Origin of the sequence: Pseudomonas sp. Yb2C2 (assembly GCF_052112325.1) — a bacterium.
Taxonomy (GTDB): domain Bacteria; phylum Pseudomonadota; class Gammaproteobacteria; order Pseudomonadales; family Pseudomonadaceae; genus Aquipseudomonas; species Aquipseudomonas marginalis.
In genome coordinates this window covers 114,371-162,677 of record NZ_JAVAJK010000017.1, presented here as the reverse complement: position 1 = coordinate 162,677, position 48,307 = coordinate 114,371, and the positions used below count along the sequence as shown (strand labels likewise).

48 protein-coding genes (1 of these 48 only partly in view) are annotated in these 48,307 nt (G+C 62.3%); 28 read left to right on the top strand and 20 right to left on the bottom strand.

The annotated features are described in order from the left end of the window. Nucleotides 1-361: 361 nt before the first annotated feature. Both Q8X51_RS22835 and Q8X51_RS22830 read right to left on the bottom strand, forming a co-directional pair. Nucleotides 362-1,855: a CoA-acylating methylmalonate-semialdehyde dehydrogenase gene (locus Q8X51_RS22835; RefSeq protein ID WP_065925519.1), complete on the bottom strand. Its 1,494-nt coding sequence runs from the start codon at nucleotides 1,853-1,855 to the stop codon at nucleotides 362-364. A 39-nt stretch (nucleotides 1,856-1,894) separates the two neighbouring features. Beyond that, nucleotides 1,895-3,244 carry an aspartate aminotransferase family protein gene (locus tag Q8X51_RS22830; protein ID WP_065925520.1) on the bottom strand — a complete coding sequence of 450 codons (1,350 nt, stop codon included), beginning with the start codon at nucleotides 3,242-3,244 and terminating at the stop codon, nucleotides 1,895-1,897. A gap of 126 nt (nucleotides 3,245-3,370) precedes the next feature. On the opposite strand from Q8X51_RS22830, the gene Q8X51_RS22825 reads away from it, so the two are divergent. From Q8X51_RS22825 to Q8X51_RS22800, 6 genes are all read left to right on the top strand, one after another. Next, nucleotides 3,371-4,291 (top strand): LysR family transcriptional regulator, encoded by a 921-nt coding sequence (locus tag Q8X51_RS22825; protein WP_027607943.1) that lies wholly within the window; start codon nucleotides 3,371-3,373, stop codon nucleotides 4,289-4,291. 88 nt (nucleotides 4,292-4,379) lie between these two features. Next, nucleotides 4,380-5,774, top strand: a complete 1,395-nt coding sequence (locus Q8X51_RS22820; protein WP_407693623.1) for a uracil-xanthine permease family protein — start codon at nucleotides 4,380-4,382, stop codon at nucleotides 5,772-5,774. Nucleotides 5,775-5,861: 87 nt separating this feature from the next. Continuing rightward, nucleotides 5,862-6,521, top strand: a complete 660-nt coding sequence (locus Q8X51_RS22815) for a TetR/AcrR family transcriptional regulator (protein ID WP_027607945.1) — start codon at nucleotides 5,862-5,864, stop codon at nucleotides 6,519-6,521. Nucleotides 6,522-6,533: 12 nt separating this feature from the next. Then, entirely contained in the window at nucleotides 6,534-7,115 is a 582-nt protein-coding gene (locus Q8X51_RS22810; RefSeq protein WP_065940975.1) for an IMPACT family protein, read from the top strand. Between the two features lie 55 nt (nucleotides 7,116-7,170). Next, entirely contained in the window at nucleotides 7,171-7,857 is a 687-nt protein-coding gene (locus Q8X51_RS22805) for an SDR family oxidoreductase (RefSeq protein ID WP_131696666.1), read from the top strand. A gap of 146 nt (nucleotides 7,858-8,003) precedes the next feature. Beyond that, nucleotides 8,004-9,362 carry an 8-oxoguanine deaminase gene (locus tag Q8X51_RS22800; protein WP_407693622.1) on the top strand — a complete coding sequence of 453 codons (1,359 nt, stop codon included), beginning with the start codon at nucleotides 8,004-8,006 and terminating at the stop codon, nucleotides 9,360-9,362. 104 nt (nucleotides 9,363-9,466) lie between these two features. Here Q8X51_RS22800 and Q8X51_RS22795 read toward each other — a convergent pair whose 3' ends face one another. Then, entirely contained in the window at nucleotides 9,467-10,558 is a 1,092-nt protein-coding gene (locus tag Q8X51_RS22795) for a calcium:proton antiporter (RefSeq protein WP_065925525.1), read from the bottom strand. A gap of 194 nt (nucleotides 10,559-10,752) precedes the next feature. Here Q8X51_RS22795 and Q8X51_RS22790 point away from each other — a divergent pair, with 194 nt between their 5' ends. Continuing rightward, on the top strand, nucleotides 10,753-11,706 hold the full coding sequence (locus Q8X51_RS22790; RefSeq protein ID WP_043051475.1) for an adenosine deaminase: 954 nt from the start codon (nucleotides 10,753-10,755) through the stop codon (nucleotides 11,704-11,706). 72 nt (nucleotides 11,707-11,778) lie between these two features. Here the strand turns inward: Q8X51_RS22790 and Q8X51_RS22785 are convergent, their stop codons facing one another. Continuing rightward, nucleotides 11,779-12,474, bottom strand: coding sequence for an ArsR/SmtB family transcription factor (locus Q8X51_RS22785; protein WP_074848682.1), 696 nt, complete (start codon nucleotides 12,472-12,474; stop codon nucleotides 11,779-11,781). 134 nt (nucleotides 12,475-12,608) lie between these two features. Beyond that, nucleotides 12,609-13,538, bottom strand: coding sequence for a LysR family transcriptional regulator (locus Q8X51_RS22780; RefSeq protein WP_065925528.1), 930 nt, complete (start codon nucleotides 13,536-13,538; stop codon nucleotides 12,609-12,611). A 115-nt stretch (nucleotides 13,539-13,653) separates the two neighbouring features. On the opposite strand from Q8X51_RS22780, the gene Q8X51_RS22775 reads away from it, so the two are divergent. From Q8X51_RS22775 to Q8X51_RS22765, 3 genes are all read left to right on the top strand, one after another. After that, on the top strand, nucleotides 13,654-13,947 hold the full coding sequence (locus Q8X51_RS22775) for a putative quinol monooxygenase (protein ID WP_065925529.1): 294 nt from the start codon (nucleotides 13,654-13,656) through the stop codon (nucleotides 13,945-13,947). 24 nt (nucleotides 13,948-13,971) lie between these two features. Continuing rightward, nucleotides 13,972-14,985 (top strand): zinc-binding alcohol dehydrogenase family protein, encoded by a 1,014-nt coding sequence (locus Q8X51_RS22770; RefSeq protein ID WP_065947186.1) that lies wholly within the window; start codon nucleotides 13,972-13,974, stop codon nucleotides 14,983-14,985. Nucleotides 14,986-15,132: 147 nt separating this feature from the next. Beyond that, nucleotides 15,133-15,315, top strand: coding sequence for a hypothetical protein (locus Q8X51_RS22765; RefSeq protein WP_027607955.1), 183 nt, complete (start codon nucleotides 15,133-15,135; stop codon nucleotides 15,313-15,315). Between the two features lie 8 nt (nucleotides 15,316-15,323). On the opposite strand, the gene Q8X51_RS22760 is transcribed toward Q8X51_RS22765, so the two are convergent. Both Q8X51_RS22760 and Q8X51_RS22755 read right to left on the bottom strand, forming a co-directional pair. After that, nucleotides 15,324-16,517: a multidrug effflux MFS transporter gene (locus Q8X51_RS22760; protein ID WP_065925531.1), complete on the bottom strand. Its 1,194-nt coding sequence runs from the start codon at nucleotides 16,515-16,517 to the stop codon at nucleotides 15,324-15,326. 85 nt (nucleotides 16,518-16,602) lie between these two features. Continuing rightward, on the bottom strand, nucleotides 16,603-16,800 hold the full coding sequence (locus Q8X51_RS22755; protein ID WP_027607957.1) for a heavy-metal-associated domain-containing protein: 198 nt from the start codon (nucleotides 16,798-16,800) through the stop codon (nucleotides 16,603-16,605). 147 nt (nucleotides 16,801-16,947) lie between these two features. On the opposite strand from Q8X51_RS22755, the gene Q8X51_RS22750 reads away from it, so the two are divergent. The 3 genes from Q8X51_RS22750 to cueR all read left to right on the top strand — a co-directional run bounded on the left by Q8X51_RS22750 (nucleotide 16,948) and on the right by cueR (nucleotide 20,008). Next, a complete protein-coding gene (locus Q8X51_RS22750; RefSeq protein ID WP_407693621.1) occupies nucleotides 16,948-17,328 on the top strand; it encodes a hypothetical protein in 381 nt (126 codons plus the stop codon). Between the two features lie 65 nt (nucleotides 17,329-17,393). Beyond that, nucleotides 17,394-19,610, top strand: a complete 2,217-nt coding sequence (locus Q8X51_RS22745; RefSeq protein ID WP_407693620.1) for a heavy metal translocating P-type ATPase — start codon at nucleotides 17,394-17,396, stop codon at nucleotides 19,608-19,610. Then, nucleotides 19,607-20,008 carry a Cu(I)-responsive transcriptional regulator gene (cueR, locus tag Q8X51_RS22740; RefSeq protein ID WP_065925533.1) on the top strand — a complete coding sequence of 134 codons (402 nt, stop codon included), beginning with the start codon at nucleotides 19,607-19,609 and terminating at the stop codon, nucleotides 20,006-20,008. Before Q8X51_RS22745 ends, cueR begins: the two co-directional genes overlap by 4 nt. Before the next feature lie 97 nt (nucleotides 20,009-20,105). Here the strand turns inward: cueR and Q8X51_RS22735 are convergent, their stop codons facing one another. Beyond that, a complete protein-coding gene (locus Q8X51_RS22735) occupies nucleotides 20,106-21,005 on the bottom strand; it encodes a PA4780 family RIO1-like protein kinase (RefSeq protein ID WP_027607961.1) in 900 nt (299 codons plus the stop codon). Between the two features lie 133 nt (nucleotides 21,006-21,138). Then, nucleotides 21,139-22,416, bottom strand: coding sequence for an acetyl-CoA C-acetyltransferase (locus Q8X51_RS22730; protein WP_407693619.1), 1,278 nt, complete (start codon nucleotides 22,414-22,416; stop codon nucleotides 21,139-21,141). A gap of 103 nt (nucleotides 22,417-22,519) precedes the next feature. Between Q8X51_RS22730 and Q8X51_RS22725 the strand changes: the two genes are divergently transcribed. Next, nucleotides 22,520-23,863 carry a 3-oxoacyl-ACP reductase gene (locus Q8X51_RS22725; protein WP_065925535.1) on the top strand — a complete coding sequence of 448 codons (1,344 nt, stop codon included), beginning with the start codon at nucleotides 22,520-22,522 and terminating at the stop codon, nucleotides 23,861-23,863. 2 nt (nucleotides 23,864-23,865) lie between these two features. After that, nucleotides 23,866-24,714 (top strand): MaoC family dehydratase, encoded by an 849-nt coding sequence (locus Q8X51_RS22720; protein WP_407693618.1) that lies wholly within the window; start codon nucleotides 23,866-23,868, stop codon nucleotides 24,712-24,714. Nucleotides 24,715-24,842: 128 nt separating this feature from the next. On the opposite strand, the gene Q8X51_RS22715 is transcribed toward Q8X51_RS22720, so the two are convergent. Next, the gene (locus Q8X51_RS22715) at nucleotides 24,843-25,016 is read right to left on the bottom strand and encodes a hypothetical protein (RefSeq protein WP_155954386.1); all 174 of its coding nucleotides are present in this window, start codon (nucleotides 25,014-25,016) and stop codon (nucleotides 24,843-24,845) included. Between Q8X51_RS22715 and Q8X51_RS22710 the strand changes: the two genes are divergently transcribed. Together Q8X51_RS22710 and Q8X51_RS22705 are read left to right on the top strand one after the other, a co-directional pair. Continuing rightward, complete coding sequence (locus tag Q8X51_RS22710; protein ID WP_407693617.1) at nucleotides 25,015-26,484, top strand: collagen-like triple helix repeat-containing protein; 1,470 nt, start codon at nucleotides 25,015-25,017, stop codon at nucleotides 26,482-26,484. The genes Q8X51_RS22715 and Q8X51_RS22710 overlap by 2 nt on opposite strands. Before the next feature lie 185 nt (nucleotides 26,485-26,669). Continuing rightward, complete coding sequence (locus Q8X51_RS22705) at nucleotides 26,670-28,352, top strand: ShlB/FhaC/HecB family hemolysin secretion/activation protein (protein WP_407693616.1); 1,683 nt, start codon at nucleotides 26,670-26,672, stop codon at nucleotides 28,350-28,352. Between the two features lie 8 nt (nucleotides 28,353-28,360). Here the strand turns inward: Q8X51_RS22705 and Q8X51_RS22700 are convergent, their stop codons facing one another. Both Q8X51_RS22700 and Q8X51_RS22695 read right to left on the bottom strand, forming a co-directional pair. Further along, nucleotides 28,361-28,765 (bottom strand): response regulator, encoded by a 405-nt coding sequence (locus tag Q8X51_RS22700; protein WP_065947180.1) that lies wholly within the window; start codon nucleotides 28,763-28,765, stop codon nucleotides 28,361-28,363. Nucleotides 28,766-28,818: 53 nt separating this feature from the next. Beyond that, nucleotides 28,819-29,016, bottom strand: a complete 198-nt coding sequence (locus Q8X51_RS22695) for a Flp family type IVb pilin (protein ID WP_065947179.1) — start codon at nucleotides 29,014-29,016, stop codon at nucleotides 28,819-28,821. A 319-nt stretch (nucleotides 29,017-29,335) separates the two neighbouring features. On the opposite strand from Q8X51_RS22695, the gene cpaB reads away from it, so the two are divergent. From cpaB to Q8X51_RS22655, 8 genes are read left to right on the top strand one after another with little or no spacing between them, the layout of a single operon-like run. Continuing rightward, nucleotides 29,336-30,268, top strand: coding sequence for a Flp pilus assembly protein CpaB (gene cpaB / locus Q8X51_RS22690; protein WP_407693615.1), 933 nt, complete (start codon nucleotides 29,336-29,338; stop codon nucleotides 30,266-30,268). Nucleotides 30,269-30,287: 19 nt separating this feature from the next. Further along, nucleotides 30,288-31,505, top strand: coding sequence for a type II and III secretion system protein family protein (locus Q8X51_RS22685; protein WP_065947177.1), 1,218 nt, complete (start codon nucleotides 30,288-30,290; stop codon nucleotides 31,503-31,505). Continuing rightward, the gene (locus Q8X51_RS22680) at nucleotides 31,502-32,695 is read left to right on the top strand and encodes a pilus assembly protein (protein ID WP_065947176.1); all 1,194 of its coding nucleotides are present in this window, start codon (nucleotides 31,502-31,504) and stop codon (nucleotides 32,693-32,695) included. The genes Q8X51_RS22685 and Q8X51_RS22680 overlap by 4 nt, the downstream gene beginning before the upstream one ends. Beyond that, on the top strand, nucleotides 32,692-33,960 hold the full coding sequence (locus Q8X51_RS22675) for a CpaF family protein (protein ID WP_407693614.1): 1,269 nt from the start codon (nucleotides 32,692-32,694) through the stop codon (nucleotides 33,958-33,960). The genes Q8X51_RS22680 and Q8X51_RS22675 overlap by 4 nt, the downstream gene beginning before the upstream one ends. A 10-nt stretch (nucleotides 33,961-33,970) precedes the next feature. After that, nucleotides 33,971-34,852 carry a type II secretion system F family protein gene (locus tag Q8X51_RS22670; RefSeq protein WP_092489526.1) on the top strand — a complete coding sequence of 294 codons (882 nt, stop codon included), beginning with the start codon at nucleotides 33,971-33,973 and terminating at the stop codon, nucleotides 34,850-34,852. A gap of 1 nt (nucleotide 34,853) precedes the next feature. Next, complete coding sequence (locus Q8X51_RS22665) at nucleotides 34,854-35,741, top strand: type II secretion system F family protein (RefSeq protein ID WP_027607974.1); 888 nt, start codon at nucleotides 34,854-34,856, stop codon at nucleotides 35,739-35,741. Between the two features lie 11 nt (nucleotides 35,742-35,752). After that, a complete protein-coding gene (locus Q8X51_RS22660; RefSeq protein WP_065947173.1) occupies nucleotides 35,753-36,463 on the top strand; it encodes a tetratricopeptide repeat protein in 711 nt (236 codons plus the stop codon). A gap of 10 nt (nucleotides 36,464-36,473) precedes the next feature. Next, complete coding sequence (locus tag Q8X51_RS22655; RefSeq protein WP_027607976.1) at nucleotides 36,474-36,734, top strand: DUF3613 domain-containing protein; 261 nt, start codon at nucleotides 36,474-36,476, stop codon at nucleotides 36,732-36,734. A 10-nt stretch (nucleotides 36,735-36,744) separates the two neighbouring features. Here the strand turns inward: Q8X51_RS22655 and Q8X51_RS22650 are convergent, their stop codons facing one another. Both Q8X51_RS22650 and Q8X51_RS22645 read right to left on the bottom strand, forming a co-directional pair. Then, complete coding sequence (locus tag Q8X51_RS22650) at nucleotides 36,745-37,524, bottom strand: response regulator (RefSeq protein ID WP_407693613.1); 780 nt, start codon at nucleotides 37,522-37,524, stop codon at nucleotides 36,745-36,747. 126 nt (nucleotides 37,525-37,650) lie between these two features. Next, nucleotides 37,651-38,100: a prepilin peptidase gene (locus Q8X51_RS22645; RefSeq protein WP_407693612.1), complete on the bottom strand. Its 450-nt coding sequence runs from the start codon at nucleotides 38,098-38,100 to the stop codon at nucleotides 37,651-37,653. 72 nt (nucleotides 38,101-38,172) lie between these two features. On the opposite strand from Q8X51_RS22645, the gene Q8X51_RS22640 reads away from it, so the two are divergent. Both Q8X51_RS22640 and Q8X51_RS22635 read left to right on the top strand, forming a co-directional pair. Beyond that, nucleotides 38,173-38,616, top strand: coding sequence for a TadE/TadG family type IV pilus assembly protein (locus tag Q8X51_RS22640; RefSeq protein WP_065925547.1), 444 nt, complete (start codon nucleotides 38,173-38,175; stop codon nucleotides 38,614-38,616). Next, a complete protein-coding gene (locus tag Q8X51_RS22635) occupies nucleotides 38,613-41,351 on the top strand; it encodes a PAS domain-containing sensor histidine kinase (RefSeq protein ID WP_323146916.1) in 2,739 nt (912 codons plus the stop codon). The genes Q8X51_RS22640 and Q8X51_RS22635 overlap by 4 nt, the downstream gene beginning before the upstream one ends. On the opposite strand, the gene Q8X51_RS22630 is transcribed toward Q8X51_RS22635, so the two are convergent. From Q8X51_RS22630 to pbpC, 6 genes are all read right to left on the bottom strand, one after another. Further along, a complete protein-coding gene (locus Q8X51_RS22630; RefSeq protein ID WP_330215411.1) occupies nucleotides 41,336-43,285 on the bottom strand; it encodes a pilus assembly protein TadG-related protein in 1,950 nt (649 codons plus the stop codon). The genes Q8X51_RS22635 and Q8X51_RS22630 overlap by 16 nt on opposite strands. A gap of 85 nt (nucleotides 43,286-43,370) precedes the next feature. Further along, nucleotides 43,371-43,928, bottom strand: coding sequence for a DUF4136 domain-containing protein (locus tag Q8X51_RS22625; RefSeq protein WP_065925550.1), 558 nt, complete (start codon nucleotides 43,926-43,928; stop codon nucleotides 43,371-43,373). 45 nt (nucleotides 43,929-43,973) lie between these two features. Then, nucleotides 43,974-44,576, bottom strand: a complete 603-nt coding sequence (locus tag Q8X51_RS22620; protein WP_065947169.1) for a DUF4136 domain-containing protein — start codon at nucleotides 44,574-44,576, stop codon at nucleotides 43,974-43,976. A gap of 24 nt (nucleotides 44,577-44,600) precedes the next feature. Beyond that, nucleotides 44,601-45,350 carry a methyltransferase domain-containing protein gene (locus tag Q8X51_RS22615; protein WP_065947168.1) on the bottom strand — a complete coding sequence of 250 codons (750 nt, stop codon included), beginning with the start codon at nucleotides 45,348-45,350 and terminating at the stop codon, nucleotides 44,601-44,603. Then, the gene (locus tag Q8X51_RS22610; RefSeq protein WP_058423592.1) at nucleotides 45,343-45,651 is read right to left on the bottom strand and encodes a MazG-like family protein; all 309 of its coding nucleotides are present in this window, start codon (nucleotides 45,649-45,651) and stop codon (nucleotides 45,343-45,345) included. Before Q8X51_RS22610 ends, Q8X51_RS22615 begins: the two co-directional genes overlap by 8 nt. Before the next feature lie 95 nt (nucleotides 45,652-45,746). After that, nucleotides 45,747-48,077: a peptidoglycan glycosyltransferase PbpC gene (gene pbpC, locus Q8X51_RS22605; protein WP_407693611.1), complete on the bottom strand. Its 2,331-nt coding sequence runs from the start codon at nucleotides 48,075-48,077 to the stop codon at nucleotides 45,747-45,749. A 90-nt stretch (nucleotides 48,078-48,167) separates the two neighbouring features. Between pbpC and Q8X51_RS22600 the strand changes: the two genes are divergently transcribed. Further along, nucleotides 48,168-48,307: the 5' end (the start) of a hypothetical protein gene (locus Q8X51_RS22600; RefSeq protein WP_027607987.1), read on the top strand. Its footprint extends 154 nt past the window's final position; 140 of the gene's 294 nt are visible here — the first part of the coding sequence; its start codon is at nucleotides 48,168-48,170; the stop codon falls past the right edge of the window.

Sequence of the window (48,307 nt, the reverse complement as noted above, 5' to 3'; positions counted from 1 at the left end):
AACCACTTGCGCTTCCGATCTCTCGTCAGCGGGGAGGCGAATTCTACAGCGTTACACGCTGCTGTCAACACCTCTTTTTCTCCGCTTTCGACCGAGAAGATCGAATCGTTAATAGCGTCAAACAACATGACTCTATCAACTCCTTCTGGGCTTCGATGAACTGAAGCAATCCGCTGCCTTATTCTGCATAACTCTTTGTTTAACAAGGAGTTTTGCGTTTCGACTGCGCCGGAAGTGGGGCGAATTATAGACTTCCAGGATCTGCCGTCAACCTTCTTTTTCATCTTTCTGTCATATAAGTCAAAAACGCCCAAAAACGCAAAAGCCGGCCCCAAGGGGCCGGCTTTCTGCTTGCTGAGCCTTATAGGCTAGGGAACGCGAATTGCGACGCTTCATGGCTGGCCCGCTGCGGCCAACGCTGGGTGATCGCCTTGCGGCGGGTGTAGAAACGCACCCCATCCGGCCCATAGGCGTGCAAGTCGCCAAACAACGAACGCTTCCAGCCGCCAAAGCTGTGATACGCCACCGGTACTGGCAATGGAACATTCACACCGACCATACCCACTTCAATTTCGTCACAGAACAGACGCGCCGCTTCCCCGTCACGGGTGAAGATGCACGTACCGTTGCCATACTCGTGATCGTTGATCAGTTGCATCGCCGCTTCCAGGCTGCTCACCCGGACCACGCACAATACCGGCCCGAAGATCTCTTCCTTATAGATGCGCATCTCAGGCGTCACACGGTCAAACAGACTGCCCCCCAGGAAGAAGCCGTCTTCATTCCCGGCAATACTCAGTCCACGACCATCAACCACCAACTCCGCACCAGACGCAACACCGTCCTCTATATAGCCGCTGACCTTATCCCGCGCCTGGCCCGTCACCAGTGGCCCCATATCCAGCCCACAGGTAGTGCCCGCACCGATCTTCAGCGCCTTGATCTGCGGCACCAGCTTGGCGATCAACGCATCCGCCACCTGGTCACCGACACACACCGCCACCGAGATCGCCATGCAGCGTTCGCCGCAGGAACCATAGGCCGCGCCCATCAAAGCACTGACCGCGTTATCCAGGTCAGCATCCGGCATCAGCACCGCATGGTTCTTCGCCCCACCGAGCGCCTGTACGCGCTTACCGCGCTTGGTCGCTTCGGAATAGATGTACTCGGCAATCGGCGTCGACCCCACAAAACTCAACGCCTTGACTTCCGGCGCTTCGATCAACGCATCCACCGCGCCCTTGTCGCCGTGCACAACACTGAGCACACCTTTGGGAAGACCGGCTTCCTGCAGCAGTTGCGCGATCAACAGCGTCGAACTCGGATCACGCTCCGAAGGCTTGAGGATGAAGCAGTTACCGCAAACAATCGCCAGCGGATACATCCACAGCGGCACCATCGCCGGGAAGTTGAACGGGGTAATACCCGCCACCACACCCAACGGCTGGAAATCAGACCAGGCATCGATATTCGGCCCAACATTACGGCTGTACTCGCCCTTGAGAATCTCCGGCGCCGAACACGCGTACTCCACGTTCTCGATCCCGCGCTTGAGTTCGCCAGCGGCATCTTCCAGCGTCTTGCCATGCTCCTCACTGATCAGCTGCGAGATGCGCGCTTCGTTCTGCTCCAGCAATTGCTTGAACCGGAACATGACCTGGGCGCGCTTGGCCGCCGGTGTGTTACGCCAAGCCGGAAAGGCCGCCTTGGCCGAGTCGATAGCACGTTGAATGGTTTCGCGGCTGGCCAGTGGCACCTGGTGAATCACCAGGCCGGTGGACGGGTTATACACATCGGCAGTACGGCCGGATTCACTGACCAACTCACCGTTGATCAAATGCTGGATAAGGCTCATGCAGGGCTCCTGAAAAGTTGTTCTATATAGAAGGAGAAATCAGTCGATCTTGCTCAGCACTTCGCCGACCGCATCGAACAGACGATCCAGGTCCTGCGGTTTGCTGTTGAAGGTTGGCCCGAACTGCAGAGTGTCACCACCAAAGCGCACATAGAAGCCGGCTTTCCACAGAGCCATGCCGGCCTCGAATGGACGCACGATGGCATCACCGTCACGCGGCGCAATCTGAATCGCACCGGCCAGGCCGTAGTTACGGATGTCGATCACGTTCTTGCTGCCCTTCAGGCCGTGCAGCGCATTCTCAAAGTGCGGGGCGACTTCGGCCACGCTCTGCACCAGGTTTTCCTTCTGCAGCAGGTCCAACGCCGCCAGGCCGGCCGCGCAGGCAACCGGGTGCGCCGAGTAGGTGTAGCCGTGGGGGAATTCCACAGCGTACTCAGGCGTCGCCTGGTTCATGAAGGTCTGATAGATCTCGCTGCTGGCAATCACCGCGCCCATGGGGATCGCGCCGTTGGTGACTTGCTTGGCGATGCACATCAGGTCCGGGGTCACGCCAAAGCTGTCAGCGCCAAACATCGAACCGGTACGACCAAAGCCCGTGATCACTTCGTCGAATACCAACAGAATGTTGTGCTGGTCGCAGATCTCACGCAGGCGCTTGAGGTAACCCTGTGGCGGCACCAGCACGCCAGCGGAGCCGGCCATTGGCTCGACAAACACCGCGGCAATGTTCGACGCGTCGTGCAGCTCGATCAGTTTGAGCAACTCATCGGCCAAGGCGATACCGCCCTGCTCCGGCATGCCCCGGGAGAACGCATTGCTCGCCAGCAGGGTATGCGGAAGATGATCAACATCCATCATCGCCTGACCAAACATCTTGCGGTTGCCGTTGACGCCGCCCAGGCTGGTACCGGCGATGTTCACACCGTGATAACCACGGGCGCGACCGATCATCTTGGTCTTGGTGGCCTGGCCCTTCAGACGCCAGTAGGCACGCACCATCTTCACCGCGGTATCGGCGCACTCGGAACCGGAGTCGGTGAAGAACACGTGATTCAGGTTGCCTGGGGTCAAATCGGTAATTTTTTCCGCCAGCTGGAAGGACAGTGGATGGCCGTACTGGAAGCCTGGGGAGTAGTCCAGCGTGCCCAGTTGCTTGGCGACCGCCTCCTGGATTTCCTTGCGCGTATGCCCGGCGCCACAGGTCCACAGGCCCGACAACGAGTCGTACACCTTGCGCCCCTTGTCATCGGTCAACCAGCTGCCTTCGGCGGCCACGATCAGGCGCGGGTCACGCTGAAAGTTACGGTTGGCGGTGTAAGGCATCCAGTGAGCGTCCAACTTCAATTGGCTGGCCAGGGACGATGGGGCGTTTTCGGGCATGTTCATCAGCAAAACCTCGCAGGGCAAAAGGCAGCGTCGGGATTGAAAAAGCGTTGTTGCAGCTAAATTGCCACGGGGATAAAGTCGGTGAAATCCAACTCTTCTAACCTTCAGTCAGGCCTTCACTAAACTATGAGCAGCCGTCGACCCGATCCCCTGGCCCAAGTCAGCGACTTCGATATTCGTCTGTTGCGCATCTTTCGCAGCGTCGTGGAGTGCGGCGGCTTCTCGGCAGCGGAAACCGTGCTCGGCATCGGCCGTTCCGCCATCAGCCAGCAAATGAGCGACCTTGAGCAGCGGCTCGGATTAAGACTTTGCCAACGCGGCCGTGCCGGTTTCTCGCTGACCGAAGAAGGCCGCGAGGTCTACCAATCGGCCCTGCAACTATTAAGCGCCCTGGAAAGTTTCCGCACCGAGGTCAACGGCCTGCACCAGCACTTGCGCGGCGAGTTGATCATCGGCCTCACCGACAACCTGGTGACCCTGCCCCACATGCGCATCACCCACGCCCTGGCACAGTTGAAGGAGCGTGGACCGGACGTACAGATCCAGATCCGCATGATCGCCCCCAACGAAGTCGAACAAGGCGTACTCGACGGCCGCCTGCATGTCGGTGTGGTGCCCCAGGCCAGCGCCCTGTCCGGCCTGGAGTACCAGGCGCTGTACAGCGAACGCTCACTGCTTTACTGCGCGGTTGGCCACCCCCTGTTTTATGCCGACGACAAGCAACTGGGCGACGAGCGCATCGACGCCCAGGACGCCATCGCCCCCACCTTCCGCCTGCCCGCCGAGATCCAGGCCCACTACCAGGCGCTCAACTGCACCGCCAGCGCCTCGGACCGCGAAGGCATGGCATTCCTGATTCTCACCGGTCGCTACATCGGTTACCTGCCCGACCACTACGCCAGCCTATGGGTACAACAAGGCCGACTGCGCGCGCTGAAACCGGCTACGCGCTTTTACGATTTAAGCCTCGCATCGGTCACGCGCAAAGGCCGTCGCCCTCATTTGGTGCTGGAAAGCTTCCTGGAAAGCCTGGCAGCAACGCGCTAACTCGGGCTTCGCGCAAAAAGCTGAGCACCTGGACAGCTTTTTGCAAGGACACAGGGACCTAGAACCGTCCGCCTCGAGTTTGCTTGCCATGCCACCAGAATCCTCCAGCCCCAGCGACCTGATCTACGGTCTCAATGACCGCCCCAAACCCGCCCCTGCATTGCTGGCCGCACTGCAACATGTGCTGGCCGCCTTTGTCGGCATCATCACGCCACCGCTGATCATCGGCTCCACATTGGGCCTGACCGCACACTTGCCCTACCTGATCAGCATGGCGTTGATGGTGTCCGGTGTCGGCACATTTATTCAAGCGCGCAGGCCATTCGGGATCGGCGCCGGAATGATCTGCCTGCAAGGCACCAGCTTTGCGTTTCTCGGCGCGGTGCTGTCGGCCGGGTTTCTGGTCAAGCAACGCGGCGGCAGCCCGGAAGACATCATGGCAATGATCTTCGGCGTGTGCTTTTTCGGCGCTGCCGTGCAGATCATTCTCAGCCGCTTTATTGGTCAACTGCGCCGAGTGATCACCCCGCTGGTGACCGGGATTGTCATTACCCTGATCGGCATCAGCCTGATCAAGGTCGGTATCACCGACCTGGGCGGCGGTTTCAACGCACCGGACTTCGGCGCACCGGCCAACCTTGCGTTGGGCCTGTTCGTGGTGCTGACCATCATCTTGCTCAACCGCTCCAACACACCCTGGGTGCGCCTCTCGGCGATCATCATCGGCCTGGCCCTCGGCAGCCTCGCCGCCTGGTTCAGCGGCAAGCTGGTGCCCCAGGCCCTGGGCGACTTGCCTTTGGTCAGCCTGCCGATCCCGTTTCGATTCGGCTTCAACTTCGACTGGAGCGCCTTCCTGCCGATCGCGCTGATTTATCTGATCAGCAGCATCGAAACCGTCGGCGACCTCACCGCCAACTGCATGATCGCGCGCCAGCCCATCAGCGGCCCTTCTTATATAAGCCGGCTCAAAGGCGGCGTCCTCGGCGATGGCGTCAGTTGCATGATCGCCGCCACGTTCAGCGCCTTTCCCAACACCACTTTTGCCCAGAACAACGGCGTGATCCAACTGACCGGCGTGGCCAGCCGCTACGTCGGCCTGTACATCGGCGTGGTGCTGTTCTGCCTGGGTTTGTTCCCGCTGATCGGTGCCGTGCTGCAACAAATCCCCAAGCCCGTATTGGGCGGCGCAACCCTGGTGATGTTCGGCAGTGTGGCCGCCGCCGGCGTACGCATCCTCGCCCAGGCACCACTGGACCGTCGCAGCATGCTGATCATCGCCACCTCGTTCGGCGTCGGCCTGGGCATCGCCGCCCAACCGAACCTGCTGCACCTGATGCCAACCCTGGTGCAGAACCTGTTCGACTCAGCCATCACCAGCGGCGGCCTGACCGCCATCATGTTGTGCCTGTTACTGCCGGAATCCAAGGTGCCCGCTCCTGACGCAAACCACGCGCAGGAAAGCGACACCCTGGAACCGCTTTGACGGTTTTATTGCATCGGGACTTGTCTGAGGCTTGAGGGTGGGTTATCTGTGCACACGTCGTCTCTATCGATCAGCACGGAAACCTCCATGAGCCTCGAAGTTCCTGCCCACAGCAACCACGCCGGTAAGCCCGCCAGCCGCATTCGGCAAAAGAACGAACAAGCGATTCTCCAGGCTGCTGAAGATGAGTTCGCGCGCCATGGCTACAAGGGCACCAGCATGAACACCATTGCTGCCAGCGCCGGGCTGCCCAAAGCCAATTTGCACTACTACTTCACTAACAAGCTGGGCCTGTATATCGCAGTGCTCAGCAATATCCTCGAACTGTGGGACAGCACCTTCAACACGCTGACCGCCGAGGACGACCCGGCCGTGGCCCTCTCCCGCTATATCCGCACCAAGATGGAGTTTTCGCGGCGCCAGCCCCAGGCCTCGCGGATCTTCGCCATGGAAATCATCAGCGGCGGCGAATGCCTGACCGAATACTTCAGCCAGGACTATCGCGCCTGGTTCAGTGGTCGGGCGGCGGTGTTCCAGGCCTGGATCGACGCCGGCAAGATGGACCCCATCGACCCCGTGCACCTGATCTTCCTGTTGTGGGGCAGCACTCAGCACTATGCCGACTTCGCCACCCAGATCTGCCGCGTCACCGGTCGCACCAAGCTGACCAAGCAGGATATGGAAGACGCCGGCACCAACCTGATCCACATCATTCTCAAGGGCTGCGGCATCAAGCCGGCCCTCTAGACGAAGCCACTTATGTCTTTCACGCTCACCGGCCTTTGCGAGTTCCGCGAAGAAATTCGCAAAAGCCGCTTCATCACCCTGGCCGCACCGATCACCAGCCCGCAAGAAGCCCAGGCATTTTTCGAGCAGCACAGCGACCTTAACGCCACGCACAACTGCTGGGCCTGGAAGCTGGCCGATCAATACCGCAGCAGTGACGACGGCGAACCCGGCGGCACCGCAGGACGGCCCATCCTGGCGGCCATCGAGGCCCAAGGTTTCGATCAGGTCGCGGTGCTGGTGATTCGCTGGTATGGCGGCATACAACTCGGTACCGGCGGCCTGGCCCGCGCTTATGGTGGCGGTGCGAACAAGTGCCTGCAAAATGCCGAGCGCATCGAACTGATCAGCCGCGTGCCGCTGAGTTGCGCCTGCGGATTCTCCGAGCTGAACCTGGTCAAATTGCGCGTCGCCGAGTTGGGCGGGCTGGTGCTGGAAGAAACCTTCACCGCCAATGGCGTGGAGTTACAACTGGCCCTGGGCGATGCCCACATCGACACCCTGCAAACCCAGCTCGCCGACCTGAGCCGTGGGCGCATCCTGCTGCAACGCTGAAACTGCTAATGTTGTCCGCTGAACACCCTGAACCGCGACTCTAAAGGAAGCCTTCATGCCTACGCCAAAAACCGCACTGATCATCGGCGCCTCACGCGGGCTGGGCCTCGGCCTGGTCAAGCAATTGCTCCAGGACGGCTGGGACGTGACCGCCACCGTGCGTGACCCGAACAAGGCCGATGCCCTGAAAGCCGTGGGCCCGGTGCAGATCGAGAAACTCGACATGGACGATCAGCAAGCCGTGATCGCCCTGAACCAACGCCTCAAGGACCGCACCTTCGACCTGTTGTTCGTCAACGCAGGCGTCAAGGGCCCCGCCAATCAAGAACCTGGCCATGCCACCCTGGCGGAAGTCGGCCAGCTGTTCTTCACCAACGCCGTGGCGCCGATCAACCTGGCCCAGCGCTTCGTCGGGCAGATCCGCAAGGACAGCGGCGTGCTGGCGTTCATGAGTTCAGTACTGGGCAGTGTGACCATCCCCGACGGCTCGGACCTGGCGCTGTACAAGGCCAGCAAGGCCGCACTCAACTCCATGACCAACAGCTTCATTACCCAACTGGGCGATCACAAACTTACCGTGCTGTCGCTGCACCCGGGCTGGGTGAAGACCGACATGGGCGGCGAAAATGCGCACATCGATGTCGACACCAGCGTGCGCGGCCTGGTAGACCAAGTGAACGCCTACACCGGCAAGGGCGGCCATCACTTCGTGGACTACAAAGGCGACACCATCGCCTGGTAAGCCGCACAGGGTCGTTATCGAGCGATTGCCGTCGATAACGATCCGCGCGTAGACTGCCCACCTCGCCCTCACCGGCGACCCTGGATCAGCAGACAGGGCATCACTGAGCTGGCAAACCTGAACCCATCATTCAGAGGAGCCGGCCAATGCCTGCGACCCGTATCTGGTTAAAAACCCCCCTCGCGATTTTCACCGCCAACGGCCTAGACGCCCGTGGCGGCCTGGTGCTGCAAGACGGTGTGATCGCCGAAGTGCTGGCACAGGGTCAGGAACCCGCACAGCCCTGCGCCCAAGTGTTCGATGCGCGTGAGCATGTGGTCCTGCCCGGGCTGATCAACACCCACCATCACTTCTATCAAACCCTGACCCGCGCCTGGGCGCCGGTGGTCAATCAGCCCTTGTTTCCCTGGTTGAAAACCCTGTACCCGGTCTGGGCACGACTGACTCCGGAAAAACTCGCCCTGGCATCGAAGGTGGCGCTCGCGGAGTTGCTGCTCTCGGGCTGCACCACGGCGGCAGACCACCACTATCTGTTCCCCGACGGCCTGGAAAACGCCATCGATGTGCAAGTCGACAGCGTGCGCGAATTGGGCATGCGCGCCATGCTCACCCGCGGTTCCATGAGCCTGGGTGAAGCCGACGGCGGCCTGCCACCGCAACAGACTGTGCAACAGGGCCAGGTCATCCTTGACGACAGCCAGCGCCTGATCCGCGAATATCATCAGCGCGGCGACGGCGCGTACATCCAGATTGCCCTGGCGCCCTGCTCACCGTTTTCCGTCACCCCGCAAATCATGCAAGCCAGCGCCGAACTGGCCAACAGCCTGGATGTGCGCCTGCACACCCACCTGGCCGAAACCCTCGACGAAGAAGATTTCTGCCAGCAGCGCTTCGGACTGCGCACGGTGGATTACCTGGACAGCGTCGGCTGGCTCGGCCCGCGCACCTGGCTGGCCCATGGCATTCACTTCAACCCGGATGAAATTGCGCGCCTGGGCGCCGCCGGTACGGGCATCTGTCATTGCCCAAGCTCAAATATGCGCCTGGCCTCCGGCATCTGCCCGACCCTGGACCTGATGGCTGCCGGCGCGCCCATCGGCCTGGGTGTGGACGGTTCTGCCTCCAACGATGCGTCGAACATGATCCTCGAAACCCGTCAGGCCCTGTACATCCAGCGCCTGCGTTACGGTGCCGAAAAGATCACCCCTGAAGGCGTGCTGGGTTGGGCGACCAAGGGGTCGGCGCAGCTACTGGGGCGTACGGACATTGGTGAATTGGCCGTAGGCAAACAGGCCGACCTGGCGCTGTTCAAACTGGATGAACTGCGTTTCTCCGGCAGCCATGATCCGATCTCCGCACTGCTGCTGTGCGGCGCGGATCGGGCGGACCGGGTGATGATCGGCGGCAAATGGCGGGTTATCGACGGACAGGTGGAAGGCCTGGACCTGAAAGGCTTGATCGCCGATCACAGCCAGGCGGCACGTAACCTGATCCATCCCCTGTAGGAGCGAGGGGGACGCCTAGTTCTTGCTCGTGAAAAACGTCAACGATAACGCGGGTTTTCTGGTTTAACGCGGCGCTCTCAGGTTCTTCGCGAGCAAGCTCGCTCCTACAGGCCCAACAGCGACAACATGATAAAGGTCGCAAACAACACAAAATGGGTCATCCCTTCGATGGCATTGGTTTCGCCATCGTTGAGGTTGATCGCACTGACGATCAGCGTGATCAACACCATCACCGTTTGCACCGGCGTCATCGCCATCTGGAACGGCTGGCCGGTATAGAGCGCCATGGCTTCCATCACCGGCACCGTCAGGATCACCGTCGACAACGACGCACCCAGCGCGATGTTCACCACCGACTGCATGCGGTTGGCCAGCGCAGCGCGCAAGGCCGTCAGAATCTCCGGTGCCGCCGAAATAGCCGCCACCACAATCGCCGTGATCACCGGCGGTGCACCCGTACCTTCCAGGCCCAGGTCGAGGGTCTTAGACATCACCTCGGCCAGCGCGCCAATCACAATTACGCCAAACACCAGGGTACCGATGGAGAACGCCAGGTTCACCGGCGGCGACTCTTGTTCCTCCGGCAGCTTCTTGCGACGCTTTTCCGGGTAGCTGTAGCTGAAGAAATAACTGTGGGGCCCTACCTGCATGCGCAGGAACAAGGTGTAGAGCACCACCATCGCGCCGATGGTGAAGGCCGAGTAAATTTTCCAGTCGGCTTCTGGGATAAATTCCGGCACCACCATCGACACGCCCATGGCGGTCAGGATCATTACGCTGTAGGTCCGCGCCGAATCATCATTGTAGGACTGTTCGCCATGCTTGATGCCGCCCATCAACGCTGCCAAACCGAGGATGCCGTTGATATCGAGCATCACCGCCGAATAGATGGTGTCGCGCACCAGAGTGGGTGACGGCTCATTGCTCATCATGATCGCCAGGATCACCACCTCCACCAGCACCGCGGCAAGGGTCAGGATCATGGTGCCGTAGGGATCGCCGACTTTTTCTGCCAGTTGCTCGGCGTGGTGGGCCACGCGCATCGACGCCACGACGATAAAACCGATCAACACCACGCCGGCCAACAGTGCCACCATTTGCCCGCTGTGCAGCATCCAGTGCTCCAGCGGGTAGGCGGCGATGGCGGCAATCAGCGCCAGCAGCATGAATTTTTCTTGCTTGAGGGATGTGAGCATTCCGGGCCTTTTAGTACGGCAAATCAGTCATTGATGGGGTACAGACTGCGCCAAGCCGCTAACGTTTCGTTACACCTTAGTTCACACAGCCCTTGCGTGAATAAATCGAATACTCTCCTGCTGGTCAGGTTTTGCCGATTATTTAAGCCACGGCCTGTAGAATGCCGCCATTGCACCTGATGAGAATTTAGAAAATGTACGATTGGCTCAACGCCCTGCCCAAGGCTGAATTGCACCTGCACCTGGAGGGCTCGCTGGAGCCTGAGCTGCTGTTCGCCCTGGCCGAGCGCAACAAGATCGCGCTGCCGTGGAACGACGTCGAAACCCTGCGCAAGGCCTATGCCTTCAACAACCTGCAAGAGTTTCTCGACCTGTATTACAAGGGCGCCGATGTGCTGCGCACCTCCCAGGATTTCTACGACCTCACCTGGGCTTACCTGCTGCGCTGCAAAGCCCAGAACGTGATCCACACCGAGCCCTTCTTCGACCCCCAAACCCACACCGACCGTGGCGTACCGTTCGAAGTGGTGCTCAACGGCATCGCCGCTGCGCTCAAAGATGGCGAACAGCAACTGGGCATCACCAGCGGTTTGATCCTCAGTTTCCTGCGCCACCTGAGCGAAGCCGAAGCCGAGAAAACCCTCGACCAGGCACTGCCGTTCCGTGACGCGTTCGTGGCCGTGGGCCTGGACAGTTCAGAAATGGGTCACCCGCCGAGCAAGTTCCAGCGTGTGTTCGACCGTGCCCGTCACGAAGGCTTCCTCACCGTCGCCCACGCCGGCGAAGAAGGCCCGCCCGAGTACATCTGGGAAGCCATCGACCTGCTGAAAATCCAGCGTATCGACCATGGCGTACGTGCCATCGAAGACGAGCGCCTGATGCAGCGCATCATCGATGAGCAGATCCCGTTGACCGTCTGCCCGCTGTCCAACACCAAGCTCTGTGTATTCGACGACATGGCCCAGCACAACATCCTCGACATGCTCGAGCGTGGCGTGAAGGTCACGGTGAACTCCGATGACCCGGCGTACTTCGGCGGCTATGTCACCGAGAACTTCCACGCGCTGTACACCTCGCTGGGCATGACCCAGGACCAGGCCAAACGCCTGGCGCAGAACAGCCTGGATGCGCGCCTGGTAAAACCCTGACCGGACGCAAAGCCATCATCGCCAGGTCCATGGAATCAAAAAGGCCAGGGCGATGATGGCAAACCCTCAAGGCTAAGATTGTTCGGACATGGCCAATCGGGCGATTTCTGCCAGCCCGTTGTCGTTGAGCTGCACCGCCTGGGACTCATTGACCAGGCTGATCCAGTTCGATTGCAGGAACAACTGCAACAGCCCCGCACCCAGCGCGCCGCCCAGGTGCGGTTGCCGCTGGCTCCAATCGAAGCAGTCGCACACCAGTGGCGACGCCAGCGCCTGGGTGTAAATACCCAGGCCCGCCAGGTGCTGTGCGCCCTTGATCGTCACCTCAATGCGTTGCTCATGACGCTCGATCCACCCCGCCACCAACATCCGCTCACGCAGCTGCGCCGCCACTTCGCCGCCGAGGTGGCCCTGGCACAGCCGCGCATGTCGCAACAATGGCGGCGCCACCAACACCGGCGGTGAAGCATGCGGCGCACTACGTGCGGCGCTGGCCAGGGTCGTACTGGCCAAGGCATCGATGGCGACGCTGACATCGGCCGCCGCCATGCGAAACAGCCGCTTGCCACGCCGGCCCTCGGTACGCAGCAAGCCACTCCCCGTCAGCCGTGCCAGATGGGCATTCGCCGAGGCAGGTGACAACCCGGCAAGCAGCGCCAGTTCCTCCGATGACTTGGCCGAGCCGTCCATCAGGGACCAGAGCATGGCGGTGCGTTTGGGTTCGGCGAGCAAGCTGGCGATCTGACTGATGCATGGTGCCTGTTCCATCGATTCACTCCCTGTCGAATTATTTTTCTGCTGTGGTGGGCGCCAAAGTATAGGTGCGTAAACCAGCGGTTCCGCGGCGTCTGACAGCATGAATAGGGACATGAGCTGAGTGAAATTTCCTTGTGTGATGGAGGCTAATACGTCGTACCCAATCGCTCCGGCAATTGAGCGGTCAATGTCGCACAGCGCGACACGAGCATTTCCCGCAGCAGGTTGATGGGTTTGCTCAACTGGGCCCGATGGGCGCACAACAAATTGAGCGGTGTGCGCTCGCCACGCAATTCAGGCAAGACCAGGCGCAAGCGCCCGGCCAGTACATCGGTGCTCACATCCAGCCAGGATTTGTAGGCAATGCCCACGCCCGCCACCGCCCAGCGGCGCACCACATCGGCATCGTCGCTGAAGCGATCACCACCGACCGTGAGGCTGACTTCGCGTTTGCCATCGTGGAAGCTCCAGTGGTCATGCACTCGGCTGCCAAGCATGTAAAGCAAGCAATTGTGCTGGGCCAATTGCTCCAGCTGTCGCGGCTCGCCATAACGCGCGAGATAGCTGGGGGCTGCGCACAACACGCGAACGTTGTGCGGCGCGACGGGCAGGGCGACCAGGCTGGAGTCTTCGGGCTCGCCATAGCGCAGGGCAATGTCCACCGGCTGGCGGAACAGGTCGGCAATCCGATCGCCCAGCAGCAGGCGCACGGTGAGTTGCGGGTACTCGTGCTGAAATTCGTCCAGCCAGGGCAGTAGTTGGTTGCGGCCGAAATCCGAGGGGGCCGAGAGTTGCAACACCCCACTGACATGGTCCTGGCCACTGGCCAACAATCGCCGTCCCTCGTCCAGGGCGCTCAACGCAGTCCGGGCATATTCCAGGAAGCCTTCACCTTCGGCGGTCAGGCGCAGGCTGCGGGTGGAGCGCGCCAGCAAACGCGTGCCCAGTTGCTGTTCGATACGCTTGAGCGCCGCGCTGGCCACGGCGGGCGAAAGGTCCATCACCCGCGCCGCCGCCGACAAACTGCCCAGGTCCGCGGCGCGTACAAACAACTGCAAATCATCAAAACGCAGCATTCAACCACCCATTATCAAAATATTATTGAAACAGAGTGCTGTTTTAGCCGCTTTTATCTTGCAGGGAAATGGCCAATCATCTGCCCATCCCGTTATCACGTGTCTGGAGTTGAATATGTCCACAGCCTTTAACGTCATCGCCACGCTGATCGCCAAACCTGGCCAACAGGCCACCCTGGAGCCGCTGCTGCGCGACCTGCTGGAACCCACCCGTCTTGAAGCCGGCTGCGAGCAATACGACCTGCACCAGGACCTGCAACACCCTGAGACCTTCTACATGCTCGAACGCTGGAGCGATGACGCCGCACTGGCCGACCACGACCAGAGCGCGCATATCCAACATTTTCGCGCCAAAGCCGCTGATGTCATCGAACACTTCGAACTCAAGCGCCTGAAGTTTCTCGCCTGATCACCGCCTTTTTCCGGAGCCCCCATGAAAGCCATTGCCTACTACGCATCACTGCCGATCAACGATGAAAAATCCCTGCAAGACATCCAGCTGCCGGAGCCCGTCGCCGGCCCCCGTGACCTGCTGGTAGAAGTCAAAGCCATCTCGGTCAACCCGGTGGACACCAAGGTGCGCCAGAACGTCGCCCCTGAGAACGGCGCGGCCAAAGTGCTGGGCTGGGACGTGGCCGGTGTGGTCAAGGCCGTCGGCAGTGAAGTGAGCCTGTTCAAAGTCGGCGACAAGGTGTTCTACGCCGGTTCCCTGGTCCGCCCGGGCGCTAACAGCGAACTGCACACCGTCGATGAGCGCATCGTCGGCCATATGCCCAAGAGCCTGGGCTTTGCCGAAGCCGCCGCGCTGCCGCTGACCGCCATCACCGCCTGGGAGCTGCTATTCGAACGCCTGCAAGTGCGTGAAGGTAAAGAGGCGCAAGGCCAGAGCCTGCTCATCGTCGGTGCCGCCGGTGGTGTGGGTTCGATCCTGACCCAACTGGCCAGCCAGCTCACCGCCTTGACGGTGATCGGCACCGCGTCGCGCCCGGAAACCCAGGAATGGACCAAGGCACTCGGCGCCGACCTGGTGATCGACCACAGCCAACCGCTGAGCGAAGCGCTGAAACAAGCCGGCCACCCGCAGGTGACCCACGTCGCCAGCCTGACCCAGACCGAGCATCACCTGGACCAACTGGTCGAAGCGCTGCAACCCCAAGGCAAGCTGGCGCTGATCGACGACCCCAAGGCGCTGGACGTGAGCAAACTCAAGCGCAAGAGCCTGTCGCTGCATTGGGAGTTCATGTACACGCGCTCGATGTTCGAGACCCCGGACATGATCGAGCAGCACAACCTGCTTAATCGCGTGGCCGAACTGATCGACGCCGGCACCTTGAAAACGACGGTGGGCGAGCACTTCGGCGTGATCAATGCGGCGAACCTGCGCCGTGCCCATGCCCTGCTGGAAAGCGGCAAGGCCAAGGGCAAGATCGTGCTGGAAGGGTTCTGAAGATAACGTCTATCAGTGTCGTCCGTTATTCGTGTAAGTGAGGGACGACACCGCTAGTCAGAGAGTTGATCTTTGTCATATTTGTGAGCGTATTCGGGTTTATATTGGCCGCCTTTGCCACGATTCTTTTACGTGAGGAAGTCAGCAATGAAAATCCTGATAAAAGCGTTAGCAAAATCCCCAGGCAATAAATGGCAGGTTCGTCTCGACGGCGACGCGTTCACCTTCCGCAGCGAGGCCGAGGCCCGCGCCTTCGCCGATACCCTGCAAGCCCGCATCCAGGCTCCCCACCGCTTCCCGCTCAGCCAGCAACGCTCCGCCGCTGGCTGACCTGCATTTCAGCCCTGCGCCTGCGCGGCCCTTGCCCGTTGCAGGCGCTGGGTCGACATCGCAATCGTCACCGCCAACACACCGCACAAGCTGATGACCATCGCCATCGGCATCGCCGTGCCGTCGTGCAGCACGCCCACCAACGAAGCCGCCCCTGCCGCCACGCCAAACTGAATGCAACCGAGCAAGGCCGACGCGCTGCCGGCCCGGGCGCCCTGCCCGCTCATGGCACAGGCCGAGGTGTTGGGCAGGATGCAGCCCAGGCTGGCGATACAGATGAACAGCGGTACCAGCAACGGCCATAACGCTTCGGTGCGCAAGGCCGCGATGCCCAACAGTGACAGCGCCGCCAGCAGATAGACCCACACCGTGCGCGACAGCAGAAACGCCGGGCCACGCTTGGCCAGCAGCCGCGCGTTAACCTGTGCAACCAGGATGAACCCCGCGGCGTTGGAACCGAACAGCCAGCCGTAATGCTCGGCGGGCACGCCATAGAGTTTGATAAATACGAACGGGGAGCCGGCGATGTAGGCAAACATCCCGGCAATCGAAATGCCCCCGGTCAGGGCGTAACCGAGGTAGACCCGGTCTGACAACAGCGCGCCATAGCGGCGCAGCGATCCGGACAAGGGTTGACGCGGCTGATGGGCCGGAAAGGTTTCCGGCAAACCGACCGCCACGGCGATCGCCGCCATCACGCTGAAGATCGACAGTGCGAGGAAAATCGACTGCCAGCCCCACAACCCGACCATCACACCACCCGCCAACGGCGCAAGGATCGGCGCCAGGCCGGTCACCAGCATCAGTTGCGAATACACCTTGGCCGAGCCCACCGCATCACATTTGTCACTGACCACGGCGCGGGAAATCACCATGCCCGCGCAACCGCCGAGGGCCTGCACGAAACGTGCGCCAATCAGCCATTCCAGGGACGGCGCGTACGCGCAGGCAAAGGACGCCAGGGTAAACAGGGTTACGCCGCTGAGCAGCGGGCCGCGTCGACCAAAGCGGTCTGCCAGTGGGCCGTAGATCAGTTGGCCGATGGCCAGGCCGGCGAAATACACCGCCAGGGTCAACTGGATATGTTTTTCGTCGGTCCCGAAGGCCGTCGCCATGGCAGGAAAGCCAGGCAGGTAGAAATCGATCGCCAGCGGCGCGAAGGCGCTCAAGGCGCCCAGAATCAGGATTATGCGGAGGTTCATCAGGCACCCAAGTGTGTCGGCAGCCCGACAGTTTAGCCGCGCTTGGGTGCATTGAATACGATAGCTCGCTAACTATTTGAATGGGTCAGGCGAGCTTGGCGCTGTAGCCCTCTTCGCTGATCAGGCTGATCACTTCCTCGGCAGACAGGCGGCTTTCGACGCCCACCTCTTTCGCCGCCAGGTCGACCTTCACGCTGGCCGCCGGATCCTGGCTCTGCACCGCCTGGGTCACGGCCCGAACGCAGTGGCCGCAGGTCATTCCTTCAACGCTGAATATTTGCATGACATGACTCCTTTGATGAGGTTGAACCCAGTCTTGACCTTGCCACGATGGCAAGGTCAAGTTCTGAAACTTTCGGCCGGGCTGGTATTACACCGCGGCGTCGGCCAAGCTTCACCCATCTTCGATTCAAACCACGGAGCATTCGCTATGCGCTGGTCGTTTTTTGGCCTTGTCGGCCTGATGAGCTTGTCTGCCGCTGCGCCCCAGGCCCTCGCCGCAGAAGACTATGCGGTGCTGATCATTTCCCGCGAACGCCTGGAAGTACCGACCAATTGCGAGATCGGCCTGTACATCCAGGACCAGTTGGCCGGGCGCCTGTTCCAGGAACAGTCCACCTCGTTCAACCTGCCCGCCGGCAATGTGTCGCTGCGCCTGAAACTGCTGCCGGGCCAGTCACCGGGTTGCTTGCCGGGCCTGCTCGCGCAGCCGGCGCAGAACATCACGCTCAAGGCCGGTGACGTACGCAAGTTGCGCATTGCCCAGGGCCCGGAAGGCATGTACCTCAAGCCTGCCGCACTGGAATACTGAAGACGCTTGACCTTCCCCACAGGTCAAGGTTGATCCTAGGGGCAACTTCTCTGGAGGACTGCCCCATGAATGGATCCACCACCTTTGACCTGCCCATCGGCGGCATGACCTGCGCCAGTTGCGCCGGGCGTGTCGAGCGCGCGCTGGGCAAAGTCCCGGGGGTGCAAAGCGTCAGCGTCAACCTGGCCAACGAGCGCGCCCACGTCGAAGTGCTGGGCCAGATCGACCCGGCCGTGCTGATCGCCGCCGTCGACAAAGCCGGCTACACCGCCAGCCTGCCGCAAAGCGAAACCAGGACCGAGGCCGATCAGGCCCAACGCCTGCACCGCGAGCGCTGGTCGCTGCTGCTGGCGATTGTGCTGGCATTGCCCCTGGTGCTGCCGATGCTGGTGCAACCCTTCGGCCTGCACTGGATGCTGCCGGCCTGGGTGCAGTTCCTCCTGGCGACCCCGGTGCAATTCATCTTCGGTGCACGCTTCTATATCGCAGCCTGGAAGGCCGTGCGGGCCGGCGCCGGCAATATGGACCTGCTGGTGGCCATCGGCACCAGCGCCGGTTACGGCCTGAGCCTCTATGAATGGCTGACCGCCCCCTCGGGCACCATGCCCCATCTGTACTTCGAAGCGTCTGCCGTGGTGATCGCCCTGGTGCTGCTCGGTAAATACCTGGAGAGCCGCGCCAAACGCCAGACCGCCAGCGCCATCCGCGCCCTGGAAGCCCTGCGCCCTGAACGCGCCATGCGTATACAGGCTGGCCGCGAGGAGGATGTGGCCATCAGCGCGCTCAAGCTTAATGACCTGGTGCTGGTCAAACCCGGCGAGCGCTTCCCGGTGGACGGTGAAGTGGTAGAAGGCCAGAGCCATGCCGATGAGGCACTGATCAGCGGCGAAAGCCTGCCGGTGCCGAAACAGCCCGGCGACGCCGTGACCGGCGGTGCCATCAATGGCGAAGGTCGCCTGCTGGTGCGCACCACCGCGCTCGGTGCCGAAAGCGTACTGGCGCGCATCATCCGCCTGGTGGAAGACGCCCAGGCCGCCAAGGCACCGATCCAGAAGCTGGTGGATAAGGTCAGCCAGGTATTCGTGCCGACCGTGCTGGTGCTGGCGTTGATCACACTGGTGGGGTGGTGGCTGTACGGTGCGCCGCTGGAGACCGCGATCATCAACGCCGTGGCGGTGCTGGTGATCGCCTGCCCGTGCGCACTCGGGCTGGCTACACCGACCGCCATCATGGCCGGCACCGGCGTCGCCGCACGCTATGGCATCCTGATCAAGGACGCCGAAGCGCTGGAGCGCGCCCATGAAGTGAGCACCGTGGTGTTCGACAAAACCGGCACTCTAACTTCCGGCACCCCAAAAATTGCCCATTTGGCGGCAGTGGATGGCGATGCAGCCACATTGCTGCAACAGGCCGGTGCGCTGCAACGCGGCAGCGAACACCCGTTGGCAAAGGCCGTGCTGGATGCGTGCAGCGAGCAAGGCCTGACGGTGGCGGACGTAAGCACCAGCCAATCCCTGACCGGACGTGGCATTGCCGGCACCCTCGGCGGGCGCCAACTGGCCCTGGGAAATCGGCGCCTGCTGGAAGAAAGCGGCCTGGACGCGGGTGGGCTGGCCGACTCTGCCACGGCCTGGGAGGCCGAGGGCCGTACCTTGTCCTGGCTGATCGAGCAAGGCGCACAACCCCGTGTACTCGGGCTGTTTGCCTTTGGTGACACGCTCAAGCCTGGCGCGCTGGAAGCGGTGGCACAACTCAAGGCCCGGCACATCAGCAGCCACTTGCTCACCGGCGACAATCGCGGCAGCGCCCGCGTCGTTGCCCAAGCGCTGGGCATCGATGACGTACACGCCGAAGTCCTGCCCGCCGATAAAGCCGCCACCGTCGCCGAACTGAAAAAAACCGGCGTAGTGGCCATGGTCGGCGACGGCATCAACGACGCCCCGGCCCTGGCCGCCGCCGACATCGGCATCGCCATGGGCGGCGGCACCGACGTGGCCATGCATGCCGCCGGCATCACCTTGATGCGCGGCGACCCACGCCTGGTCCCGGCCGCCCTGGAGATCAGCCGCAAGACCTACGCCAAGATCCGCCAGAACCTGTTCTGGGCCTTTGTGTATAACTTGATCGGCATTCCCCTGGCCGCATTCGGCCTGCTCAACCCGGTGCTCGCGGGCGCGGCCATGGCCTTGTCCAGCGTCAGTGTCGTGAGCAATGCCTTGCTGTTGAAAACTTGGAAACCAAGCACTTGGAAACAGTCGCACTTGGAGGATCAACGCCCATGAACATCGGCCAAGCCGCCCGGCAAAGCGGGCTGAGCGCGAAGATGATTCGCTACTACGAATCCATCGGCCTGCTCAAGGCGGCCCATCGCACCGACAGCGGCTACCGCATCTACGGCACCGACGACCTGCACACCCTGGCGTTTATCAAACGCTCGCGGGACCTGGGGTTTTCATTGGAAGAGGTGGGCAAACTGCTGACCCTGTGGCAGGACCGGCAACGGGCCAGCGCCGATGTGAAAGCCCTGGCGCGCCAACATATCGATGAATTGAACCAGAAGATCCTGGAGTTGGGGCAATTGCGCGATACGTTGCAGGACCTGGTGGAGCACTGCCAGGGCGATCACCGGCCGGATTGTCCGATTCTCAAGGAACTGGCATCGGGAAGCTGCTGCGCGTGACGGAATCTATCTGAATGCATGCAAAACCAAATGTGGGAGGGGCGGTGCGACGATTCGACTTGCCCCTCCCACATTTTGATCCTCATCCAGCCAGGGATCACTGCATCCAGGGCGGCGGCGGTGGCTCTTCCGACGCTTTGCTCGGCGGCGCATCATCCGCCGCCCGAATGGCCTGGCGCCGTTCTTCGTCCAGCCTTGCCGCTTCGATCTCGCGGATCACACCGCCTACGTCTGCCAGTTCTTCCGGCTCGTCGAACTCGCCGGTCAAGACACTGGCCGGGTGCAAGGTGCCGGCTTCGTAGAGTGCCCACATTTCCTTGGCGTACTTGGTCTTCTTCAACTCCGGGGCAAAACGCCCGAAATAGGAAGCCATGTTGCCCACATCCCGCTCCAGCATGTTGAACGCGTGGTTGTTGCCCGCCGCATCCACCGCCTGGGGCAGGTCGATGATGACCGGACCGGTCGGCGTGAGCAGTACGTTGAACTCGGACAGGTCACCGTGCACCAGGCCGGTACACAGCATCAGCACGATCTGGGAAATCAGGAAGGCGTGGTATTCACGCGCCTGATCCGGCTCCAACGTCACGTCATTCAGACGTGGCGCGGCATCACCGTACTCGTCGGCCACCAGCTCCATCAACAACACGCCTTCGAGGAAGTCGTACGGCTTGGGCACGCGAACGCCCGCACCGGCCAGGCGGAACAACGCCGCTACTTCGGCGTTCTGCCAGGCATCTTCGGTTTCTTTCTTGCCGAATTTCGAGCCCTTGGCCATGGCCCGGGCCTGCCGGCTGTTACGGACCTTACGGCCTTCCTGGTATTCGGACGCTTGACGAAAACTTCGTTTGTTCGCCTCCTTGTAAACCTTGGCGCAACGCAATTCATTGCCGCAGCGCACCACATAAACAGCTGCTTCTTTACCACTCATGAGTGGGCGCAGCACTTCGTCGACCAGACCGTCTTCGATCAGGGGTTCAATGCGTTTAGGAGTCTTCATCAGCTTTTATTGTGGGTCCTTTATTACCAAATACGCGTATGGCACTCGTTATACGGCAATCGGCTCGCCGGTGGGAGGGGCTACCGACCTCTGACCACTCAAGAATGCATCCAATATGCCAATTTTGGCGAATTCAACGTTCGATGATCGCCGTCACACCTTGCCCGCCTGCCGCGCAGATCGAAATCAGCCCGCGCCCCTTGCCCGCCGCGTCGAGCAACTTGGCCAGGTTGGCAACGATGCGCCCACCGGTGGCGGCAAACGGGTGACCGGCCGCCAGCGAGCTGCCCTTCACATTGAGCCGGCTGCGATCAATGGCCCCCAATGGCGCGTCCAGCCCGAGGCGCGTCTGGCAGTAATCCGCATCCTCCCACGCCTTGAGCGTGCACAACACCTGGGCCGCGAAGGCTTCGTGAATCTCGTAGTAATCAAAGTCCTGCAGCGTCAGGCCGTTGCGCGCCAGCAAGCGCGGCACCGCATACACCGGCGCCATCAGCAGGCCTTCGGCGCCGTTGACGAAATCCACCGCCGCCGCTTCGCCATCGCGCAGGTAGGCCAGGATCGGCAAACCACGCGCCTGGGCCCACGCCTCGCTGCCCAACAACACCAGGGATGCGCCATCGGTGAGCGGTGTGGAATTGCCGGCCGTCAGCGTGCCTTCTTCGCTACGCTCAAACGCAGGCTTGAGCGCGGCAAGTTTCTCCAGGCTCAGGTCGGGGCGCAGGTTGTTGTCGCGAGTCAGACCCAGAAACGGCGTGAGCAGATCGTTATGCCAGCCTTCGGCATAGGCAGCGGCCATTTTCTGATGGCTCTCGAGGGCGAGTTGATCCTGCTCGGCACGGGGAATCTGCCAGGTCTGTGCCATCAATTCGCAATGCTGGCCCATGGACAAACCGGTGCGCGGCTCGCCGTTACGCGGCAGCTCAGGCTTGAGGTGCTGGGGACGAAGTTGTAACAGGACTTTTAATTTATCCGCCATGGACTTGCTGCGATTGGCTTGCAGCAGGATCTTTCGCAGCCCTTCATTCACGCCGATAGGTGCGTCGGAGGTGGTATCCACCCCACCGGCAATCCCGCATTCAATCTGGCCCAGGGCGATCTTGTTGGCCACCAGCAACGCCGCCTCGAGCCCCGTGCCGCACGCCTGCTGAATGTCATAGGCCGGGGTTTGCGGCGACAGGCGTGAACCCAGCACGCATTCACGGGTGAGGTTGAAGTCGCGGGAATGCTTGAGCACCGCGCCGGCGGCCACCTCGCCCATGCGCAGGCCGTGCAGGTTGTAGCGTTCGATCAGGCCCTCCAGGGCCGCGGTCAGCATCGCCTGGTTGCTCGCCGTGGCGTAGGGGCCATTGGAGCGGGCGAAAGGAATGCGGTTACCGCCAATGATCGCTACACGGCGCAATTGAGTCATGGAAAGCTCCCTGTCGGTTGTGGTCTGGATAACTGAGCCTAGTCGAACGACTGCTACCCTGGGATGGTCAACCCTTTGAACCCCAGCCTTCGGAGAGCGTTCCATGTCTGACCGTTATATCGACTTCGCCAACTCAAGCCTCGGCCATCGCCTGGTCGCCGCCCTTGGCCTGCCGTCACCGGTACGCCTGGAACGCTGGCAAGCCGGGCGCCTGCGCCCGGTGGAAGGTGCGCTGTTACTGGGTGGGGGCGCGCTGGCAACGAACGTGAAAGCGTTTGCCAACCGGCTCACCGACGCCATTTACACCTACGGCGCCGACACTTCGACCTGGATTCCCGGCCATGGCCCCAAGCTCAAGGCCGTGGTATTCGATGCCAGCGACCTGCTACACACCGACCAGCTCAAGCAACTGCGTGAGTTTTTCCAACCGTTGCTGAAAAACCTGGATCACAGTGCACACCTGGTGATCCTCGGCCGCGCGCCGGAAAGCCTCAGCGACCCGTTCGCCGCCAGCGCCCAGCGCGCCCTCGAAGGTTTCAGCCGGTCACTGGCCAAGGAACTGCGCAACGGCGGCGTGCTGCAATTGCTCTACGTCAGCGACGGTGCCGAAGACCAACTGGAAGGCGCGCTGCGCTTCTTCCTCTCACCGAAAAGCGCCTATATCTCCGGCCAGGTGATTCGCCTCAAGGCCTGTGCCACGCCCGTCGAAGACTGGACTCGCCCCCTCGCCGGGCGCAAGGCATTGGTCACCGGCGCAGCCCGTGGCATTGGCGCGTCCATCGCTGAAACCCTGGCCCGCGACGGCGCCGAAGTGATCCTGCTCGACGTGCCCCAGGCCAAGGCCGACCTCGAGGCCCTGGCCGCACGCCTGGGTGCGCGCACCGTGGTGCTGGATATCTGCGCCGAAGACGCCGCCGGCCAGTTGATCGAACACCTGCCCGACGGCCTCGACATCCTGGTGCACAACGCCGGGATCACCCGTGACAAGACCCTGGCCAACATGACCCCGGAATACTGGGACGCGGTGCTGGCGGTCAACCTCAATGCCCCGCAAGTGCTGACCAAGGCACTGCTGGACAGCGGCACCCTGCACGACAACGCCCGCGTGGTGGTGCTGGCCTCCATCAGCGGCATCGCCGGCAACCGTGGGCAGACCAACTATGCCGCGAGCAAGGCCGGCTTGATCGGCCTGGTACAGGCATGGGCGCCGTTATTGGAAGAACGCGGGATCAGTATCAACGCCGTAGCCCCAGGCTTTATCGAAACCCAGATGACCGCGCATATTCCCTTTGCCCTGCGTGAAGCCGGGCGGCGCATGAGCTCGCTGGGCCAGGGCGGTTTGCCGCAGGACGTCGCCGAAGCAGTGGCCTGGCTGGGCCAGCCGGGTTCCGGTGCGGTCAGCGGGCAAGCGCTGCGGGTGTGTGGGCAAAGTCTATTGGGAGCGTAAGCATGGATTGGCAAACCTTAGGCAGTACGCCGTTTCTGCCACCGTTGTATTGGCGGGCAGCGCTCAAGCGCAAGATCACCGGCAACACGCTGCCCGAGCAAGGCTTGCGCTGTCGGGTAAGCGTCGACCCCAAGCAGGTGGCGGCGTACCGCCAGGTCTGCGGGTTTACCGAGAGCCCCATGCTGCCGGCGACCTATCCGCACATCCTGGCATTCGGTCTTCAGATGCAGTTGCTCACCGATAAGAAGTTTCCCTTCCCTCTGCTGGGATTGATTCACCTGAGTAACCGTATCCGCATCCATCGCCCACTGGGCGGAGTCAGCGAATTGTCCATCGGCGTGCACACGCAGAACCTCAGGCCCCACCCCAAGGGCGCGACCTTTGAAGTGGTCACCACAGTTGAAGACTCTCTCGGCCTGCTGTGGGAAGCCGAGAGCCGAATGCTGTGCCGGGGTGTAAAGCTCGAAGGCGAAGCGACCGATGATGCCCGTCCCAGCCCTGCCGAGATCAGCGAATTGACTCGCTGGAAGGCCCCAGCCGATATCGGCCGCCGCTACGCGAGAGTGTCCGGCGACTACAACCCGATCCACCTCAGCGCCCTGACCGCCAGACTGTTCGGTTTCCCCCAAGCCATCGCCCACGGGCTGTGGAACAAGGCGCACACCCTCGCCGCCCTGGGTGAACACCTGCCTGCGGCCAATATCGAGATAGACGTGGAGTTCAGGAAGCCCGTGCGCCTGCCCAGTGAAGTCAGGTTACTGGTCAGCGCCGCCGGTTCCAGCGGCGAATTCTTATTGAAAGGCGCGGGTGACATCGAGCATATGCTGGGTAAATGGCAGCCCATTGCATAAAAGCGACTGATAAATTGTATATATACACCCTAAGTGATAGCGGGCCTTTTCAGGCTCGCTTTTTATATGCAGGTTTTTGATTTTAAACATATATACATCCAGAAACATCATGCCCTATACCTTTGGCATTAGTCGCTTAAACGGTACAACCCAGCCGTATATAAATCATTAATACCAAGTTGAGCATTGAGAGAAAGAGCGCCCGGGCCTGTTATAGCCACACGGACAAACGCATCGCTATCCGCAGAAATAGCCAGCGTTTGAGACAACTCAGGTTGTACAGGTGCAAGGAACTCAATCATGAAGACTCAAGTCATGTTCTGGAAAGCAAGTACCACGCTGGCACTGGCAATCGCACTCACACTCGGCGGTTGCAGCAGCGGTGGCGGCGGACATCACAGTGGGGGCTCTACTTCCTCGGATACTGCTGCTGGCGGTGGCGGCAGCGGTGGTGGCGGTACAGACGGTGGCGGTACCGGCACAACCAGCACCCTGGTAACGGCCAGCGTGGCCGACACCCTCGGCGATACCGTGACCGACCTCGGCGGCACCGTCAGCAGCCTGGGCACTACCCTTGGCAGCCTGCCTATCGTGGGTGCAACTACGCGCAGCCTGGTGCGTGCTACCGGCAACGCCGTCAGCAGCATCGGCGAAGGCCTGTCGGATGGCCTCGGTTCCCTGGGTACCGACAGCAATGCACTGGGCAACACCGTCGCGGGCGTGGCCGACGGCGTCTCCGACCTCGGTGCAGGCGTGACCGCCACCGGCCAGAACGTCGCCACCTTGCTGGGGCACGTGCCGGTGGTCAGCGGCGCGGCACCGGTGGCAGGCAACGTCGTCGGCAAGCTCGGCAATGCCGTGACCATGCTCGGCGACACCCTCAGCACCGCCAGTACCACCGGCCCGCTGGGCTCGGCCACCCATACGCTTGGCGCAAAGGTATTGGTCCCGGTGGTGTCGCTGGTGGAAAGCACCACCGCTAAAGTCGGCAGCACGACCGGCCTGGACAGCCCCGTGGGCGGCCTGCTGCAAAAGCTCGGCGATACCGTCGATAGCCTGGGCAATCAAGTCGCCGACACCGGTGGCAGCGGCAACCCGGCGACCGGCGCCGTGGGCGGCGTGCTCAATGGCGTGGGTACCGTGGTCGGCAAGGCCAGCGGCTATGTCGACGCCACGGGTAACAGTGGCGGCAGCAACCGCAGACCGGGCCTGGCGGAACTCATCGGCGGCGTGATAGCGGGCGCCGGCAGCGGCCTCAATGCCGGCAGTAGCAACGGTCTGGTCAGCGCCACCGGCGTCACCGGTGTGAAGGCGGGCACTACCGTGGCATCCCTGGGCACCCTTCTGGGCGGCAGTGGCGTCCCCAACACCGCCGCAGGCACCCCCATTGCCACGTTGACCAGCCAGGTCGGCGGCGCGTTGAACCCCGTCACCAGTGGCGTCACCCGCCTCACTCAAAACGTCGGCAATGCCACCGGCCTGGGCACTCCAATCAACGGCCTGGCCACCAACGCCGGCGGCGCCGTCAGCAGGCTGGGCAGCCAAATCACCAGCACCAACGCCAACCCGGTCATCAACGCCTTGGGGGGTACCGTCAACGCAGTGGGTGGCACCGTGGCCTCGGTCGGAGGATTGGTCAGCGGCGGCCCCAACACCGGTGGTGGTTTGCTCGGCGGCGGCCTGGCCGTGACGACCTCCGCGGGTGCCAGCACCAGCACGAATGGCGGTGCCCTGGGCGGACTGCTGGGTGGCCTGACCGGCAGGAAATGATTGCACCTGGCCGATTAGACGGCCTCACCTACAGCGCCTACGCTTGGTTGAGACGAGAGACCAGCTAAGTCTCTCGTCTTTTTTTCATGGGTCAATGATCGACCCCTGAAAACACCCAGACCGCGCTCCCCGAGCCCGACGGGAACCTGCAAAACGCTGCAGCAGTTTTGACCATGGAGTGTCCTATGCGCGCTTTGACACCGTTGTTACTGCTCACCCTCAGTGCTTCCGTCCACGCCGACCCCCTGCCCAGTTTCCTGAATAGCAACGACACCGTCCGCAACCTGCCCGTGCCTAACCTGCCCGCCGACGCGTATCGACCGGCGCCCCCGCAGACCCGACTGCCCGCCCCTGCTGCCAGCGCGGAGCAGCCGTTGCTGATGGACACCAAGGTGACCATTCGAAAGCTGCAGATCGACGGCGGCACGGTCTACCCGCTCAAGGACGTCGCCCAGGCATTCGAACCGCTGATCGGCCATGAAACCAACCTGGCGCAATTGATCGAAGCCACCCGCAGCATCACCCGCCGCTACCAGGAAGATGGCTACCTGCTGTCCTACGCCTTCCTGCCGGAACAGCGCTTCGACGGCGGCCTGGTGCATGTGGTGCTGGTCGAAGGCTATATCCGCGATTACCAGCTGCAAGGCGACATCGGCCCGGTTTCGTCATACGTCGACAAACTCGCCGAAAAACTCAAGGCCGAACGTCCACTCACCCGTAAGACGTTCGAGCGTTACACGACACTGATGAGCGCCATCCCGGGCGTAACCTTGCAGGCCCAGGTACCGCCGCCCGCCACCACCGACGGCGGCACGCCGATGCACATCACCGCCAGCCGCAAACCCTTCACCACCAGCATGAGCCTCAACGAGGCCAGCCGAGGCGGCACGCAGGCGCTGCTCACCGGCACCGGCAACTCCTGGACCTCCATGGGCGAACAACTGAGCCTCAGCGGCCTGTTCCCGCCCGGCGACGACAAAGAACATTACTACCGCGCAGCCTACAGCCAATTCATCAATGCCGAGGGCACCCAGCTCACGCTGTCGGGTGAACGCTACCGCGCCGATCCACGCACCAGCCTGCAACTGGGCGAAGGCCTGGAGCTCAAGCCACACCAGGAAATCGACCGCTACGCCATCGGCTTCAGCCACCCGCTGATCGCGTCGCCCAACGAGTCATTGAACCTCGGCGCCCGCTACTATGCCGTCGACCAGACTACGCGCTACAAGCTCGAAGGTTTCCCGCAACGCCTGGCGCTGCAAACAGACCTGCGCGCACTGGCGTTCGAAGGCGATTGGCGCAAGGCCGACACGACCCAGTTGCGCATCCTCAGCGCCGGTGTGTACCAAGGCATCAACGGCATGGGCGCCAAGACCCGCACAGACTTCGGCGGGCTCAAGCCGGACCTCGACTTCTTCCGCCTGCGTCTCTCCGGCGTGCAGAGCAACAGGCTCTTCGATAACTGGCAAGGTGTGCTCTCCGGCGCACTCTACTGGAGCCACGACGACCTGCCCGACAGCGAGCGCGCCACCTTCGGCGGGCAGAATTTCGGCCGTGGCTACCCCGATGACCAGGGCTCCGGCGACAAAGGCTGGGGCGTGGCGTATGAGATCAACTACAGCTACAACCGTACCGGCGAGTGGGTGCGCATCCTGCAGCCCTATATGGTGTTCGACCGCGCCAGGGCCTGGTTCAACGACCTGCCGGTCAAGGGCAGCGATATGTCATCGGCGGCCCTGGGCCTGCGTTTTGGCGACGCCAGGTACTACAACATTTCCGTGGAGGCGGCCAAGCCGATGGCGGATGTGGCGCGGGATAACTTCGACCGGCGGCCGCGGTATACGCTGAGCTTCACTTATCAGCTGTGAATGAGCGCTTAATACCTGGAGTGAGAGAGAGGAAACAGGTTGTTGAGCGTATCGATCAAGCGCACCAGATAGATCGGCTTGCGGAACAGGTCCAGCACCTGCAGGCGCAGCATGTCGCTGACGTCATCCATCTCGGCATGGCCCGACATCACGATCACCGGCAGGTGCGAGCGCGAGGTGTGTTCGCGCAGGCGCTTGATCAAGGAAATACCGCTTTCCTCAGGCATGCGCAGGTCGGTAATGACCAGGGCGATATCCGGATGCAGTGTCAATTCTTGCAAGGCGAAGGTCACGGAGGTGGCGGTAAAACAGACAAAGCCCTCGTGTTCGAGGGATTCGGCCAGCTCAACCAGAGCATCCTCTTCGTCGTCCACCAATAATATTTGTTGGCGAGACAAAGAAGATGCGCTCATGGCCGTACCTGGAAGAATGGGGTAATTGGAGAATAGCCGCTGCAACTTGGAAGTCAGGTCGCCGTTGGCAGCTTGGTAGCGATCGAAGTGAAAATTCCACTTATCTTGGTGCCCAGGCCTGTTCCGGCACCCACAATGACGAGGGCCACCAGCGCCACGATAATGGCGTATTCAATACCTGAAGCAGCCTCTTTGCGTTTGAAGAACAGTTGTATCTGAACATATAACTTCAACATCAGGTCAAGGAACATACGACTTCTCCCTAATACGCCACTAAAAGCCAGTACGGCTCTAGCACGATGTTTGCGACGTGCAATTAGAGCATTGCCAACAAACCTCAGCCTCACAACTGTAAGAACTCATTAATCACAAAGTATTAGTCGTCGGTGCATGCCTGACTACCCGGCTGCAAATAGCGTTCAAATAAAATTTTATCCGTGACAAATGGCGTTTCGTCCTGGCTGAGCTACCTTCAAATAGCCAAATCGTTAGATGTTCATCACAGCCAGGTTGCGAATTAGTTCGTTTGGATTGACGAACAGGTAGTGCAACGGGAAAGGGAGAGCCGTCATGAACAGTCGCATCAGCATGGCCCTGGCCGCTGTGCTGCTAATCGGGGCATTGATTGCAGGGTACTGGGGGCTGGTGTTGAGCCGCCAAACGGAGCCCGTCGCAACACCTGTCATTTCTGCCGAAAAGCCCACTGCTGTCGTCGAAGACCAGACCCGCCAACCAGTGGTCGTACTGGCGCATGACGTCCCTGCCTTCGTTGCACTTACCGCTGCCGACCTGGTCGTGGAAAAACTCCGCACGGTGCCCGCCGGCAGCCTGACGCGGCTGGACAAGGCCATCGGCCGCCAACCACTGCGCGCACTGGGAGCAGGTACCTGGCTCAGCGAAGAAAGCTTCAGCGCCGGCGGCCCGCTTGCCCGCATGATTCATCCCGATGAGCGCGCATTGGCCGTGGCCGTCGACGAGGTGATCGGCGCGGCAGGCCAACTGAGCCCCGGCGACTATGTGGATGTGCTGCTGTTCCTGCGCCAGGATGCTGGCAACGCGGAGCAGTCGGCACAAATCGTCCTTCCAGCCCTGCGCCTGCTCAGCGTCGGTGACCAATTGGGCCTGGCCAACGATGGCTTGCCGGCCGTGCCGCCCGCCGCCACGCCCGAGGAGCGCGCCCAGGCTGCCCAGCGTCGCGCTGCTGCACGCACCGTGGTGTTGGCCGTGCCGGAGCCTCTATTGAGCCGCCTGATGCTGGCGTCGCAAGCCGGTACCTTGCGCCTGGCCGTGCGCAGTGCCGAGGAGCAACTGCTCAGCCAGTACTGGGCCGGGGAAAACGACGCTTCGGACAAACTGGCCAATGCCAATCGTGACCTCTACCAATTCACCCAGCTTGCCCTTGTGGGACCGCCCAAAAGCGTCGCGCAAATCAGCGGCGCACCCGCTGTACGCCGGGGCGTCGAGGTGATTCGCGGCGCGCAGGCCACTGAACAAACCCCGTGATTGAGCAAGGATGCCTTGAATGAGCCATCGCTACGCCCTCATGTTCACGCCAATTGCCTGGGCCTTGATGCTGACAAGCCTGCCAGCCGCCATGACCCTGGCGGCACCCGGCAATTGCAGCGCCCTGGGCCAGTTGCCTGCCGTGGTCGAGGTGGGCGAAGGCTTGCAACAGGAGCTGCAATCGCCGGTGCCAATCACCCGCCTGGCGATTGGCGACCCGAAGATCGCGGATGTGCGCGTCAATGGTGACCGTCATTTCCTGCTGACCGGCGTCGCCAGCGGCGCTACCAGCCTGATGGTGTGGACTGCCTGTACCAAGGCGCCGCGCCAGAGCATGGTGTTCGTCAAGGGCAAGGCCACGTCGGCACTGACCAGTTTGTCGCGGCCACCCTCCGAAGACCCATTGCTGCCCAGCCAGGTGCAGACGGATATACGCTTTGTAGAAGTCAGCCGCACCAAGCTCAAGGAAGCCAGCACCCAGTTCCTGGGGCTGGGCAACAATTTTTTCCTCGGTAGCCCCAACCTTCTCTCCCCGGCAGAAGGTGTGTTCAAACTGCCGGTGAGTGCCGAGTCTTTCAATGTCGGTTTTGGCGGCGGTCGTGTCAAAGCGATGATCAACGCCCTCGAGAGCAGCGGTTTTGCCTACACCCTGGCGCGTCCCAGCCTGGTAGCGCTGAGCGGCCAGAGCGCAACCTTCCTGGCCGGCGGTGAAGTACCTATACCCGTACCCAGCGCCGGCAGTGACACCATCTCCATCGAATACAAGGAATTCGGCATTCGCCTGACCCTCACGCCGACGGTGATTGATCGCAACCGCATCACCCTCAAGGTAGCGCCGGAGGTCAGCGAGCTGGACTACAGCAACGCCGTACAGATCCAGGGCATCCAGGTGCCGGCCCTGACCGTACGGCGCACCGACACCAGCGTGTCCCTGGCCGATGGCGAAAGCTTTGTGATCAGCGGCCTGATCAGCACCAACAACCGCTCCAGCATCAGCAAGTTTCCGGGGTTGGGCGATATCCCGGTCCTGGGTGCGTTTTTCCGCGACACCAATATCCGCCGCGAAGAAAAGGAGCTGCTGATGATCGTCACGCCGCACCTGGTGCAACCGCTGGCGGCCAACGCTCAGTTGCCTTCCTTGCCCGGCGAAAAACTGCGCAACTATGACCCCAACTGGTACCGCCTGTTTTTCCTCGAAAACGGTAATTTCGACCGCCGCAGTGGACTTTCCCAATGAGCGATAGCTTGAGCCAGACGTTCCTCGCCATCACTCGCAACACCATCGACCTGGAGTGGCTGCAGGGTGCCCTGGCGCCCCTTGGCCAAGTCGTGAGCGCTGGCACCGGCAGCCTGGACGAGCTGCTGGCGCTGGTCGACGTGACCTTTGCCAACCTGGTCTTCATCGGCCTGGACCGTGAAAACCTGGTGGCCCAGAGTGCGCTGATCGAAGGCGCCCTGGAAGCCAAGCCGATGCTCGCCGTGGTCGCCCTGGGCGACGGCATGGACAACCAGTTGGTACTCAACGCCATGCGGGCGGGCGCCCGGGATTTCGTCGCCTACGGATCACGCTCCAGCGAAGTGGCCGGCCTGGTGCGCCGCTTGAGCAAGCGCCTGCCGACCATCACCCCCAGTGCACATTTGGGCGGCCTGACCGTTCTGTTTGGCACCCAAAGCAACGCGGACGGCGCGATGCTGGCGACTCACCTGGCCCTGGTGGTGCAAAAAAGCGGCCAGCAGACCCTGCTGCTGGATCTGGGCCTGCCACGCAGCGACAGCCTGGCGCTGCTGGGACTGGAGAGCACCTTCAACTTCGGTGACGCGTTGCGGCATTTGCGCCGCCTCGATACCACGCTGATCAACAGCGCCTTTACCACAACCGTGGATGGCCTGCGCATCCTGGCGTATGCCACCGGCGACGAACCGCTGAAACTGACCAGCGCCGCCGAGCTGTACATGCTGCTCAGCGCACTGCGCCAGCACTTCCAGCACATCGTCGTGAACCTTACCGGGCAACCGGACAGCGACGCACTGCGCACCTTTGTCGGCCACTGCGACAAACTGCTGTGGTGCACCGACCAGAACGTACTGGACTGTCGCCGCAACCTCGCGGTGCTCAATCGCTGGCGCGACAAAGGCATGAAACTCGACCACGCCAGGCTGGTGGTCGACCGTTATATCAAGTCCTGCGTACCAGACACCGACACCCTGGAAAAAAGCTACGGCCTTGAGTGCATCGCCGTGCTGCCGCTGAGCGCCGAACTGCGCCTGAACGTAAAGAACCAGGGCCAGACCCTGTTTGCCCTGGCCCCACGTGAAGCGTTGAGCCAGGCCGTGCGCACCTTGGGCGAACGCTTGGCGAAACGCTCCGAGGGCTTGGAAAAACCATCAATGCGTTGGTTCGAACGCATCCTGGGGACGGTGCGATGAACGGCGAGAAACTCTTCGGCGGCCCGGCCCGCAACGGCGGCAACACGGATCACGATGGCTTGAAGCTGGTGCTGCATCGCTACATCATCGACGCTATCGAGGAGTCGGGTAAGAACCTGCTTGAAGACACGCGCCAATCCCTGGCGCAATTTGTCGTCGACAAGGTGTCCGAGTACATCACGCGCATGCGCCTGGCGATCTCGCGCTATGAGATGGAACGCCTGGCCGAAGAGATCGTCGACGAACTTACCGGTTTCGGCCCGCTGGAGGTGCTGCTGCGCGACCCTTCGGTCACCGAAATCCTGGTCAATGGGCCGCACCGGGTGTTTATCGAACGTGAGGGCCTGCTGCATCAGAGTGACCTGCGTTTTATCGACGACCATCACGTGGAGCGCGTGATGCAACGCATCCTCGCGCCGTTGGGCCGGCGCCTGGACGAATCCTCGCCGATGGTCGATGCACGCCTGCCTGACGGTAGCCGGGTCAACGCGATCATCCCGCCGATTGCCCTGGATGGGCCATGCCTGTCAATCCGCAAGTTCCGCAAGGACATGCTCAAGAGCAGCGACCTGGTTGCCATGCAGACCATCGACCAGAGCATCTTCGAGTTTTTCCAGGAAGCCGTCGGCAGGCGCTGCAATATCCTCATCAGCGGCGGCACCGGCACCGGCAAGACTACGTTGCTCAATATTCTCAGCCAGTTGATCAATCCCCACGAGCGTCTGGTGACCATCGAAGACGTTGCCGAATTGCAACTGGGGCATCCCCATGTGGTGCGCCTGGAAACCCGCCCGCCCAATGCCGAGGGCCACGGTGAGGTCAGGTCCAGCGACCTGATTCGCAACGCCCTGCGGATGCGCCCGGACCGCATCATCCTGGGGGAAATCCGTGGCGTGGAAGTGCTCGACGTAATGACGGCCATGAACACCGGCCACGACGGTTCCATGAGCACCGTGCACGCCAACAATGCCCAGGATGCGTTGCTGCGCCTGGAAACCCTGGTGGGCCTGACCGGCCGCGTGATCGCGGAAAAAACCCTGCGCCAGATGATCTGCGCCGCGCTGGATGTGGTGATCCAGCTGACGCGCATGCCCGATGGCCGTCGTTGCGTGAGCGAGGTGGTGGAAGTGGTCGGTGTGCGCGATGACGTGTATGTCACCAATACCCTGTTCCGGCTGGACCGGCGCACCGGCGTCGGTTTCCTGCGAGAAGCCATCAACCCGGCCGGCGATAAGTTGCGCCGCGCCACAGCCATGCCGCTGTAGGGAGCGCCTGATGACCGGACCTGTATTGCTGCTGGTTTGCCTATTGCTGATCGGTCTGTCGTTCTGGCTGTTTCAGCATGGCCTGCGCAAGGCCCGGACCAGTCGCGTGCTGGAGCGCCTCGGCGATGGCCAACCCGAGGCACAGGAGCAGCCCGGCACCTGGACCGGCCTTGAGCGCATGTTTCTGCGCGCCGGGCTGGGCAAACCCAAGGAACGCCTCGGCCTGTGGCTGAGCGCGTGGGTGGTCGGCGCCCTGCTGGGCTACTTGGTCGCCGACGGGCTGGGCCTGGTGTTGATGGCCCTGGGCCCGCCCCTGGCATTGCGTGCCTATATCGCCTGGCGTTACCAGCAGCGGGTGCAACGTATGGTCGAGCAACTGCCGCAGTTGTTGGACCATAGCGTACGCAGCCTCAAATCCGGCCGCACCCTGGCCGACGCGGTATTGGGCGGTATCGAGAGCGTGGAAAACCCGCTCAAGCACGCCATGGGCCGCATGCAGCGCAACGTGCGCCTGGGGGTGAGCCTGCCGGATTCGGCCAGCGACTTCGCCGAATTCTACGAACAGGACGAGTTCCGCCTGTTCGCCCTTGGCCTGAAGGTCAACCACCGCTACGGCGGCAACGCCAGCGAACTGCTGGAAAACCTGATCAAGATGATCCGCGAGCGGGACCAGGGCGCCCGGCAACTCAAGGCGATGACGGGCGAGACCCGCATGACGGCCTACGTGCTGGGCGGTTTGCCGATCCTGATCGTGGGCTACTTCATCATGGTCAACCCTGGCTACTTGATGACCATGTGGAACGACGACACGGGGCGCTCCCTGCTGTTCGGCGCACTGGCGATGGACCTGACGGGCACCTTTGCCATGTGGCGCATGCTGAGGAGTGTGTGAGATGGCCCTGATGGTCAGCCTGTTGCTGGCACTCGCCGCCATGGTACTGGTGGGCGGGCAATGGCTCGAACATCGCCGTCGTGATCGCCGGGTCGTTGAGCGCTTGCAAGGGCGCAGCGCCAGCGATGACAAACTTGGCACGTTCATGCGCCAACTGGGCGCAAGCACGCTGGCCCAGCGCTCAGTCAGCCTGGATAACGAGACCCAGGTCCTGCTCAACCGGGTCGGTTGGCGCAAGGCCAGCCAGCGCTCGCTGTTTGCCGCCTTCCAGATCGGCGTGCCTGTCGCGGCGATGGGCCTGACCCTGCTCGGCCAGCAACTACTTTTCCCTCACGCCAGTCCCGCCTGGATTGCCCCGGCGGTCGCCCTGGGCATCGGCTACCTGTTGCCAAAACGCGTGCTCGCCGCTGCCGCCAAATTCCGCCAGCAGCGCATCGCCAAGGAAATCTCAACCTTCATTCCGCTGCTGCGCATCCTGTTCGAGTCGGGCATGGCGATTGAACAATCCCTGCGCGTGATGGCCAACGAAGCCCAGCGCTTGCTTCCAGACCTGACCCACGAATTGCGCCTGATCCTGGCACGCGTCGACTCCGGCCTGGAACTGAGCGAAGAACTGGGCAAGACCGCGCGCATATTGGAGGTGGATGAGTTCACCGACACCTGCATCATCCTCCAGCAATTGATCCAGCAGGGGGGTGGCGCGATGAAATCCCTGCTGACGCTCAAGCAATTGCTCGACGACCGGCGCCTGACCCGCATGCAGGAATACATCTCGAAAATGTCGGCCAAAATGTCGGTGGTGATGATGGTGTTCCTGTTTCCCGCCTTGCTGATCGTGCTCGGCGGCCCCGCCTTTATCGGCATCGCCCGCGCCTTGAGCCAATTCTGAGGACCACCTTGATGAAACCACTGATTGCCGGCCTGACCCTGCTGATGCTCGGCGGATGCGCCACCAACGGCCACACCCCATGGGCCGCGTTGACCGCGCCGGGCAGTTGCGCCAAACCCAGTGCGGAGCAGGAACTGACGCTGAACCTGTCCGATGACCTGGCCAACGAGGGCAAGCTGCACGCCAGCCTGGCCAACCTGCAGAACCTGCCCGACAGCTTGCCCCAGGTGCGCCAGCGCCAGGCCCGTAACTTTCGCTTGCTGGGCCGCAGTGAGGCCGAACCCTTGTATCGCAGCCTGCTGGGTACTTGCATGACCGCCGAAGGCGAACATGGGCTGGGGCAACTGGCAGCGGCCAAGGGCGACCACCCACAGGCGATGGCTCACCTGCAAAGGGCCGCGCGCCTGGCGCCCACCGATGAAAAAATCCGCAATGACCTGGGCGTGGTGTACCTCAACCAATTGCGCCTGGAAGACGCGCGCTTTGAGTTCATGACGGCTATCGAGCTCAAACAGGGCGACACGCTGGCTGCGGTCAACCTGGTGACCTTGCTGATTTATCAGGATGACTGGGGGCAAGCGGCCAGAGTGGTCAGCCAGCTGGGCTTGAACCCCGGCCAGGTCACCGAGGCACAGGCCCGCGCGGCCCGGCTCAAGCACTCAGCCAGGACCGCGCGCAACGTCGCGACGGCCGCCGATACCCTGCCGGTGAGTATCAAGTAAGGAGTCGATGATGAAAGCCCATTACGTTGTGTGTCTGGCGCTGTTGCCATTGAGCGCCTCGGCTATTCCACCGGGGCCTTCGTCCCCGCAGCAGGCCGAAACGGAAAACTGGATGGCGTTGCAGGTCGATGGGCGGGCAGCCTCGCCGACACCGCAGAGCACCACCCCGGCAGAAAAGGAGCAGGCATTGCAGCGTTGGCTGGACAGTCACAAGCACCCGATTCCGGAGTTCTTTGAAACCAAGTCGGAGGCGGGCGGCAAGAGCCAGTGAACCCCGTGCGTCAGTGCGCACTCACCTGCTGGCGCATCGGCGAGTGGCTTGGCGACAACGCCAGCGCCAACTGGGTGCGGTTGTGCATATGGGTCAGGCGCAACACCTGGGACACATACAGTTTGACGGTGTTTTCGGTGATGCCCAATTCGCAGGCGATCTGGTAATTGGTCTGGCCCTTGCCTACCAGCCACGCCACCTCCATCTGACGGGGTGACAGCTGGTTGAAGATGGATGGAACCTGCGCCGCTCCGGCGTCTTGCCGCCCCTCGCCGTCAGCCACCTGCAGCGGGCCGCGCCGTACCTTGTCGAGGTCCTGGTACAAGTCATTGATGGATTCGGAAAGGTACTGCAGTTTCTGGTTCAAGTGCCCCAGTTGCAGCTCCTTTTGCCGCTCTTCCAGCGCCGCTTCCTGGCGCTGCAGGCCCTCGAGCAACTCATCTAGGTTGATCGGCTTCTGGTAGTAATCCGAAATGCCCGCGCGCAGGGCCTTGATCACGTCCTGTTTGTCAGCACGCCCGGTGAGCATGATGGCCTCGAACGCACGCTGCTTGCCGGCGATCTTCTGCATCGACTGCACCAGCTCGATCCCATCCATGTCCGGCATGTGCAGGTCGCACAGCACCAGGCCGACCTCGGCGTCCTCGCTGAAACGCTGCAAGGCCTGGCGGCTGGATTCGCACGGGACGCAGTGGTAGCCACTGCTTTCGAGGAACTCGCAAAGCTCCTCAACGATAATCGGTTGGTCATCGACCACCAGCACTTTTACAGCCGATTTCAGCTTGTTCACACGCGACTCCATGCCTGGCAAGCCAAAAGACTGACCTATCCGTTTGGACGAAGAATCCTATACATCCGTTCCATAAACGTAGACCTACTTTCCGACTCTGTACATAGCAATAGAGGCATTGTGCGACTAAAGGGTCCATACCCCATACAGCACAAAACCCGCGAATAAAAACGCGGCGAAAGGCTGCTTGGCAGGCGGGCCTTGCACCCGATCAGCAGCGCGCGGACCGAGCTGTTGACGAACGACCAACCAGCCGACCAGGGTGATGGCGGCACCGATCAGCGACCACAACACATGATCCACCGTGGTGGCCAGGCCCAGCGCCGCGAGCAGCTTCACGTCGCCCGCACCGAAGCGGTCCAGCGCATAGCCCGGCAGGGTCAACAGCAGCGCCAGGGCAAACGCCAAGAGACCGGCGCTCGCCGGCGCGCCCAGCCAGGTGACACCTGTGCACAACAGGTATAACAGCGCCAGCAACGCCACGCCCAGGGTCAAGCCATTGGCGATCTGTCGCCGGCGAATATCCTGCACCGCACAGACTCCCAGCCAGATCACTATCACTACGCCATGAATCACGTAAAAAACGTTCCTTTTCGCTGAATGATTCTATGCTGATATCGAGTCGTAGACGTCAGGGTAGACGCAGTCATGAAAACAGGCCTGCCGGCAAAGCAAAAAGGGGCTGCGGCGATCGAGTTCGCCTTGGTCTTCGGGATCTTTTTTGCGGTGTTCTATGGCTTGATCAGCTTCAGCCTGCCGCTGCTGTTGATGCAGTCGTTCAACCAGGCGGCGGCCGAGGCCGTGCGCCAGGCCATGGCGGTAGACCCGGTAGCGGCAGGATCGGCCTACCCCACCCTTGTCACCCAGCGGGCGAAAGATGCGGTAGCGGCGCAATTGAGCTGGATCCCCGCCAACTTCCAGTTCCAGCCGTCCTTCATCAGCGCCACCTACACCGGCACCACGCTGACTGTCACGATCAAATACCCCTCCTCCAACCTCTACTCCGTATTCCCGGCGCTGGTGGTGCCAGGCATTGGCACTGTACCGAACCTGCCGACCAACCTTTCGGCCAGCTCGAGTCTTCAGTTTTGACTGCGGGGAATAATTTCTTCGAGCGCCTGCGGGGCCGTGTCGGCACCCAGGCCTTCGAGGCGCCCACTGTCCCTGCGGCAGGGCTGCGCGTGTTATTGGATCATCAAGGCCATGTGGTGGACATCAGCGGCACACTGCGTTCGCAACTCGCCATGCCCGTCGCGGGTGAAGCACGGCCGCTGCTGCGGGAGTTGCTGTGCGCAAGCAGTGCCTTGAGTATCGAAGGCAGCCCTGCCGACTGGCAACGCCATACCCTGGACCTGGACTTCCAGGGCTCTGCCGGCCAGGTCCTGCCCACCCGTGGCTGGGTCGAGCCGGAGGGCGACCGCTGGGTGCTGCACCTGCTGGACATCGGCGACTTGCTCGCCGGCCGCCACCTGGCTGAACAGCGCGAGCAGAACCACCAACTCGCCTGCAGGATGAGCGAACAGTTGCGAGTGTGCAGCCTGAGTCGCCTGCCCGAGACGTTCAACGAGCAACTGCGCAGCCTGGCCCAACGTTGGCGTATCCCCTGTGTGGCCCTGGCATTGCTCGATGAAGCCAACCAGGGTTGGCGGATCTACAGCCAATACACCGCTCACGACGCCCCGGGCTTGTGGCAAACCGGCCAACATCTGGGGGCCAGCCTGGACAGTGTCAACGGCAACGCGCTCCTGAGCCTGGCCCACGGGCGCATTGACAACCCCCGCCTGCAGAGCATTTTCGGCGATATCGACGGTTTGCTGGTGCCCTACCGTGACAGCCAGGGCGTGGCAGCCTGGTTGCTCTGCGGTTTCTACGGCGGCGAACCGCACACCCGCGAACGTGACTGGCTGGACCTCACCGCCGCACTCGCCGCCCCGCTGCTGAGCCGCCTGCGCGAACAACGCAGCCATCAGCAACTGGAGCGCATGGAGGCCCTGCAAGAACTGCTCGGCACCGGCTGGTGGGAACTGCTGCCCGCCACCCAGGAGATCCAGCTCGCCCCCCAGTTGCTGCATAGCCTGGGCCAGGAACACGGCGCCACGCGCCAGGCACTGGCCCTCTGGCTGGAGCTGATCCACCCCGCTGATCGCCAGGAACTGCTCAGCCACCTGCAAGACCTGCAGGCACTGGACAAACCCCTGCTGACCAGCGTGCGCCTGCCAGGCAGTGACGCGGACCACACGCCCATCTGGTATCGCGTGCAGGGCCAGGTACTGGGCGTGGGCGACAACCGGCGCTGGGTCGGTTTCATGCTCAACATCAGCGACATCAAGAACCAGCAACTGCAAGCCGCCGCCGCCCATGCACGCCTGGATAACCTGATCGCCAGTTCACCGGCGGTGATCTACGTGCAGCGCTATGTCGGCGGCGCGCTGCACCCGGCGTTTTTCAGCGACAGCCTGTTGCCGCTGCTGGGCTGGAGCCTGGCCGATTGCAGCCACGACGGCCTGGCCTCGTTGATCCATCCCGAAGACCGTGAGTTGTACTTCCAACGCACCCGTCAATTACTACGCGAAGGGAATGTACGCAGCCGCTACCGGGTGCGCGACACCCGCGGCGACTACCATTGGCTGCTCGACGAGGCCAAGCTGCTGCGCGATGACCTGGGCCTGCCGGTGGAGGCCGTGGGGCTATGGCTCGATGTGACCGACGCGACCCTGGCCGCCGAACAGGTCAGGCAGAGCGAAGAGCGCTACCGCATCCTGGTGGAAGACTCGCCGGCAATGATCTGCCGTTATCGCCCGGACCTGACCCTGACGTTTGGCAACACGCCGCTGGCCAACTACCTGGAGTGCTTGCCCGCGCAACTGCCGGGGCGGCAATTGGACGCGTGGCTGTCGGATGAACAGCGCCAGGCATTTATCCAACGCATCCGCCGACTGACCCCCGAGTTTCCGGTGAGCACCGCCGAAATCAGCCTGCAGCTGCCCGGGCGCGAACATGCCTGGTGGGTATGGTCCGACCGTGGTGTGTTTGATGAACTAGGTCAACTGGTGGAGGTGCAGGCCGTGGGCCGCGACAACACCGAAGTGCGTCGCTCCCAGCAGCAACTGACCCAGAGCGCCAAGATGGCGACCCTCGGCGAAATGGCCACGGGCCTGGCCCATGAGATCAACCAGCCGCTGAACGTGATGCGCATGGCGATCGTCAATGTGCTCAAGCGCCTGGCCAACGGCGACGCGCAGATCGACTACCTCACCGAAAAACTCAAGCGCATCGACACCCAAGTGCAACGCGCGGCGAGGGTGGTGGACCATATGCGCGTGTTTGGCCGCCGTTCGGAAATCGAACAGCAACCGTTCGACCCAGCGCAAGCCGTGGAAGGGACCATATCGCTGCTGAGTGAGGGCCTGCGCGGCAAAGGCGTGGACCTGCGCATCACACCTGCAGACTTCAGGGTGCAGGTCAAAGGTCATGTCGACCAGCTTGAGCAGGTGTTGATCAACCTGATGGTCAACGCCCGCGATGCGCTATTGAGCCAGCGCGAAACAGCCGCGCAATTGCGCCCCTGGATTGCACTGCACTGCGAGCACGACAGCCGGCATGTGCGCATCTGGGTCGAGGACAACGGTGGCGGCATCGACCCACGATTATTGGAGAGGATTTTCGAGCCGTTTTTTACCACCAAGCCGATTGGGGTGGGGACCGGCCTGGGGCTGTCGGTAAGCTACGGGATCGTGGAAAACATGGGTGGGCGCTTGAGCGTGATCAATGGCGAGGAAGGCGCACGGTTTTGTGTGGAACTGCCGGTGGTTCAGATCACCAGGTAGGCGCGGCCCATCTGACACGTCAGGTTGGCGCCGACTTCGGCGTTGCCCAGGTTGATGCCCAGGGCCGGGAGCAGCGTGTTGACAATGGGGTCGAGCAGCGGTGACAGGACGTCCTGGACAAGGGTGACCACCGCGCTGGTGATGGTAGCCAGGGCCGTCGTAACAGTGCCGTTCGCCGCACCGGGTGTGCTGCCGCTGGGCGGTACGTAGGTAACCTGCAGGCCGCTCAGGGTTGCTCCCAGGCTATTGACGATATTGGCGGTGCCGGTTGGACTTTTGTAGGTCGGCGCGGCATTCATATCGGCGACCGGTAAAAACAGCAACGAGCTGGTCTGCGCTGCCACGGTAGACAACGCCTTCACATTCAAACCACCGCCTACACCCGCTGTACGCGTGCCGCATATCAGCGACAGCACAATGCAGTAGCGCTGGCCAAAATCGATCAGCCTGACCGGCTGCACGGTGACTGGCGCCGATGATGAAAACGCGGTGGCAGGGTCGACATAGCCCACGCCCAAGGTAGCCATGGCGGTGGTGGCCTGCACCGTTAGCGACTTTGTGGCCGGCGTGGCACAGCTGTAGTCCGTCACTTGGCTCTGCGCACTGGCCGCTTCGATGTAGATGGACAGTGATTGCGTGATATCCACGTCGGTGACGTTACACGCCACCAGGCACAACACGCCGCCCACCACTGCCGGGATGTTCAGGTTCAACAGGCCGCCGACCACCTTCGACACCGGTGTCGCCAACCCGGTCAGGATTGATGAAACCCCCGACACCAGCTTGATGATCGGCGCATCCACCGTAACCAATGTGCGCACTTGCGCGGTTCGGACAACAATCTGATCCGTCTGCGGGTTATTCAGAAGCCCCGCCTTGGCCTTCGCCGGATTACCGATCGCCGACAATTGCGGCGGCTCGATGACTTTGGTCTGGATCGAGACATTGCCCACCAGGGGAATATTCACCTGAGCGGCCGCACTCACCGCACTCTTGCTATTGGACAGCTGTGCAACGGCCTCCAGCAATTGAAACAACTGCACATTGGTATTCAACGCCGCGGCCGGTGTTCCGCTGGCAACCTTCAGCAGGTCTGCGACTTTCAGCAGCTGGGTATTGGGCGCGATGGCTTTCAATGAAATCACATCGTTGATGACCGCCGTCGCCACCGCGCCGTTTTTTTGCAGCACCTTTACCGCGGCATCGATCAACTGGTTGGCGGATACGGCGGTGTTGAGCAGCGCATCGTAGTCACCCGCCGTCACGTTCAGCTCAATCGCCAACTGATCCAGGTAGCCGAGCAGGTTGACGTTCGTCGCCAGCAAGCCATTCCAGCCCGCCGCCGTCAGCGACAGGCTGCCGCCCAACAGGTTGCCAATGACCATGTTCAATAGCGGGGACTTCGCCGAATCCACCGTCGCCAGGTTGCTGCGAATCGTCAGTTGCGCCACTGGCGGCGCGTACGCGGCCACGGCGGTGGCACCCAGGGTCATCTGGGTGGACGCCGGCGTACCGCTGAACATATTCCAGATACCGGTGGCGACGCTGGTTACTACGCTGCGCGTCGCCACTACCCGAATGGCCTCGTTTTTGCTGGCGTCGGCGCTGAATACGCGGATGTTGCCGGCATTGGTCGTCAATGTGCCGCAGGTCACGGCCAGGCCACGACTGCTGTCGCCGGCAACCACGGTGAAGCCGTTGCGCGCGGCGTTCTGCACGGCATAGTCGTTGGCGCTGGTGGTCGGGCTGCACAGGCCACCACGCCCGGCGGCCTCCAGGGCGGCGGTGTCGGCAATGGACTGCAGCTTGCGCTTTTCCAGGTAGAGGCGGCCGCTGTCCACCGCCAGCAGCAGGAACACCAGCGCTAACGCCAGGGTGCCCGCTGCCATCAAGCCAATCGCACCACGCTGCCTGCAACCGAGTCGGGGAGACATCAGGCACTCCTTAGCGCTTACTCTCCGTGTTGCCGTGGAGTGTAGACAAGGCTTGGCAGGTGCGCCGGCCGGTCGCTGCAAACGGTCAGTGCGGTGGGTAGCTGGAGAGGATGCGGGTCACCGTCGTGCGAATCGCGTTATTACGATCCTGCGGGTTGGGCGTGCTGCTCATCATCTGTTCATCACTGCCGCGCCACACCAGCTTGCCGTCCTTGCCGTCGAGCAGGTCGATCTGGATGGTCGCCACCTTGTAGGTGATGTTGCGTGTTTCGTTGTACATCGGCGCGCCCCAATAGCCGTTCCACGGGCCACCCCAGGCGCCGCCATAGTTGGTGGTGACTTGTTGCTGGCGGTCTTCGACGATCAGGTAGGCCTGCACGTTCAGGTCAGCCCGGGTGCCTGCGGCTGCCGGGCGCAGGCCGCGCTGGTCAAGCTGTTCACCCACGGCCTGGCGGATGCGTTGTTCGGTGAGGTCGCTCTTGATCCGCGGATCATCGGGGCGGTATTGCAGCGCCGGGTCTTTCCAGGCCCAGTTGCGGTAGGCGCCGAAGTCGCGGCTGGCATCAAAATCGTGGTTGACCTGGCTGGTCTGGCAACCGCCCAGCAGCACAACAAAAGCTAGCGTAGCGATACGACGAAACATGGTTGATCTCCAAAGAGCGACCCGGGCTTTAGATGAGAATAGCTGTTAACTCGGAGGATACGCCGTCATCGCCTTTTGCACGGCCTGGCGCAACGCATCCGCACGCTCGCTGAGGCTGCCCTGGCTGCCGGTTTCCGCACTGGCACTCCACACCGGCTGGCCGCTGCGGGCGTCGAACAGATTGACGCGCACCACCACCACTTGAACCTCATAGGTGCGCACAATCGGCACCGAGTTGTACATGCCGTAGCCCGGGCCGTAGCGGTTATAGCCGCCGTATCCGTAGCCGTAATCGTCCCGGACCTGCTTGAGACGCTTCTCCAGGCGCACATCGGCGCTCACCAGCAGGTCCGCCGGGCGGTTGTCGTGCAAGGGCCGCAGGCCGCGCTGGTCGAGGGCACCGCTGACCGCTTCGGCGACCTGCGCCGAGTCCGCCCAGGCCGTGCCGGCCGGGAGCTGGCCGTTGCGCCAGGCCCAATTGCGGTAGGCGCCGTAGTCGCGCACCGGCGCCGGGTAGGCGCTGGCATCGAAGGTCGTGGCCGCCTGCGCGGGCGCCGGTGGCATGGGCGCAGAAGCCGCCACATAAGGGTTAGGGCTGGAGCAGGCGCCCAGCCCGAGGGATAACAGGATCAAACAGAGACGACGCATTTCGACCTCCGCAGACTGGGCCGTTTATACCGGACGGCAGATCCAGTGCAAATAACGCCCAAGTCCGGCAAAGCTTGGGTGACGACGGTGAGCGAGCTCCATCTCTACAAGGTCCTTCAAGTCGGCGCGGGCCTGGAATTCCACCGGCATATAGTCGTGGAATACCCGCACGCCACTTTGGCTTTCGACCTGCCAAAGCCCTTCGAGTTGCGCCGCCAATTCCCGCGGGTCGAGGGGCTGTTGTGGGGTCAGGCTCTGCTTTTCGCCGGCCATGTCGTTCTTGCGCATCTTGCGGAAATGGCCTTTGAGCAGGTTGCGATAAATCAGTGCATCGCGGTTGTAGAAAGCCAGCGACAACCAGCCGCCGGGCAGCGTCAGCTGGTGCAGCACCGGCAGGATACCGTGGGGTTCGGCCAGCCATTCCAGCACGGCATGGCACAGCACCAGGTCGTAGGGCTCGGTGAGCTGGCCGAGCAGATCTTGCCAGGGCGCATGAATGAAGGTGGCGCTCTGTCCGGCTTCGGCGAAGCGCTGGCGCGCGCCTTCGAGCATCGGCTCGGCGGGTTCGGCCAGGGTCACCTGATGGCCGCGCTCGGCCAGCCACAGCGACATATGCCCCAGGCCCGCGCCGATATCCAGCACGCGCAACGGACGCTCCGGCAGGGCCTCAGCCAGGTCGGCCTGGAGCACAGCCAGGCGAATCGCGCCTTTTGCGCCACCGTAGATTTTCTCGGCGAAGCGCGTGGCCAATTGGTCGAAATGCCGGTCACTCATGGGCAAACCGCCGCTCGCTGTCGGCCAGTTTGGCGCGCACCACCTCGTTCATGTCCAGGCCCAGCTCGCTGCACAGCAACAGCAGGTACAGCACGATATCGCCCACTTCCTGGCCGGCGTGGGCAAGTTTGTCGGCGGGTAACTGGCGGGACTGGTCTTCGGTGAGCCACTGGAAGATTTCCACCAGTTCGGCCATTTCCACGCTGGCGGCCATGGCCAGGTTCTTCGGGCTGTGGAATGGCTTCCAGTCGTTGGTATCGCGGATGCGGTGCAGACGTTCGGTGAGGTGTTCGAGGTTCATGGGGGGCTCCTGAATGGGTATAGCTTCAGGGGGATGGAGAGTGAAGGCAAGTGAATAGCGGCGGTGCGACGATTCGACTTGCCCCTGATGAGGCCCTAATCCACCACGCTGAATTCGAGCCGGGCGGTCTGGCCGGCTGCGTCGAGGACGCTGAGTTGGTAGCGGCCCAAGCGCTCGAAACTGGCATTGATGCTGTCCTGGTTGGCGCTGTCGCCCAGGGGGGCGCCGTTGAGGAACCACCAGCGCCGGCCGCTGCCGCCCAGGGCGGAAAGCTTGAGGCGCAGGGTTTGCTGACTGGCGGCGGGCAGGCGCAGTTGGTCGCCTTCGCGCACGCCGACAATCGACAGCGGCGAAGACGCCGCCAGCGCCGGTGGCGGGCAGTCGGGGTCGGCGGCGGGAATCCGCGCCTCACGGCGCTCGATCCTGGGCAACCATGGCTCCAGGGGCGCGGGCCACAAGGCGATATTTTTAGACACAGCGCCAGGGCAATGGGCATCCACCCTCAAGCCCTTGGCGTTGACCCAGACGCTTTCCATCAAACCGACGCTCAACGGCTGATCCAGCGCCTGCAAGGTCGGCGGCGTGGTGTTGTCCAGGGTCCAGGCAAAGCGCTGGCGGCGGCAATTCGGATCGCTGCGGTTCATGGGCTGGCCCAGCGGCCAACAGATCGCCGCCACGCCGACATTGGTCGGCACCGCCACCACCTGCGCGCTGATGCCGCGCTGGCTGTCGCGATTGGTCAGCACGTCATGCACCTGCAACATCAGCGGCGCCGCCGAGGCCAAACCGAACTGCCCCGGCACCGGCGTGCCGTCCGGGCGACCGATCCACACACCGATCAAATAGCGCGGCCCCACGCCAATCGCCCAGGCATCGCGAAAACCGTAGCTGGTCCCGGTTTTCCAGGCCAGGACCGGGCGCTGCACCAGCTCGGCACGCGGGTCGCGATCAGGCCGCGCCTGGCCACTGAGGATGCGCCGAATAATCCAGGCGGACCCTGGCGACAGCAAGGGCCGCTCTCTCAGCGTATCGTCCGGCTGTAATCGAAGGGTGGCGCTCCTGCCGTCGCGGGCAAAGGCGCTGTAGCCGCTGACCAGATCCTCCAGGCGGCTGCCCGCGCCGCCGAGGATCAGCGCCAGGTTGGGCTCGGCCAACGCCGGCAGGGCCAATGGCACGCCGCCGATGCGCATCTGCGCGGCAAACCGCTTGGGCCCGTAGGCTTCCAGCAACTGCACCGCCGGCAGGTTCAGCGAACTGGACAGCGCCGTGCTCGCCGGCACTGCGCCGGTAAAGCCCATGGAAAAGTTGCCCGGCCGATAATCGCCATAACGCCGGGGCACGTCCTGCAACAGCGATTCGGAGTGAATCAGGCCCTCGTCCAGGGCCATGCCATACAGGAACGGCTTCAAGGTAGAGCCCGGCGAACGCAGCGCGCTGATCATGTCCACGTGGCCAAAGCGCTTGGCGTCGTTGATGTCCACTGACCCCAGGTAAGCGCGCACGGCCATGTTTTCTTCTTCCACCACCAGGATCGCGGCCGAGGTGTATTCCGGCAACCGCGCACGCCAGCCCAACAACAGGTCTTCAAGACGGCGTTGCAGGGTGGCATCCAGCGTGGTGCGAATCAGCGGCGGGCTGTCCGGACGGTTAAGGCGGCGGGCAAGCAGCGGCGCCAGGCTCGGCTCCAGGCGCGGGGCGAGCAGCAACGGCTCCTCCAGCGCTTCGTCGACGGCCGCTTGTGGCCACACCTGGAACTCGGCGAGGCGGCGCAGTACTTTGTCGCGGGCCTCCTGGGCGCGCTGCGGGTGGCGATCCGGGCGCAGGCGGCTCGGCGCCTGGGGCAATACCGCGAGCAAAGCGGCTTCGGCGTGGGTCAGTTGCGCCGGGGACTTGCCCAGGTACGCCCAGCTGGCGGCCGCCACGCCCTGCAACGTGCCGCCGAACGGTGCGCGGTTCAGGTACAGGTTGAGAATCTGTTCCTTGGACAGGTGCCACTCCAACTGCGCCGTGCGCCACAGTTGGCGCAACTTGCCGTGGAAGGTCCGCGAGTGAGGATCCAGCAGACGCGCCACCTGCATCGACAACGTACTGCCACCCGACACCACCCGCGCGCCCGTCAGGTTCTGCCACGTCGCCCGCACCAGCGCCAACGGGTTAACACCGGGATGCTGATAGAACCAGCGGTCTTCGTAGGTGAGCAGTGCATCGAGGTAATACGGCGACACTTCGCTGGTTTGCACCGGGTAACGCCACACACCGTTGGCATCGGCAAACCGCCACAACGGCGTGCCATCCTCGGCCAGCACTACCCGCGCCAGGTCGTCCCTGGGCAACGGCAACGGCCAGATACGATCGGCCAGCCACAGCAGGGCAATCATCAAGACCAGGATCGCCAGGGTCCAGCGGACAAGTAAACGCAAATTCAAGCGGGCAAACCTCTATGCTTGTAGGGAACTAGCCTGTTGCAATAACAACCAAAGGCACAGATACGCCCACCTTCTTATCAGGACACACATATGCAGGTAGAAAGCTTTTTCGAATGGTTGGGCCAGGCGCTCGGTTCCGTCATCCGCTTTATCGTCGACGGGCTCAGCGGATTGTTCGGAGCCTTGACCCACGCCGGCGGCAACTTTGTCGAAGGCCTGTCACGCACATT

What these genes read in the sequence shown, in the direction of transcription:
- Q8X51_RS22810 (WP_065940975.1), top strand. Translation starts at nt 6,534, where the DNA reads ATGTCTTTCACGCTCACCGGCCTTTGCGAGTTCCGCGAAGAAATTCGC.
- Q8X51_RS22670 (WP_092489526.1), top strand. Translation starts at nt 33,971, where the DNA reads ATGACCGGACCTGTATTGCTGCTGGTTTGCCTATTGCTGATCGGTCTG.
- Q8X51_RS22785 (WP_074848682.1), bottom strand. Translation starts at nt 12,474, where the DNA reads ATGGAACAGGCACCATGCATCAGTCAGATCGCCAGCTTGCTCGCCGAA.
- Q8X51_RS22630 (WP_330215411.1), bottom strand. Translation starts at nt 43,285, where the DNA reads ATGTCTCCCCGACTCGGTTGCAGGCAGCGTGGTGCGATTGGCTTGATG.
- Q8X51_RS22805 (WP_131696666.1), top strand. Translation starts at nt 7,171, where the DNA reads ATGCCTACGCCAAAAACCGCACTGATCATCGGCGCCTCACGCGGGCTG.
- cueR (WP_065925533.1), top strand. Translation starts at nt 19,607, where the DNA reads ATGAACATCGGCCAAGCCGCCCGGCAAAGCGGGCTGAGCGCGAAGATG.
- Q8X51_RS22640 (WP_065925547.1), top strand. Translation starts at nt 38,173, where the DNA reads ATGAAAACAGGCCTGCCGGCAAAGCAAAAAGGGGCTGCGGCGATCGAG.
- Q8X51_RS22765 (WP_027607955.1), top strand. Translation starts at nt 15,133, where the DNA reads ATGAAAATCCTGATAAAAGCGTTAGCAAAATCCCCAGGCAATAAATGG.
- Q8X51_RS22705 (WP_407693616.1), top strand. Translation starts at nt 26,670, where the DNA reads ATGCGCGCTTTGACACCGTTGTTACTGCTCACCCTCAGTGCTTCCGTC.
- Q8X51_RS22725 (WP_065925535.1), top strand. Translation starts at nt 22,520, where the DNA reads ATGTCTGACCGTTATATCGACTTCGCCAACTCAAGCCTCGGCCATCGC.
- cpaB (WP_407693615.1), top strand. Translation starts at nt 29,336, where the DNA reads ATGAACAGTCGCATCAGCATGGCCCTGGCCGCTGTGCTGCTAATCGGG.
- Q8X51_RS22735 (WP_027607961.1), bottom strand. Translation starts at nt 21,005, where the DNA reads ATGAAGACTCCTAAACGCATTGAACCCCTGATCGAAGACGGTCTGGTC.
- Q8X51_RS22820 (WP_407693623.1), top strand. Translation starts at nt 4,380, where the DNA reads ATGCCACCAGAATCCTCCAGCCCCAGCGACCTGATCTACGGTCTCAAT.
- Q8X51_RS22775 (WP_065925529.1), top strand. Translation starts at nt 13,654, where the DNA reads ATGTCCACAGCCTTTAACGTCATCGCCACGCTGATCGCCAAACCTGGC.
- Q8X51_RS22695 (WP_065947179.1), bottom strand. Translation starts at nt 29,016, where the DNA reads ATGTTCCTTGACCTGATGTTGAAGTTATATGTTCAGATACAACTGTTC.
- Q8X51_RS22750 (WP_407693621.1), top strand. Translation starts at nt 16,948, where the DNA reads ATGCGCTGGTCGTTTTTTGGCCTTGTCGGCCTGATGAGCTTGTCTGCC.
- Q8X51_RS22700 (WP_065947180.1), bottom strand. Translation starts at nt 28,765, where the DNA reads ATGAGCGCATCTTCTTTGTCTCGCCAACAAATATTATTGGTGGACGAC.
- Q8X51_RS22835 (WP_065925519.1), bottom strand. Translation starts at nt 1,855, where the DNA reads ATGAGCCTTATCCAGCATTTGATCAACGGTGAGTTGGTCAGTGAATCC.
- Q8X51_RS22625 (WP_065925550.1), bottom strand. Translation starts at nt 43,928, where the DNA reads ATGTTTCGTCGTATCGCTACGCTAGCTTTTGTTGTGCTGCTGGGCGGT.
- Q8X51_RS22620 (WP_065947169.1), bottom strand. Translation starts at nt 44,576, where the DNA reads ATGCGTCGTCTCTGTTTGATCCTGTTATCCCTCGGGCTGGGCGCCTGC.
- Q8X51_RS22800 (WP_407693622.1), top strand. Translation starts at nt 8,004, where the DNA reads ATGCCTGCGACCCGTATCTGGTTAAAAACCCCCCTCGCGATTTTCACC.
- Q8X51_RS22825 (WP_027607943.1), top strand. Translation starts at nt 3,371, where the DNA reads ATGAGCAGCCGTCGACCCGATCCCCTGGCCCAAGTCAGCGACTTCGAT.
- Q8X51_RS22760 (WP_065925531.1), bottom strand. Translation starts at nt 16,517, where the DNA reads ATGAACCTCCGCATAATCCTGATTCTGGGCGCCTTGAGCGCCTTCGCG.
- Q8X51_RS22830 (WP_065925520.1), bottom strand. Translation starts at nt 3,244, where the DNA reads ATGAACATGCCCGAAAACGCCCCATCGTCCCTGGCCAGCCAATTGAAG.
- Q8X51_RS22770 (WP_065947186.1), top strand. Translation starts at nt 13,972, where the DNA reads ATGAAAGCCATTGCCTACTACGCATCACTGCCGATCAACGATGAAAAA.
- Q8X51_RS22790 (WP_043051475.1), top strand. Translation starts at nt 10,753, where the DNA reads ATGTACGATTGGCTCAACGCCCTGCCCAAGGCTGAATTGCACCTGCAC.
- Q8X51_RS22685 (WP_065947177.1), top strand. Translation starts at nt 30,288, where the DNA reads ATGAGCCATCGCTACGCCCTCATGTTCACGCCAATTGCCTGGGCCTTG.
- Q8X51_RS22675 (WP_407693614.1), top strand. Translation starts at nt 32,692, where the DNA reads ATGAACGGCGAGAAACTCTTCGGCGGCCCGGCCCGCAACGGCGGCAAC.
- Q8X51_RS22745 (WP_407693620.1), top strand. Translation starts at nt 17,394, where the DNA reads ATGAATGGATCCACCACCTTTGACCTGCCCATCGGCGGCATGACCTGC.
- Q8X51_RS22730 (WP_407693619.1), bottom strand. Translation starts at nt 22,416, where the DNA reads ATGACTCAATTGCGCCGTGTAGCGATCATTGGCGGTAACCGCATTCCT.
- Q8X51_RS22795 (WP_065925525.1), bottom strand. Translation starts at nt 10,558, where the DNA reads ATGCTCACATCCCTCAAGCAAGAAAAATTCATGCTGCTGGCGCTGATT.
- Q8X51_RS22780 (WP_065925528.1), bottom strand. Translation starts at nt 13,538, where the DNA reads ATGCTGCGTTTTGATGATTTGCAGTTGTTTGTACGCGCCGCGGACCTG.
- Q8X51_RS22680 (WP_065947176.1), top strand. Translation starts at nt 31,502, where the DNA reads ATGAGCGATAGCTTGAGCCAGACGTTCCTCGCCATCACTCGCAACACC.
- Q8X51_RS22710 (WP_407693617.1), top strand. Translation starts at nt 25,015, where the DNA reads ATGAAGACTCAAGTCATGTTCTGGAAAGCAAGTACCACGCTGGCACTG.
- Q8X51_RS22720 (WP_407693618.1), top strand. Translation starts at nt 23,866, where the DNA reads ATGGATTGGCAAACCTTAGGCAGTACGCCGTTTCTGCCACCGTTGTAT.
- Q8X51_RS22755 (WP_027607957.1), bottom strand. Translation starts at nt 16,800, where the DNA reads ATGCAAATATTCAGCGTTGAAGGAATGACCTGCGGCCACTGCGTTCGG.
- Q8X51_RS22660 (WP_065947173.1), top strand. Translation starts at nt 35,753, where the DNA reads ATGAAACCACTGATTGCCGGCCTGACCCTGCTGATGCTCGGCGGATGC.
- Q8X51_RS22665 (WP_027607974.1), top strand. Translation starts at nt 34,854, where the DNA reads ATGGCCCTGATGGTCAGCCTGTTGCTGGCACTCGCCGCCATGGTACTG.
- Q8X51_RS22615 (WP_065947168.1), bottom strand. Translation starts at nt 45,350, where the DNA reads ATGAGTGACCGGCATTTCGACCAATTGGCCACGCGCTTCGCCGAGAAA.
- Q8X51_RS22815 (WP_027607945.1), top strand. Translation starts at nt 5,862, where the DNA reads ATGAGCCTCGAAGTTCCTGCCCACAGCAACCACGCCGGTAAGCCCGCC.
- Q8X51_RS22655 (WP_027607976.1), top strand. Translation starts at nt 36,474, where the DNA reads ATGAAAGCCCATTACGTTGTGTGTCTGGCGCTGTTGCCATTGAGCGCC.
- Q8X51_RS22715 (WP_155954386.1), bottom strand. Translation starts at nt 25,016, where the DNA reads ATGATTGAGTTCCTTGCACCTGTACAACCTGAGTTGTCTCAAACGCTG.
- Q8X51_RS22610 (WP_058423592.1), bottom strand. Translation starts at nt 45,651, where the DNA reads ATGAACCTCGAACACCTCACCGAACGTCTGCACCGCATCCGCGATACC.